The organism is Burkholderia semiarida, assembly GCF_029268935.1.
Lineage (GTDB): Bacteria > Pseudomonadota > Gammaproteobacteria > Burkholderiales > Burkholderiaceae > Burkholderia > Burkholderia semiarida.
The window spans coordinates 1-57,101 of the sequence record NZ_JAHLCL010000001.1; the positions used below are offsets into that span (position 1 = coordinate 1).

Annotated in this window: 49 protein-coding genes, 2 pseudogenes and 1 other annotated feature (1 of these 52 running past the window's edge); of the genes and pseudogenes, 20 read left to right on the forward strand and 31 right to left on the reverse strand. The window is 67.0% G+C overall.

The genetic code is table 11. From position 1 onward, the window contains the following. From KPB06_RS00005 to KPB06_RS00025, 5 genes and pseudogenes are all read left to right on the forward strand, one after another. On the forward strand, positions 1-238 hold a 238-nt coding region (locus KPB06_RS00005), incomplete at its 5' end, for a hypothetical protein (RefSeq protein ID WP_275920412.1). Between the two features lie 213 nt (positions 239-451). Continuing rightward, positions 452-604: pseudogene (locus KPB06_RS00010) on the forward strand (integrase core domain-containing protein); the annotation flags it as partial. Between the two features lie 118 nt (positions 605-722). Beyond that, positions 723-1,124, forward strand: a pseudogene (locus tag KPB06_RS00015) (T6SS immunity protein Tli4 family protein); the annotation flags it as partial. Further along, the gene (locus KPB06_RS00020; protein WP_275905251.1) at positions 1,121-1,408 is read left to right on the forward strand and encodes a PAAR domain-containing protein; all 288 of its coding nucleotides are present in this window, start codon (positions 1,121-1,123) and stop codon (positions 1,406-1,408) included. The pseudogene KPB06_RS00015 and the gene KPB06_RS00020, both read left to right, overlap by 4 nt. Positions 1,409-1,595: 187 nt before the next feature. After that, the gene (locus KPB06_RS00025) at positions 1,596-1,841 is read left to right on the forward strand and encodes a SymE family type I addiction module toxin (protein ID WP_077189471.1); all 246 of its coding nucleotides are present in this window, start codon (positions 1,596-1,598) and stop codon (positions 1,839-1,841) included. A 199-nt stretch (positions 1,842-2,040) separates the two neighbouring features. Beyond that, positions 2,041-2,726 (reverse strand) — a sequence feature (16S ribosomal RNA rRNA prediction is too short). 509 nt (positions 2,727-3,235) lie between these two features. Here the strand turns inward: KPB06_RS00025 and KPB06_RS00030 are convergent. The 7 genes from KPB06_RS00030 to phnS are packed head-to-tail and all read right to left on the reverse strand — an operon-like array spanning position 3,236 to position 10,530. Next, on the reverse strand, positions 3,236-3,790 hold the full coding sequence (locus KPB06_RS00030; RefSeq protein ID WP_059582157.1) for a phosphonate degradation HD-domain oxygenase: 555 nt from the start codon (positions 3,788-3,790) through the stop codon (positions 3,236-3,238). A 4-nt stretch (positions 3,791-3,794) separates the two neighbouring features. Next, positions 3,795-5,249: a phosphonoacetaldehyde dehydrogenase gene (gene phnY / locus KPB06_RS00035; protein ID WP_059582153.1), complete on the reverse strand. Its 1,455-nt coding sequence runs from the start codon at positions 5,247-5,249 to the stop codon at positions 3,795-3,797. Next, complete coding sequence (phnA, locus tag KPB06_RS00040) at positions 5,246-6,556, reverse strand: phosphonoacetate hydrolase (RefSeq protein WP_059582152.1); 1,311 nt, start codon at positions 6,554-6,556, stop codon at positions 5,246-5,248. The genes phnY and phnA overlap by 4 nt, the downstream gene beginning before the upstream one ends. Then, on the reverse strand, positions 6,553-7,413 hold the full coding sequence (phnV, locus tag KPB06_RS00045; RefSeq protein ID WP_059582149.1) for a 2-aminoethylphosphonate ABC transport system, membrane component PhnV: 861 nt from the start codon (positions 7,411-7,413) through the stop codon (positions 6,553-6,555). Before phnV ends, phnA begins: the two co-directional genes overlap by 4 nt. Then, on the reverse strand, positions 7,403-8,323 hold the full coding sequence (gene phnU, locus KPB06_RS00050; RefSeq protein ID WP_059582148.1) for a 2-aminoethylphosphonate ABC transporter permease subunit: 921 nt from the start codon (positions 8,321-8,323) through the stop codon (positions 7,403-7,405). Before phnU ends, phnV begins: the two co-directional genes overlap by 11 nt. After that, a complete protein-coding gene (gene phnT, locus KPB06_RS00055; protein WP_275905252.1) occupies positions 8,301-9,404 on the reverse strand; it encodes a 2-aminoethylphosphonate ABC transport system ATP-binding subunit PhnT in 1,104 nt (367 codons plus the stop codon). Before phnT ends, phnU begins: the two co-directional genes overlap by 23 nt. Positions 9,405-9,438: 34 nt before the next feature. After that, positions 9,439-10,530 carry a 2-aminoethylphosphonate ABC transporter substrate-binding protein gene (gene phnS / locus KPB06_RS00060; RefSeq protein ID WP_059582143.1) on the reverse strand — a complete coding sequence of 364 codons (1,092 nt, stop codon included), beginning with the start codon at positions 10,528-10,530 and terminating at the stop codon, positions 9,439-9,441. A gap of 261 nt (positions 10,531-10,791) precedes the next feature. On the opposite strand from phnS, the gene KPB06_RS00065 reads away from it, so the two are divergent. Continuing rightward, positions 10,792-11,901: a 2-aminoethylphosphonate--pyruvate transaminase gene (locus KPB06_RS00065; RefSeq protein WP_059582140.1), complete on the forward strand. Its 1,110-nt coding sequence runs from the start codon at positions 10,792-10,794 to the stop codon at positions 11,899-11,901. Positions 11,902-12,003: 102 nt separating this feature from the next. On the opposite strand, the gene KPB06_RS00070 is transcribed toward KPB06_RS00065, so the two are convergent. The 3 genes from KPB06_RS00070 to aroQ are packed head-to-tail and all read right to left on the reverse strand — an operon-like array spanning position 12,004 to position 14,705. Further along, positions 12,004-13,347 carry an MFS transporter gene (locus KPB06_RS00070; RefSeq protein WP_059582138.1) on the reverse strand — a complete coding sequence of 448 codons (1,344 nt, stop codon included), beginning with the start codon at positions 13,345-13,347 and terminating at the stop codon, positions 12,004-12,006. 36 nt (positions 13,348-13,383) lie between these two features. Continuing rightward, positions 13,384-14,253, reverse strand: coding sequence for a shikimate dehydrogenase (locus tag KPB06_RS00075; protein ID WP_059582134.1), 870 nt, complete (start codon positions 14,251-14,253; stop codon positions 13,384-13,386). Then, complete coding sequence (aroQ, locus tag KPB06_RS00080; RefSeq protein ID WP_059898124.1) at positions 14,250-14,705, reverse strand: type II 3-dehydroquinate dehydratase; 456 nt, start codon at positions 14,703-14,705, stop codon at positions 14,250-14,252. The genes KPB06_RS00075 and aroQ overlap by 4 nt, the downstream gene beginning before the upstream one ends. 257 nt (positions 14,706-14,962) lie before the next feature. Between aroQ and KPB06_RS00085 the strand changes: the two genes are divergently transcribed. Further along, on the forward strand, positions 14,963-16,855 hold the full coding sequence (locus KPB06_RS00085; RefSeq protein ID WP_059582128.1) for a bifunctional sugar phosphate isomerase/epimerase/4-hydroxyphenylpyruvate dioxygenase family protein: 1,893 nt from the start codon (positions 14,963-14,965) through the stop codon (positions 16,853-16,855). Positions 16,856-17,045: 190 nt separating this feature from the next. Here KPB06_RS00085 and KPB06_RS00090 read toward each other — a convergent pair whose 3' ends face one another. Together KPB06_RS00090 and KPB06_RS00095 are read right to left on the reverse strand one after the other, a co-directional pair. Next, the gene (locus KPB06_RS00090; RefSeq protein ID WP_081066415.1) at positions 17,046-17,462 is read right to left on the reverse strand and encodes a type II toxin-antitoxin system HicB family antitoxin; all 417 of its coding nucleotides are present in this window, start codon (positions 17,460-17,462) and stop codon (positions 17,046-17,048) included. A gap of 159 nt (positions 17,463-17,621) precedes the next feature. After that, positions 17,622-17,804: a type II toxin-antitoxin system HicA family toxin gene (locus KPB06_RS00095; RefSeq protein ID WP_081059224.1), complete on the reverse strand. Its 183-nt coding sequence runs from the start codon at positions 17,802-17,804 to the stop codon at positions 17,622-17,624. Between the two features lie 280 nt (positions 17,805-18,084). Between KPB06_RS00095 and KPB06_RS00100 the strand changes: the two genes are divergently transcribed. After that, the gene (locus KPB06_RS00100) at positions 18,085-18,348 is read left to right on the forward strand and encodes a hypothetical protein (protein WP_006489463.1); all 264 of its coding nucleotides are present in this window, start codon (positions 18,085-18,087) and stop codon (positions 18,346-18,348) included. 84 nt (positions 18,349-18,432) lie between these two features. On the opposite strand, the gene KPB06_RS00105 is transcribed toward KPB06_RS00100, so the two are convergent. Beyond that, positions 18,433-19,227, reverse strand: coding sequence for an AraC family transcriptional regulator (locus KPB06_RS00105; RefSeq protein WP_059582127.1), 795 nt, complete (start codon positions 19,225-19,227; stop codon positions 18,433-18,435). 576 nt (positions 19,228-19,803) lie between these two features. On the opposite strand from KPB06_RS00105, the gene KPB06_RS00110 reads away from it, so the two are divergent. Continuing rightward, positions 19,804-20,982, forward strand: coding sequence for a branched-chain amino acid ABC transporter substrate-binding protein (locus KPB06_RS00110; RefSeq protein ID WP_059582124.1), 1,179 nt, complete (start codon positions 19,804-19,806; stop codon positions 20,980-20,982). 317 nt (positions 20,983-21,299) lie between these two features. Continuing rightward, a complete protein-coding gene (locus KPB06_RS00115; RefSeq protein ID WP_059582122.1) occupies positions 21,300-22,610 on the forward strand; it encodes an MFS transporter in 1,311 nt (436 codons plus the stop codon). A 113-nt stretch (positions 22,611-22,723) separates the two neighbouring features. Here KPB06_RS00115 and KPB06_RS00120 read toward each other — a convergent pair whose 3' ends face one another. From KPB06_RS00120 to garD, 4 genes are all read right to left on the reverse strand, one after another. After that, on the reverse strand, positions 22,724-23,161 hold the full coding sequence (locus KPB06_RS00120; RefSeq protein ID WP_059582218.1) for a DoxX family protein: 438 nt from the start codon (positions 23,159-23,161) through the stop codon (positions 22,724-22,726). A gap of 188 nt (positions 23,162-23,349) precedes the next feature. Beyond that, on the reverse strand, positions 23,350-23,805 hold the full coding sequence (locus KPB06_RS00125) for an RbsD/FucU family protein (RefSeq protein WP_059582119.1): 456 nt from the start codon (positions 23,803-23,805) through the stop codon (positions 23,350-23,352). A 78-nt stretch (positions 23,806-23,883) separates the two neighbouring features. Beyond that, a complete protein-coding gene (locus KPB06_RS00130) occupies positions 23,884-24,276 on the reverse strand; it encodes a nuclear transport factor 2 family protein (protein ID WP_059582116.1) in 393 nt (130 codons plus the stop codon). Positions 24,277-24,452: 176 nt separating this feature from the next. Next, entirely contained in the window at positions 24,453-26,006 is a 1,554-nt protein-coding gene (garD, locus tag KPB06_RS00135; RefSeq protein WP_059582114.1) for a galactarate dehydratase, read from the reverse strand. A gap of 228 nt (positions 26,007-26,234) precedes the next feature. Here garD and kdgD point away from each other — a divergent pair, with 228 nt between their 5' ends. Continuing rightward, entirely contained in the window at positions 26,235-27,149 is a 915-nt protein-coding gene (gene kdgD / locus KPB06_RS00140) for a 5-dehydro-4-deoxyglucarate dehydratase (protein WP_059582111.1), read from the forward strand. A 115-nt stretch (positions 27,150-27,264) separates the two neighbouring features. On the opposite strand, the gene KPB06_RS00145 is transcribed toward kdgD, so the two are convergent. Continuing rightward, positions 27,265-27,819 (reverse strand): hypothetical protein, encoded by a 555-nt coding sequence (locus KPB06_RS00145; RefSeq protein ID WP_059582110.1) that lies wholly within the window; start codon positions 27,817-27,819, stop codon positions 27,265-27,267. A 191-nt stretch (positions 27,820-28,010) separates the two neighbouring features. Continuing rightward, positions 28,011-29,588: an aldehyde dehydrogenase (NADP(+)) gene (locus KPB06_RS00150; RefSeq protein ID WP_059582107.1), complete on the reverse strand. Its 1,578-nt coding sequence runs from the start codon at positions 29,586-29,588 to the stop codon at positions 28,011-28,013. A 248-nt stretch (positions 29,589-29,836) separates the two neighbouring features. Here KPB06_RS00150 and KPB06_RS00155 point away from each other — a divergent pair, with 248 nt between their 5' ends. Next, positions 29,837-31,228, forward strand: coding sequence for an MFS transporter (locus KPB06_RS00155; RefSeq protein WP_059582106.1), 1,392 nt, complete (start codon positions 29,837-29,839; stop codon positions 31,226-31,228). A 63-nt stretch (positions 31,229-31,291) separates the two neighbouring features. Here KPB06_RS00155 and KPB06_RS00160 read toward each other — a convergent pair whose 3' ends face one another. Together KPB06_RS00160 and KPB06_RS00165 are read right to left on the reverse strand one after the other, a co-directional pair. Then, positions 31,292-32,017 (reverse strand): site-2 protease family protein, encoded by a 726-nt coding sequence (locus tag KPB06_RS00160; RefSeq protein WP_059582102.1) that lies wholly within the window; start codon positions 32,015-32,017, stop codon positions 31,292-31,294. After that, positions 32,014-32,967: a DUF2167 domain-containing protein gene (locus tag KPB06_RS00165; protein ID WP_059582099.1), complete on the reverse strand. Its 954-nt coding sequence runs from the start codon at positions 32,965-32,967 to the stop codon at positions 32,014-32,016. Before KPB06_RS00165 ends, KPB06_RS00160 begins: the two co-directional genes overlap by 4 nt. Before the next feature lie 264 nt (positions 32,968-33,231). Between KPB06_RS00165 and KPB06_RS00170 the strand changes: the two genes are divergently transcribed. Next, complete coding sequence (locus KPB06_RS00170) at positions 33,232-34,080, forward strand: helix-turn-helix domain-containing protein (RefSeq protein WP_059582096.1); 849 nt, start codon at positions 33,232-33,234, stop codon at positions 34,078-34,080. Between the two features lie 531 nt (positions 34,081-34,611). Next, on the forward strand, positions 34,612-36,339 hold the full coding sequence (locus KPB06_RS00175; protein WP_060011283.1) for a YadA family autotransporter adhesin: 1,728 nt from the start codon (positions 34,612-34,614) through the stop codon (positions 36,337-36,339). Between the two features lie 87 nt (positions 36,340-36,426). On the opposite strand, the gene KPB06_RS00180 is transcribed toward KPB06_RS00175, so the two are convergent. The 6 genes from KPB06_RS00180 to KPB06_RS00205 are packed head-to-tail and all read right to left on the reverse strand — an operon-like array spanning position 36,427 to position 42,640. Next, positions 36,427-37,638 (reverse strand): acyl-CoA dehydrogenase family protein, encoded by a 1,212-nt coding sequence (locus KPB06_RS00180; RefSeq protein WP_059582091.1) that lies wholly within the window; start codon positions 37,636-37,638, stop codon positions 36,427-36,429. Next, positions 37,635-38,474: a hypothetical protein gene (locus KPB06_RS00185; RefSeq protein WP_059582089.1), complete on the reverse strand. Its 840-nt coding sequence runs from the start codon at positions 38,472-38,474 to the stop codon at positions 37,635-37,637. The genes KPB06_RS00180 and KPB06_RS00185 overlap by 4 nt, the downstream gene beginning before the upstream one ends. 51 nt (positions 38,475-38,525) lie before the next feature. Beyond that, positions 38,526-39,182 carry a methionine ABC transporter permease gene (locus KPB06_RS00190; protein ID WP_027781522.1) on the reverse strand — a complete coding sequence of 219 codons (657 nt, stop codon included), beginning with the start codon at positions 39,180-39,182 and terminating at the stop codon, positions 38,526-38,528. Next, positions 39,175-40,359, reverse strand: coding sequence for a methionine ABC transporter ATP-binding protein (locus tag KPB06_RS00195; protein ID WP_059582087.1), 1,185 nt, complete (start codon positions 40,357-40,359; stop codon positions 39,175-39,177). Before KPB06_RS00195 ends, KPB06_RS00190 begins: the two co-directional genes overlap by 8 nt. 18 nt (positions 40,360-40,377) lie before the next feature. Next, entirely contained in the window at positions 40,378-41,790 is a 1,413-nt protein-coding gene (locus KPB06_RS00200) for an LLM class flavin-dependent oxidoreductase (protein ID WP_060011282.1), read from the reverse strand. 10 nt (positions 41,791-41,800) lie between these two features. Beyond that, positions 41,801-42,640, reverse strand: coding sequence for a MetQ/NlpA family ABC transporter substrate-binding protein (locus tag KPB06_RS00205; RefSeq protein WP_059582083.1), 840 nt, complete (start codon positions 42,638-42,640; stop codon positions 41,801-41,803). A gap of 434 nt (positions 42,641-43,074) precedes the next feature. Between KPB06_RS00205 and KPB06_RS00210 the strand changes: the two genes are divergently transcribed. The 5 genes from KPB06_RS00210 to KPB06_RS00230 all read left to right on the forward strand — a co-directional run bounded on the left by KPB06_RS00210 (position 43,075) and on the right by KPB06_RS00230 (position 49,507). Next, positions 43,075-44,439, forward strand: coding sequence for a 2-hydroxycarboxylate transporter family protein (locus KPB06_RS00210; RefSeq protein ID WP_059582079.1), 1,365 nt, complete (start codon positions 43,075-43,077; stop codon positions 44,437-44,439). Positions 44,440-44,585: 146 nt separating this feature from the next. Further along, entirely contained in the window at positions 44,586-46,481 is a 1,896-nt protein-coding gene (locus KPB06_RS00215) for a sensor histidine kinase (RefSeq protein WP_059582076.1), read from the forward strand. Next, positions 46,471-47,832, forward strand: a complete 1,362-nt coding sequence (locus KPB06_RS00220; protein ID WP_059582072.1) for a sigma-54-dependent transcriptional regulator — start codon at positions 46,471-46,473, stop codon at positions 47,830-47,832. The genes KPB06_RS00215 and KPB06_RS00220 overlap by 11 nt, the downstream gene beginning before the upstream one ends. A 25-nt stretch (positions 47,833-47,857) precedes the next feature. Continuing rightward, positions 47,858-48,190: a DUF3579 domain-containing protein gene (locus tag KPB06_RS00225; protein WP_059582069.1), complete on the forward strand. Its 333-nt coding sequence runs from the start codon at positions 47,858-47,860 to the stop codon at positions 48,188-48,190. 465 nt (positions 48,191-48,655) lie between these two features. Then, positions 48,656-49,507, forward strand: coding sequence for an alpha/beta fold hydrolase (locus KPB06_RS00230; protein WP_275905254.1), 852 nt, complete (start codon positions 48,656-48,658; stop codon positions 49,505-49,507). 100 nt (positions 49,508-49,607) lie between these two features. Here KPB06_RS00230 and KPB06_RS00235 read toward each other — a convergent pair whose 3' ends face one another. Further along, the gene (locus KPB06_RS00235) at positions 49,608-50,048 is read right to left on the reverse strand and encodes a PACE efflux transporter (RefSeq protein ID WP_059582064.1); all 441 of its coding nucleotides are present in this window, start codon (positions 50,046-50,048) and stop codon (positions 49,608-49,610) included. A 101-nt stretch (positions 50,049-50,149) separates the two neighbouring features. Between KPB06_RS00235 and KPB06_RS00240 the strand changes: the two genes are divergently transcribed. Continuing rightward, a complete protein-coding gene (locus tag KPB06_RS00240) occupies positions 50,150-51,040 on the forward strand; it encodes a LysR family transcriptional regulator (protein ID WP_059582061.1) in 891 nt (296 codons plus the stop codon). A 225-nt stretch (positions 51,041-51,265) separates the two neighbouring features. Here KPB06_RS00240 and KPB06_RS00245 read toward each other — a convergent pair whose 3' ends face one another. The 3 genes from KPB06_RS00245 to ceoB all read right to left on the reverse strand — a co-directional run. Next, a complete protein-coding gene (locus KPB06_RS00245; protein WP_059582060.1) occupies positions 51,266-52,240 on the reverse strand; it encodes a LysR family transcriptional regulator in 975 nt (324 codons plus the stop codon). A 567-nt stretch (positions 52,241-52,807) separates the two neighbouring features. After that, positions 52,808-54,343 carry a multidrug efflux transporter outer membrane subunit OpcM gene (gene opcM, locus KPB06_RS00250; RefSeq protein ID WP_059582216.1) on the reverse strand — a complete coding sequence of 512 codons (1,536 nt, stop codon included), beginning with the start codon at positions 54,341-54,343 and terminating at the stop codon, positions 52,808-52,810. A 10-nt stretch (positions 54,344-54,353) separates the two neighbouring features. Then, a protein-coding gene (gene ceoB / locus KPB06_RS00255) for a multidrug efflux RND transporter permease subunit CeoB (RefSeq protein WP_059582054.1) crosses the window boundary here: on the reverse strand, positions 54,354-57,101 show its 3' portion. It continues 438 nt past the right edge of the window; the window shows 2,748 of its 3,186 coding nt (coding positions 439-3,186); the start codon falls outside the window, past its right edge; the stop codon is at positions 54,354-54,356.

Genomic DNA, 57,101 nt, shown 5'->3' on the forward strand with positions numbered 1-57,101 from the left:
GATGGCCGAAATACTCAGCCCTTGCCGATGCAATTCCAGAATCGTCATCACTTCCTCCAGCTCGACCACCGACACCCCCACGACGGATCTCAAGGGCAATATGGTCGGCGATCGACAGGACGGCGCCGCTACCGCGGCGCCGTCAGATAAAAAACTGGGGAAAATTACTTCGACGAAAATGGGGAGTATCTATCCGACGCTGACAGCAACAACTGCGGTACCGGTTCATCCAGGCTGATTACGTCGCCTCAACGATTCCTTGACGCGCTTTGCGGGAAAACCGCGGCAATCACATCGGAACGTTGTAGCGACTCTCTGACGGCATGTTGTGGCGTGAACACGACCACGAAGACGACAAGGAAACGGCTGGTCTGAACCCTTTCCAGGAGGATGATCTATTGACAGCAATTAGACGATAAACGTGTCGAGCGCGTGTATCGGGAGCTGGGGCTTTCGTTGCACGGAAGCGAAGGTCGTGATCGAGCAGTGGCGGCGTCACTACAATGCCGTCCGGCCGCATTCGAGCCTGGCCTACCTGACGCCCGACGAGTTCAAGCAGCGGTATTGTTCAACTGAAGCAACCGAGGCCGTTCTCCAAGATTGAAATGGCCCGAAGAAATCAGGCAGGTCAGCAATAAGCGGTAAGCGGTAAGCCGTTTCGCGGCTTCGATGCCACGCTATCTGTCGGGCTCTTACCCGGCACCCCGTCGACCTTCGTCGTCAAGCTTCGCGAGTCGGTCGATGTCGATCAAAAGGCATCCCTGCTCGACGGTCTCCCTGCGTTCGAGATCCAGCTGAAATCTCTACTGGGGCGCTACAAGATTCTGAGGAAAGGCAAACGCGAGTTCGCTGGCATGCAGGCGGAAGAACTGCTGATGGCCATCAGTGAGGACGGCGTGCAGAAGTACCACTTCTATCTGCTGGCCCCGGGCGTCGAACGCGACCTCTCGAAACCTCACGCGGCGATTCAGCTGCTTTTCGGTGCGGCGCCCGACTCGACCACATCAGCCGCCGAGGCAACCTCTCCTGTCAACGAAGCACAAGCGATTCAAGCATGGGACGCGGTGCTGAACAGCTTCCACTATCGCGGCCCCCGGCTGGGTGAATCGGAGACAACCAGGTGAGGCGCTATGACATCGTGAAGGGCGATACCACGACCGCTGACAGCTTGATCCAGGGAGGCGACGGCAACGACCTGATCGGCGCGGGCGAACAGGCTTACGAGGGCGATCCGGTCTCGTGCCCTGCGTGCAAGACGGTGGGCAAGATCGTATGTAATGGGCCTCGCATCCCCACCACCGGACCAGACGGACGGCAGGCGGCACTGAGTGACGACTTATGCGTATGCCAATGTTCACCGCCACCGCGTCTGATTGCTTCGCAGGTCTCGTCGTTCATCGATCTCTAGACCCATGCCGTACTTTCCTGCGGGGAAAACTCATGAAGCTATGCCGATTGGCCACTCCCCGAATTTTCCATATTTCGAGATGCCCAGTTAGGTAGACTCGAATGGCATCACCGCAAAAAGCGCGGGCCGCATGGGCTGCCACCCATACGACCCGCTGACCACCACCAACTCGCCAAAGGAGTCGGAAATGGCTAACGCCAATCATAAGTCACGCCCCGTCGTAACGGAACGCTTCGTCACTGTTCAAGAGTCAGCGCGCCATCATTCCTTGTCTCGTGTCCTCCGTGCCATCAGAGCGCACCGGAAACTAAACACGACGTACTTCCCGTGGATCAAATTGGCTGGAGTATGGCTTGAGGACGCGGGATTCGAGGCCGGAGAACGCGTTCGGATTACTGTCGAGGACAAGCGACTCATCATCACGCCGATGTGATCGACGCACTGCCGATGGTCAGCGTCGAAAGTCACTATCCGTCTGGAAGCTCGGTACCCAATGCTCCATACCGTTAGTAACTGTGACAAGCAACGATTGTTCTGAAACTGCAGCGGGCCGATCACTCAGGTCCGCTGCCGCATAGTCTTTCAGGATGTGCTGCAACCCATGCCGGGCACCGTGCACATTTCCGTCGCGCAAATGCAAAAACCCCCGCCTTTCGGGCGGGGGTTCTTGGCTTAGGGAGCCTGACGATTACCTACTTTCACACGGGAATCCGCACTATCATCGGCGTAGAGTCGTTTCACGGTCCTGTTCGGGATGGGTAATTCCGATTAACGCTTGCACCCTACGTATTACCGCGGCTGCTGGCACGTAGTTAGCCGGTGCTTATTCTTCCGGTACCGTCATCCCCCGACTGTATTAGAGCCAGGGATTTCTTTCCGGACAAAAGTGCTTTACAACCCGAAGGCCTTCTTCACACACGCGGCATTGCTGGATCAGGCTTTCGCCCATTGTCCAAAATTCCCCACTGCTGCCTCCCGTAGGAGTCTGGGCCGTGTCTCAGTCCCAGTGTGGCTGGTCGTCCTCTCAGACCAGCTACTGATCGTCGCCTTGGTAGGCCTTTACCCCACCAACTAGCTAATCAGCCATCGGCCAACCCTATAGCGCGAGGCCCGAAGGTCCCCCGCTTTCATCCGTAGATCGTATGCGGTATTAATCCGGCTTTCGCCGGGCTATCCCCCACTACAGGACATGTTCCGATGTATTACTCACCCGTTCGCCACTCGCCACCAGGTGCAAGCACCCGTGCTGCCGTTCGACTTGCATGTGTAAGGCATGCCGCCAGCGTTCAATCTGAGCCAGGATCAAACTCTTCAGTTCAAACCTGTTACTGTTTTCGGTTCCGTAGAACCGGTCGCTCACTCAAAGCTGACAGGAATATGAATCACTTCATAAACCTGACTTACTTTAGTGTGAGACTCTTGATACTTTCGCTATCTGATCCGAGGATCAGCTCGCTTTCATCAAGCGCCCACACTTATCGGCTGTTAATTTTTAAAGAGCACGCCTGCGAGAAACTTCGTGTTTCCCAGCAGCGCTGCGTTTTCAGCAGCAGAGAAGCGAGATTATGAACCGTGTTTCGCAGCTCGTCAACAACTTTCTGAACGACTTCGCTGCGACTGCGGGGCTCAACTTCCTGCGCCGCCGCGGCTCGTTACCACCGAACCCCAACAGCACCGCTTCCCTTCCTCTCGCGCCGCGTTTCCGTTAGCGCGAAAGAGGCGTGATTCTAAGCAGCTCGCGGCATTCGCGCAAGGGATTTCGCAAAAAATTTAAGGGGCCGCACGCTGCCGCGTGCGGCCCCTTAAATATGGAGGCAACCGGCCCCGTCAGAAGGCCGCGCGCATCTGGCGTGCGACGATCTCCATATAGTGATCGAGATCCGGCGTCATCTTGCCTTGCTTCTTCGCCGTATCGTCCCAGCGGCGCAGGCGCAGCGCGTCCTCCGCGTACGGGCGCTGCAGAAACGCCGCCGCCTCGTCGTCGCTGAAAATGCCGCCCTGCAACGCCAGGCTGCGCACCGAGTCCGGCGACAGGCTCTCGAAGTAGCCGGCGTCCGTGCGGCACAGGCAGCGCTTCGCGTCGACGTGCAGCCGGATCGGTTCCAGCACCGCGTCGGAAAACAGCGGCCGCAGGAACGGCAGCACGTAATACTGGTGCAGATCGTCTATCCCGCGCGCGCTCGGCGTCTCGCCCTGGCGATTCAGCAGATGGCCGAGATCGTGCAGGAACGCCGCCGCGACCAGCGCTTCGTCGGCCCCGGACTCCTCCGCGAGCAATCCGCTCTGCAATGCATGTTCGAGCTGCGTGACCGGTTCGCCGCTATAGGCCACATGGCCATGCTCGCGATACAGCGCGTGAATCTCGTCCATCGTCAGCGCCATTCGTTTACTCCCAAGGCAGCGAGAACGTCTTCAGGTTCGTGAAGCTCTTCATCGCCTCCTGGACGCCCTCCTTGTACCCGAGCCCCGAATCCTTGATCCCGCCAAACGGCGACAGTTCGATCCGGTATCCCGGCACTTCCCACACGTTCACCGTGCCGACTTTCAGCTCGTTCACTAACCGCACGACGGCCGCCGTGCTGTCCGTACAGACGCCCGACGACAGCCCGAACGCCGTGCCGTTGCTGATCCGGATCGCGTCGTCGATCGTGTCGAACGCGATGACGGGCGACACGGGCCCGAACGTCTCCTCGCGCACGATCGTCATCGACGGATCGACGTTGTCGAGCACGGTCGGCGCGTACAGCGCGCCGCGCCGCACGTTGCCCGTCAGCAGGCGCGCACCCTGCGCCACCGCCTCGTTGACGCGCGCCTCGAACAGCCGCGCCGCCGCTTCGTCGATCACGGTGCCCATTTCGTTCGCGGGATCGAACGGATCGCCGTGTTTCCATGCACGTGTCTTCTCGACGAGCAATTCGGTGAACGCTGGCGCGATCGAGCGCTGCACCAGTATCCGCTTGACGGCCGTACATCGCTGGCCCGAATTCCGGTACGACCCGCACACCGCAAGCGACGCCGCGCGGTCGAGATCGGCATCGGCGAGGACGATCAGCGGATCGTTGCCGCCCAGCTCCAGCACGATGCGCCGGTAGCCGGCCCGCGCGGCAATCGCCTTGCCGATCGCGACGCCGCCCGTGAACGTGATCAGCGACGCACGCGGATGCGTGACGAGCTCGTCCGCGATTTCGGCCGGGTTGCCGGTCAGCACCTGCAGCATCGGCTCCGGCAGCCCGGCTTCGTACAGCAGATCGGCCAGATAGAACGCCGACAGCGGCACCTTCTCCGACGGCTTCACGATCACGCGGTTGTTGGTCGCGATCGCCGGCGCGATCTTGTGCGCGACCTGGTTCATCGGATGATTGAACGGCGTGATCGCGACGATCACGCCGTCGAGCGGCTGGCGCTGCGAGAACACGCGCCGCGCCTTGCCGTGGGGCGTCAGGTCGCACGAAAAACTCTGCGCGTCGTCGCGCAGCGCCTCGACCGCGGCGAACTTCAGCACGTCGGCGACACGGCCGATCTCGTAGCGAGAATCCTGTTTCGACAATCCCGACTCGAGCGTGATCAGGTCGGACGCTTCGTCCGCACGTTCGCGCAGCAGCGCGGCCGCGCGCTCGAGGATCTGCGAACGTTCGTAACGCGTCAGCGCCGGCCGGTACGCCATCGCGTAATCGAACGCGGCGCGCACGTCGTCGACGCTCGCCAGCGGCGCCGTACCGACACGCGTGCCGGTGTACGGATCGGTGACGTCGAACACACGGGCGCGCGGCGCGCGCGTGCCGCACCACCGCAGCGCCTCGGCGCGGAACGCAGGGTGGTCTTGCCGGGGATGAGCCATCATGTCGCGATCCGGTTCAACACGAAATCGAACACGTCGAAGTTGCGCGGGCGGCGGGCAGGGTCGTCCCGCTCGATGCGGCGATTGAACAGCAGCGGCACCTCCTGCTCGGACACGCCGCCATGCGAACGCAACGGCACCGTGAGGCCCGACAGATCGTGTTCGCGCTCGCGCGTGCCGAGCGTCATGTCGCGACGGCCGATCACGACGAGATCGCCGATCCGGTCGGCCGGCAGTTCGAAACGTGCCGCGGCTTCCGCGTTGTCGAGCACGAGCTCGACGCCGTCGAGGCCGCCGACACGCCACATCGCCTCGGCCCGGTCGACGCCCGGCGCCAGGTAGATCGTCGCAAACGAACCGAGCGCGCCGTGATGGACGACGTACGGATCGGTAATCGGCAGGATCACGCGCGCAGCCTGCGTGCCGTACCAGCCGTCGAAAGCGTCCTGCAGATAGATCACGTTCGGCCGCCCCGTCGCCGGATCGTGCTTCGCGTTCATCCCGTGGTCGGCCGTGAGCCCGATCGCCCAGCCGAGCGCGTCGAGCTGCGCGAGATAGCCGTCCATCATCGCGTAGAACGCGTTCGCCCCGGCACTGCCCGGCTCGCATTTGTGCTGCACGTAGTCGGTGGTGGACAGGTACATCAGGTCGACCTGGCGCGTCTGCGCGAGCCGCACGCCGGCCGCGAACACGAATTCGGACAACGCCGCGCTGTATACATCCGGCGACGGCAGGCCGACCCAGTCGAGCACGTCGACGATCCCGTTTTCCGCGAGATTGGCCTGCGCGGCCTTCTCGGCCGAAAAGCAGACGCCGTTCAGTTGCCAGCCGAGCAGCCGGCGCAGCTTGTCCTTCGCGGTCACGACGGCCACCCGCGCGCCGGCGTCGGACGCCGCCGCGAGCAGCGTGCCGGCGCGCAGGTAGGCCGGGTCGTTCATCATGACTTCGGCGCCGCGCCCGCCGTCGGCGGCAGGATCCCAGAAATAGTTGCCGCAGATGCCGTGGACCGACGGCGGCACGCCGCAGACGATCGACAGGTTGTTCGGGTTGGTGAAGGTCGGCACGACGCAATCGGCGCGCCACGCGGTGCCTTCCGCGATCATCCGGGCGATGAACGGCGCGACGCCCGCTTCCACCGCGCGTTCGAGATAGTCGTATTCGCAGCCGTCGACACAGACGACGACGGTCGGCTCGACCGGCAGCCGGTAGCGTCGGCCGTTGACGTCGATCGAGCGTCCCGCGAGATTCGCCGATCCGTTGCCGGCGGCCCGTTGCTCGCCGGGGCGCCGCAACGCGAAAGCGGCGTTCACGATGCCGCCCGCTTGCCGCGCGGCACGCGCGCGGCGATCAGCAGCAGCGCCGCGAGCGACGCGCCGAGCATCAGCAGCGACAGCGCGGACGCAGGCAGGTAATAGCCGCGCTCCACCTGGCCGATCACGACGATCGGCACGGTCGCGAAGCCGGGCGGATACACGGTCAGCGTCGCGCCGAGCTCGCCGAGCGACAGCGCAAAGCCGAGCGCGAGGCTCGCGCGCAGCGCCGGCACGAGTTGCGGCAGCAGCACGCGGCGCAGCACCATCGCGGGCGGCGCACCGAGGCTCGCCGCGGCTTCGCGCAGCACGGTCAGCTCCGGACGCAGCGCGGCGGCCGCGCAGCGATAGCAGAACGGCAGAATCAGCGCGAGCTGCACCAGCACGACGATCGCCGCCGAACTCGACAGGTCGAGCGGCTTCTGGTGATACGCGATCAGCACCGCGAGCCCGAGCACGACGCTCGGCACGCCGTTCGGCACCATCACGAGTGCGTCGACGACCGCGCCGAGGCCGCGCCGGTCGCGCCCTTCGAGCGCGAGCGCCAGCCACAACCCGAGGACCGTGCCAAGCGCCGAGACGCCGAAGCCGATTTCGAGGCTCGTCAGCAGCGCGTCGTATTCCTGCGACCCGAGCCGCTCGAACCAGCGCAGGCTGTAGCCGGCCGGCAGGATCGTGCCCGACCACTGCGTCGACACGCTCGACAGCGCGACGACGATCACCGGCAGCACGAACAGCCAGAAGCACGCGAACGCGGCCAGCGCGAGCGCGGCGCGCGACGCATGCTCGAGCAGCGCGTCGGTCCAGCCGATCCGGTGACGCGGCACGGCCTGCCCGATACGAAATTCAGCGGACATCGTTCCCTCCCGTCGCACGCCGGTTCACCCGGCGATAAACCGCATACAGCGCCAGCGACAGCGACAACATCACGACCGCGCCGGCCGACGCGGTCGGCAGGTCGAGATCGACGGTCGCGCTGCTGTAGATCGCGACCGGCAGCGTGACGAGCCGCGCGCTGCCGAGCACGAGCAGGATGCCGAACTCGTTCAGCGTCAGCAGGAAGCACAGCACGGTGCCGGCGGCGATGCCCGGCCACGCGATCGGCAGCACGACGCGGCGCGCGAGCATCCAGCCGGGCGCGCCGAGGCTGCGCGCGGCTTCGATCAGCCGCAGGTCGAGCGTCGCGAACGACGCGAGCGTCGGCCGCACGACGAACGGCGTGTAGAACACGGTCTGCGCGAGGATCACGCCGCCTATGCCGAACAGGAAGTCCAGCGGCGGATTCTCGAGATGGAACAGGTGCTGCAGCGCGATGCCGATCGAGCCTTGCGAGCCGTACAGGAAGATCAGCGTGAACGCGACGAGAAACGACGGAAACGCGACGTACAGCTCAAGGAAGCGCGTGACGAGCGACGCGCCCGGGAACGGCCTGAAGAACAGCAGCGCGGCCAGCAGCACGCCAAGCACCGACGCGGTGCCGGCGCTTGCAAACAGCACGCCCAGCGTCGTCAGCAGCACGTTGCGCGTGTCGGGATTGCCGAAGAAGGTCCGGTACGCGGCAAGACTCAGCCCGTGGTCGCCCGACACGCTCAGCAGCACGAGCCGCACCAGCGGATAGACGACGAGCGGGCCCAGCACGACGATCGCCAGCACAGCCAGGTGCAGGTCGCCGATGCGCCTGCGGCGCCGCGCGGCGGCGGCGTGTGCGGCGGCCGACGCGAGCACGTGCGGCGGCAGGCCGGCTTCAGGGCTCGATAAGGACGACATCGTCTGCCTCGCAATGCAGGGAAACGCGCGCACCGCGCTCGGGGGCCGCACCGCGGCCGCGTTGCATCGTCACGCGCACGGGCTCGTCGGGCGCCGCGTCGATCACGACCGCGATCGACAGGTCCGCGCCCTGCCATTCGACCGACGACACCGTGCCATGCAGGCCACCGGCGGCGGGCGGTATCACGGTCAGGCGCTCGGGGCGCACGCACGCGACCTTGTCGCGCACCTCGTGGCGCGGATCGCCGAGCGGGAAGATCACGTGCGGCGGCAACAGGTTCGCCGGGCCGAGATAGCGCGCGACGTAGCCGTCGCGCGGTGCGTCGTACAACTGCTGCGGCGTGCCGAGCTGCGCGATGCGGCCGTCGCGCATCAGCAGCGCACGGTCGGACAGCACGAGCGCGTCGTCGCGGTCGTGCGTGACGCACACGACGGTCAGGTTCGGCAAGCGCTCGTGCAGCGCCTTCAGCTCGCTGCGCACCGACGCGCGCAGGTTGGCGTCGAGCGCCGACAGCGGCTCGTCGAGCAGCAGCACGTCGGGCTCGATCACGAGCGCGCGCGCCAGCGCGACGCGCTGCTGCATCCCGCCCGACAGTTGCGCGGGCAGGTGGTGGCCCGCATCGCAGAGCTGCACCAGCTTCAGCGCATCGGCGACGCGGCGCGTGACTTCCGACGACGCCATGCCGCGGGCGCGCAGCCCGAATGCGACGTTCTCGAACACCGACAGGTGCGGGAACAGCGCGTAATTCTGGAACAGCAGACCGAGATTGCGCTTGTGCGGCGGCGCATAGGTCAGGTCGCGTCCAGCCACGCTCAGCGTGCCGGTCAGGCCGTCGGCCTTCACGAACCCGGCGATGAAGCGCAGCAGCGTGGTCTTGCCGCAGCCGCTCTTGCCGAGCACGGTCAGAAATTCGCCGGCGCCGATCGACAGCGACAGATCGTCCAGCACCGTGCGTGCGCCGTAGCGCACGCTCAGATGCTCGATCCGCACGCCGCCCGGCGCGCCGGACCGCAGCGTCGCGTGCGGTTCGGCGGCGCCGAATGCGCCGGGATGGGTCAGGGTGGTGTCCACCGGGTTCATCCTCTTGCTCGCTGATACAGGCGGCGTGCGCCGGTCACTTCGGCTTGACGACGTCGAGCGGCTTGCCCGAGCTGCCGATCACGTCCTTCTTCCAGCGCTCGATCCATTCCTGCTTCTTCGCCATCACCTGGGTCCAGTCGACCGGAATCAGCTTCACGCCCGCGATCGCCTTCTTGACCGCTTCGCCGTTCTTGCCGGCCAGCGGCACGTCGGTGCGGCCCGGGATGCCGTACATGTCCGGCACCTTCGACTGCACTTCCGTCGACATCAGATAGTCGATCAGCTTCCTGCCGGCATCCTGGTTCGGGCCGCTCTTGATCAGGCCGATGCCGTACGGGAGCTGGAACGTGGTCGGCTGGTCGCCGGCCTTCGCGGCCAGGAAGATCGGCTTGACGGACAGCGCGCCGTGTTCGGCGTCGTCGAGGTCCATCTGCAGATCGCCGTTCGCGACGCTGATCTCGTTACGCGACAGCAGCACGTTCAGGTATCCGGTGCCCTTCGTGTGGAACTTCACGCTCTGCGACAGCTTAGCGAGGTAGTCGAATGCCTTGTCCTCGCCCATCAGCGACGTCGTCAGGATCAGCACGGCCATCCCGTCGCCGGCCGTGGCCGGGTTCGAGTACGCGACCTTGCCGGCGTAGGCCGGCGCGAGCAGGTCGGCGAACGTCTTCGGCTGGTTTTTCACGACGTCCGGATTGATCGCGAACGAGAAGTAGTTGTTCACGAACGTCGCCCACGTGCCGTCCTCGGCCTTCGCGATGGCCGGCACGTTCTTGTAGTTCACGCTCTGGTACGGCTGCAGCAGGCCCATCTGGCCGGCCTGCTGGATGAACGGCGGCAACGTGACGATCACGTCGGCCTTCGGGGCGTTCTTCTCGATGTTCGCGCGGTTCACCACCTCGCCGCTGCCCGCCGTCACGATGTTGACCTTCACGCCTTCCTTCTTCTCGAAAGCCGGCAGCACATCGCGATAGAGATTCTCGAGACCGTCCGCCGTGTACAGCACGACCGCGTTTGCCGCATGCGCCGGCAGCGCGGCGCCTTGCAGCAGACCGGCGGCGCAGGCGGCCAGCGCGAGCTTGCGGAACGCGCCGGCGGCGGCGCGCGAGGGTTTCTGCAGTGTCATCTCACTTCTCCGTAGGCGGAACACCAAACGGCCGGGGCACGATCCGGCTCTCCTGTTATCTCCGGGCAGGCCGCCTCGCGGCCCGCCGCGCTACCGCGCTCAGGCTGCGTGTCGCGCGGCAACCGAAGGATCACAGCGTTCAATGACAAAGCCGTGACGAATGCCACAATTTCCAAAAAATGACACATTTTGCCACTATCATGCAAGTCATTCAGAAACGCCGTCCGGTGTTTCGTTCCCCCTTTGCTGGAGGTAAAAACCATGCCCGACCCGATCTTGCTGACGCCCGGCCCGCTCACTACGTCCGCCACAACACGCCACGCAATGCAACATGACTGGGGGTCGTGGGACGCCGCCTTCAACCAGCTGACGGCCAGCGTCTGCGCCGATCTCGTCGCCATCGCCGGCGGTGGCGACGCATACGTGTGCGTGCCGATGCAGGGGAGCGGCACGTTCTCGGTCGAAGCCGCGCTCGGCACGCTCGTGCCGCGCGACGGTGTCGTGCTGGTGCCCGACAACGGCGCGTATTGCGCGCGCATTCTGAAGATTCTCGGCAGGCTGGGCATCGACGCGATCGCGTTGCCGTTCGGCGAAGACGCGGCCGTCGACGCGGCGGCCGTCGAGGCCGCGTTCGCGCGCGAGCCGCGCATCACGCACGTCGCGCTCGTGCACCTGGAAACGAGCGCCGGTATCCTGAATCCGCTCGATGCGATCGCGGCCGCGTGCCGGCGGCACGGCAAGCGGCTGATCGTCGATGCGATGAGTTCGTTCGGCGCGCTGCCGATCGCGCTGGCTGGCAGCGGCATCGACGCGCTGATCTCGGCCAGCGGCAAATGCCTCGAAGGCGTGCCGGGAATGGGATTCGCGATCGTGCGGCGCGACGCGCTCGACGCGAGCGAAGGCAACTCGCCGTCGCTCGCGCTCGATCTCCATGATCAGTACGCGTATCTGCGCAAGACGGGGCAATGGCGCTTCACGCCGCCGACGCACGTGGTTGCCGCGCTGCGTGCCGCGCTCGACCAGTACCACGCCGAAGGCGGCCGGCCGGCGCGCGGCGCACGCTATGCGGCGAACTGCCGGACGCTGATCGAATCGATGCGCGCGCTCGGCTTCGTGCCGTTCCTCGACGTGAGCGTGCAGGCGCCGGTAATCGTCACGTTTCACGCGCCCGACCATCCGGCCTACGATTTCCGCCGCTTCTACGACGCGGTGCGCGACGCGGGCTTCATCCTGTATCCGGGCAAGCTCACGCGGCTCGAGACGTTCCGCGTGGGCTGCATCGGCGCGATCGACGCGGACGATATCCGGCGCGCGGTCGCCGCCATCGCCGCTGCGGTCGAATCGCTCGGCATCGCGATGCAGCACGCATGAAGTGGGGTGCATGCCGCCCCGCGCGCCGGCGCGCGCACACAAAAAAGCCCGGCGGCCGAATGGCCGCCGGGCGAACGCACCGAGTGTGCGGAGAGTCTGTACTTACAACTCGATCCGCTTGATGTCGCCGACGACGAAGATGTACGACAGCGCACCGATCAGCGCGATCACGCCGATGAACACGAGCGCGCCGACGAACGAGCCGGTCGACGCGACGATGAAGCCGACGACGAGCGGCGTGATGATGCCGGCAAGGTTCGCCGCGAAGTTGAAGATGCCGCCCGTCACGCCGAGCAGGCCGTCCGGCGCGATGTCCGACACGAGCGTCCAGCCGAGCGCGGCCATCCCTTGCGCGAAGAACGCGACCGACATGATCGCGATCACGGCTTCGTTGCTCTGCACGTAGTTCGCGAGAATGATCGTCGATGCGAGCAGCAGCCCCGCGATGATCGGCAGCTTGCGTGCGAGGTTCGCGGACTTGCCGCGGCGCAGCAGCCAGTCGGAGAAGATGCCGCCGAACATCACGCCGACCGACGCGGCGATGAACGGCATCACCGCGAAGAAGCCGATCTTCAGCCAGCCCATGTGGCGCTCGGTGGCCAGATAGGTCGGAAACCAGGTCAGGAAGAACACGAGCGTCGAATTGCCGGCGAACTGGCCGAGGCAGATGCCGGCGAGCTGGCGCTTCTTCACCAGTTGGCCGACCATCGACCAGCTGAACTTGGCCTGCGCCGGCTTGTCACCCTTGTCGCCGTTCTTGCGCGCGCCGTGAACGAGACCGCCGCCCGCCTCGATATAGGCCAGTTCCGCCGCGTTCGCGCCCGGATGGTTGCGCGGCTCGTGGTAGAACTTCCACCAGACGAAGCCGAACGCAATGCCGACCGCACCCACGACCCAGAACAGCGAGCGCCAGCCGAACGCGCCCATCAGCGCGAACAGCACCGGGCTGAAGAACGCGAGGCCGATGTATTCGCCGACGGTATAGGTGCCGGTCGCCATCGCGCGTTCGTTCTGCGGGAACCACGTCGCGACGACGCGGCTGTTGGTCGGGAAGCACGGCGCTTCCGTCACGCCGAGACCGAGGCGGCACGCGAGCAACGTCGCGACGCCCGGCACGAAGCCTTGCAGGAACGTGCACAGCGACCACAGCGTCATCGACCAGTAATAGGTGATCTTGCTGCCGAAACGGTCGAGGAACAGGCCGCCGGGCACCTGCATCGCCACGTACGTCCACGAAAACGCGGAGAACATGATGCCCATCACGGCCGCATTGATGCCGAGCTCCTTGGTGAGCTGCGGCGCAGCCACGCCCAGCACGGTGCGGTCGAGATAGTTGATCATCGTGCCGATCGCGAGCAGCGCGAGGATCTTGTAGCGTGCCGACGTGCGCCGGACCGTGCCGGCCGCCTGCGCCGACGCGGCGCTCGTGTGGGTAGTGTGCTGCATGGTCGTCTCCTGGTCTCTTTGTGTGTCTGTGAGGGGTCAGCGCGCGACGAGCGACTGAAAGTGACCGAACATCCGCTCGGCGTCGGGCGTGCGCCCGGTGAATAACTCGAACGCGTCGACGGCCTGGTACACGGCCATCCCGCCACCCGGCAGCGTCGCGCAGCCGGCCGCGCGCGCGGCGTGGATCAGCTCGGTTTCGAGCGGGAAATACACGATGTCGGCCACCCACATGCCCGCGTGCAGCAGGTCGGCCGGCAGCGGCAGGCCCGGATGCTTGGCCATGCCGGTCGGCGTGCAGTGGATCAGGCCGGTCGCGGCGCGCATCGCGGCCGCGAGCGCGCCGCCAGAGGGCGCGCCGCCCGACACGACCTGCGCGGCGGGGAAGCGCTGCTGCAGCTCGGCCGCGAGCGCGGTGGCGCGCGTGCCGTCGACGTCGAAGATCGTGAGTTCGGCCGCGCCCATCTGCAGCGCCGCGTGCGCGACGGCCGCGCCCGCGCCGCCCGCGCCGAGCTGGACGACGCGTTCGAGCGACGCGCCGGGCAGCCCTCGGCCGAACGATTTCGCGAAGCCCGACCAGTCGGTGTTGTGGCCGATCCGCTTGCCGTCCTTGAACAGCACGGTGTTCACCGCGCCGAGCGCGCGCGCGTCGTCCGACAGCGCGTCGAGGTGCTCGATCACGCGCTGCTTGCACGGGTGCGTGATGTTCAGCCCGTTGTAGCCCATCCGCTGCGCGGCATCGAGCAGCTGCGGCAGCGCGTCGACGCTCACGCCGAGCACGTCGAGATCGAGGCGCCGATACACGTAGCCGAAACCCTGGCGGAAGCCTTCTTCCTCGTGCATCGCGGGCGACAGCGAACCGCCGATGCCCTGGCCGATCAGGCCGATCAGAAACGACGGGCGGCTCATCGTGCGGCTCCCTTCGCGAACAGGGTCGCCAGGCGTTGCAGCGCGAACACGTAGCCCTCGGTGCCGCAGCCGCAGATCACGGCTTCGGCGAGCGCCGACACGTACGAATGGTGGCGGAACGCCTCGCGGCGATGGACGTTCGAGATATGCACTTCGATCACCGGCTTCGCGATCGCGGAAAGCGCGTCGGCCAGCGCCACCGACGTATGCGTATAGGCGGCCGGGTTGATCACGATGCCGTGCGTGTCGTGACGCGCGGCATGCAGCCAGTCGATCAGCTGGTGCTCGGCATTCGACTGGCGAAAGTCGATGTCGAGCCCGAGCCCATCCGCCGCCGTGCGGCAGCGCTGCTCGAGATCCGCGAGCGTTTCCGCGCCGTAGATATGCGGCTCGCGCGTGCCCAGCAGATTCAGGTTCGGGCCGTTCAGCACCAGCACCTTGTGCTTGCTCATCGTGTTTCTGCTCCTGAAACAGGGGCGGACCACGATCGGCGCCGCCCCGAAGACATCGGAATTTGGCGCTAGTGTGCGCCCGGGCGAGCGGGCTGTCTTTTCGGGTTTTCGCTAATTTGTACCATCTAGTTAGTTTGTACAATACACATCACTAGCCTAGTAAATTCGGGATATGGCGCGCGCGCCGAACTCAACGACTGGTTCATTCAGGGTCGGTTCGAGCAGCGCCATACCCCGCTCATCAGCAGGAATCGCCCATGCAGCGCTCGATCGCCACCGTGTCACTGTCCGGCACGCTCGCCGAGAAACTCGCCGCCATCCAGGCCGCGGGCTTCGACGGCGTCGAAATCTTCGAAAACGACCTCGTCTACTTCGACGGATCGCCGGCCGACGTCCGGCGCATGGCCGCCGATCTGGGCCTCGACATCGTGCTGTTCCAGCCGTTTCGCGACTTCGAGGGCGTGAGCGCGGCCCAGCTCGCGCGCAATCTCGACCGCATCAAGCGCAAGTTCGACGTGATGCATGCGCTCGGCACCGACCGCATCCTCGTCTGCAGCAGCGTGGCGGCCGACACGATCGCCGACGACGCGTTGCTCGTCGACCAGCTCGGCGTGCTCGCCGAAGCCGCGCGGCAGGCCGGTGTGGTGGCCGCGTACGAAGCGCTCGCGTGGGGCCGCGTCGTGAAGCGGTACGGCCACGCGTGGAAGCTCGTGAATGCGGTGAACAGCCCGCATCTCGGCCTGGCGCTCGACAGCTTCCACACGCTGTCGCTCGACGATTCGCCGGACGCGATCGCCGACATCCCCGGCGACCGGATCGCCTTCGTGCAGATCGCCGACGCGCCGAAGCTCGTGATGGACGTGATCGAATGGAGCCGCCACTACCGCTCGTTCCCGGGCCAGGGCGACTTCGACCTGGCGCGCTTCACCGCGCGCGTGATCGAGTCGGGCTATACAGGGCCGCTGTCGCTGGAGATCTTCAACGACGGCTTCCGCGCGGCGCCGACCGCGCTCACGGCCGCCGACGGCCATCGCTCGCTGCTCTATCTGGAAGACCTGACGCGCGCGCGGCTCGCCCAGGAGGGCCGCGCGCCGGCCGCCAGCCAGCCGCTGTTCGCGCCGCCCGCGCCGCCCGCGCACGTCGGGTTCCAGTTCATCGAATTCGCGGTCGACGCGCAGGCGGCGGCGACCGTCGGCGAATGGCTCGGCCGGATGCGCTTCCGGCTCGCCGGCAGGCATCGCTCGAAGGACGTGACGCTGTTCCAGCACGGCGCCGCATCGATCGTGCTCAATGCCGAGCGCGACTCGTTCGCCGATGCGTTCTTCCAGCAGCACGGGCTGTCGCTGTGCGCGTCGGCGTTTCGCGTCGACGACGCGAAAGTGGCGTTCGAACGTGCGGCCGGCTTCGGCTATGCACCGTTCTCCGGCCGCGTCGGGCCGAACGAGCGCGTGCTGCCGAGCGTGAAGGCGCCGGACGGCAGCCTCGAATATTTCGTCGACGAAGCACCGGATGCGCCGACGCTGTATGAATCGGACTTCGTGCTGACCGACATCGACGGCCCGACCGAAGTCGGCCCGCTGACGGGCATCGATCACGTGTGCCTCGCGCTGCCGGCCGACGCGCTCGACACCTGGATCCTGTTCTTCAAGACCGCGTTCGGCTTCGAGGCCGAGCGCAGTTGGCTCGTGCCCGATCCGTACGGACTGATGCGCAGCCGCGCGGTGCGCAGCGCCGACGGCTCGGTGCGGATCGCGCTGAACGCATCGGTCGACCGTCATACGGCCGTCGCCGAATCGCTCGACCGCTACCACGGCACGGGGCTGAACCACGTCGCGTTCCGCACCGATGACATCGTGAAGACGGTCGCCGCGTTCGCGGCCGACGGCGTCCCGTTCCTGCGCATTCCGGCCAATTACTACGACGATCTCGCCGCGCGCTACGCGCTGCCGGACGAACTGATCGACACGCTGAGCGCGCACCACCTGCTCTACGACCGCGACGAGGACGGCGGCGAATTCCTGCACGCGTATACGGAACTGGTCGACAACCGCTTCTCGCTCGAGATCGTCGAGCGGCGCGGCGGGTACGACGGCTATGGCGCGGCGAATGCGGCCGTGCGGCTCGCCGCGCAGGCGCAGCGCAGGAAATAGGGCGAATCGGGTATCGTGGGCATCGACAGTGGAGGTGGTCCGCGGTTGAAGCAAGGAGGCACGTCCCGCGCGCACCATCGTGGCGAACGAGACGGGCGCGGATCAGCCCGCGCGGCTCACCGCGATCGGCCCGGGGACACTCATAAAAAAGCCCGCATCTCTGCGGGCTTGTAAGATTAACGGCGCATCTTCATGCAGGTTTTGCATGCTCTTCATGTAAGGCCTCCAACGCCGCACGCGCCAGGAAACCACTCCTGGTTTCGTGACGGGATGCCACATACGCGTCAATCTTATGAAGTACAAATCTTGGCAAACTTACGTTAATACGCTCAGGCTTCGAGTCAAGCTGAGATAAGTCAACGCTCACGAAACCCCACACAGCCCCTGCGTAGTCCGGGTTGCTTGCCAAATTTTCGATGGTCGAGCAATTAAAGGCGACGTCCTCGCCCAGCTCGATTAAGGTCTCGACATGAGAGACGATTGCTTCTTTTGTGTTCCTGATTGCATCATCGATGGTCTCGCCCCAGGAATGAACGCCCGGTATATCCGGAACAATCACTCCGTAGACGGTCCCATCGTCCTTATGGATTGCGATGGGAAATTCCATGTTTGCCATTCCTTTGTTGTCCTGCTTCCGTGGTAGCACTAGCTTCTCTTATGTACCGCTTATTGACATTCGTCTTATGTGAAGCGACCTTGGTTGCATCAATTTTAAAAGTACTGCTTCCTTCCCCTGCATCCTGTTGGGTCGGTAAAAAACCGCCGGTCACTTCAGACCAGCGGTTTTCAGGATGCTCTTTGTTGTCCCCATTGGCAGGTCCTTGTTCGGGTGTGGAACCGTCGCAAGCCCCGGCTTCGTGGGGTGTTTGAAGTGGTGGTGGCTGCCTTTCGTTCTTACCAAAAACCAGCCGTCCTCTTCCAGCATCCGGATAAGCTCTGTTGAACTCATGGCTCCTCCGCTGTGCTTGTGTGTAATTATACACACGGACAAGGAGGGCACAAGTATTTTTGTGTAGTTGTGTGTATAGCGACAGGCCGTCGCGTGGGCGGGGTGTTCAAGGCGCGGAAACGCCGGGAGGCGGCCTCTGAGGATGACCCTGAGTTACATCCCGTAACCCGTACCGCAGTGCAGCATCGCGCTGCCTGCCCCGATTTTAAGAATCGCTTAAGTCTTCGACGGCACCATCCGCAGCCAGTACCCGATGGTTATCTCGAAAAGGAGGAAAGCGATGAGCGCCGTAGAAGCACCCGCGGGCCGCCCGGCCGCGCCCCCTGCAAAGAAGACGATGCTGCGCCGCCTGCTCAGTCATCATGAAATCGCGACGCTGCTCGTGCTGCTGCACGCACCGATCGGCGCGAACGCCAAACCCGAATTGCCCGCGCTGCAGGAAGCCGGCCTCGTCGAAATGGTCAAGCTCGACCCCGATACGGCCCCGAGCTTCCGCTTGACCGAAGACGGCACGGCCGTCCTGAAAGGGCTCGGCTACCGCTGAGCCGCCGGCTTCAGCCTCTCCCGCTTCCCCGCCTTACCGCCTCACCCGATCCCCGCGACGCGCCGGCCACGCCGGCGACTGGCGTCACCCCGCCCGCTCCTGCAGCATCAACCGGTATTCCGTCGGCGTCACGCCGACCGTCGCCTTGAACTGGCGCGTGAACGCGCTGTGATCCGTGTAGCCGCATAGCGCGGCGACGTCGGTCACCTTGTCGTGCGTGACGAGCAGCGCGGTGGCCGCGTCGAGCCGCGTCTTCAGCAGCACCTGGCGCGGCGTCAGATGGAACACCTTGTGGAAGTAGCGTTCGAGCTGCGCGACCGACATCCCGGCCATCTGCGCGAGCTGCTTCAGGTTCAGCGGCTGCACGTAATGATCCTGGATGTGCTGGACCACGTCGGCGAGCCGGCTGTACGCCGGGTGCGATCCCTCGTGCGCCTTCAGGTCGCGCGAGATGCCCGCGAGGCCGACCACCCGGCCCGCGGCATCGCGCAGCGGCTCCTTGCAGGTCAGGCACCAGCCCGGCTGACGGCCCGGATACAGGTGCAGCTCGAGCTGATCCATCAACTGCTGGCCGGCGTTGATCGTCGCCATGTCCTGCTCGAAATAGCTGCGGCCGAAGCGGCGCGGAAACACCTCGTCGGCCGTCTTGCCGAGCAGGTCGCGCTTGTCCTTGTAGCCGCAGCGCATCGCCAGCGTGCGGTTGACGAGCGCGTAGCGGCCGCTCGCATCCTTCACGAAGAACGCGACGTCCGGCAGCGCATCGAACACCGGTTCGAGCAGACGGAAATGCGCGAGCATCGCGCCGAAATCGGCGTTGTCGGGCGGGTCGCGCAACGTGTCGGACAGGCTCATGGGCGGTACGGCAGGCAAGGTCGTCATCCCGGCAACCGCGAAGCGAGTGGCAGATGGCGTCGATTATAGGAGCGCCCCTTCGATCGCGTTGCATCGAACGCGGGGCGGGCAAGACGGTGGCCGGCGGCATCGCGCGCCCCGACAGGCTCCATCGGAGGGGCAATGCTGGTTGCGCACGCAACCAATGCGCCCGGCGTGCGGGCCGGCGACCGTTCCGCCTTCGCCGCAGCCGGCGCAGCGCATCGACACGCCGGCGCCACGCACCGGATCCGTCATCCTAAAAATGCCGGCGACCCGCGTCTTGGCGGGTTTGCGCATTCGCCATGACGATTTCGGCATATATCAGGGTAATCGACGATATGCCGATATCGTCGCCGGCCACGCATCGAACGCGCAAGACGCCCGTATTTTCGTTACCTAGACTTCGCTTCACGGTCACGAGACGACCTCCCGCCGCTGCCGCAATCGGCATGCACGCTCGCCGCATCCACGGTCGCGCACGCCGATTCCGGCACAGCCTGCGCAGCAGGCGGCACGCCTGCATGGCCTGCGCATCGGCTTGCGGACCGAACCGTCTCGCCCGGTTTACCGGCGCCGGCCCGCATGCCGGCGGCGGCCCAACCACGCCATCAAGGGGAAGTGAAAGTGAAGCTGAAGGTATCGCACGTCGCGCTGGCCGCTGCCTGCGCACTGTCGGGCGCGCACGCCGTCGCCGCCGACGTCGTCAAGATCGGTTTCGCCGCGCCGCTGACCGGCCCGCAGTCGAATTACGGCACGGACATGCAGAAGGGCGTGCAACTCGCGATCGCCGATTTCAACGCGACGCATCCGACGATCGGCGGCAAGCCCGTCACGTTCCAGCTCGACTCGCAGGATGATCAGGCCGACCCGCGCACCGGCACGACCGTCGCGCAGCGGCTGATCGACGGCAACGTCCGCGGGATCATCGGCCACTTCAACTCCGGCACGAGCATTCCCGCGTCCGACCTGTACGATCGCGCGGGGCTGCCGCAGATCTCGATGGCGACGTCGCCGCAATACACGGCGCGCGGCTACAAGACGACCTACCGGCTGCTGACGAGCGACGCGCAGGCCGGCCGCATCGTCGGCACGTACGCGGTGAAGACGCTGCGCTTCAAGCGCATCGCGATCATCGACGACCGCACGGCCTACGGCCAGGGCATCGCCGACGAATTCGCGAAGGCCGTGGAAGCGGCGGGCGGCACGATCGTCAAGCGCGACTTCACGAACGACAAGGCGCTCGATTTCTCGGCGATCCTGACCAACCTGAAGGGCGTGAATCCGGACGCGGTGTTCTACGGCGGCGGCGACGCGCAATCGTCGCCGATGATCCGCAAGATGCGCCAGCTCGGGATGAAGTCGGCGTTCGTGACAGGCGAGATGTCGCGTTCGCCGACGTTCCTGAAGGTCGGCGGCGACGCGGCCGAAGGCGCGATCGTCTACATGGGCGGGCTGCCGAAGGAAAAGATGCCGGGCTTCTCCGGCTACGCGGCACGCTACAAGGCGCGGTTCAACGAAGACGTGATCACGTACTCGCCGTACTCGTACGACGGCACGATCGCGCTGCTCACCGCGATGAGGGACGCGAATTCGACCGATCCGAAGGTGTACACGCCGTATCTCGGCAAGGTGTCGATCAAGGGCGTGTCGGCACCCAGCATCGCGTACGACGCGAAGGGCGACCTGAAGGATGCGCCGGTGACGATCTACAAGGTCGAGCGCGGCGCGTTCAAGCCGGTCGATACGATCGCCGGCAACTGACCAGCGAGGCCCTGCCCCGCGCGGCGCGCCAGCGGCTCACCGGCCGCCCGCGCCGCGCGCGCTTCGGCGGCATGGTCCGAAGCCGTTCCCGGCGCGCGCCCGCGCGCAGGCATTTCGCGCTCCTGTAGAATCCCCCCACCCGCTTTGACGCTTCGTCCGCGCCGCGCCCCATCCTGGTGCGGCGGCACGTGTTTCGCGCCTCACCCGGCACGCGGCACGCCTCGACGACGCAAGCCGCGCCTTGCCAGTCCATGCCGAAAAGCGGGCCCTGGAGACGCAGCACCGACAACTACATTCGAAAACCGATCGTCCTGACCATGCAAGCTTCCGAATTGAGCGGCGTGCCTCGCGCCGCCGAACGCGCGCTCACGCGCAGCGACTACAAGACCCTTGGCCTTGCCGCACTCGGCGGCGCCCTCGAGTTCTACGACTTCATCATCTTCGTGTTCTTCGCGCCGGCGATAGGACAACTCTTCTTCCCGCACGACATTCCCGACTGGCTGCGCCAGTTGCAGACGTTCGGCATCTTCGCGGCCGGCTATCTCGCGCGCCCGCTCGGCGGCGTGATCATGGCGCACTTCGGCGACCTGTTCGGCCGCAAGCGGATGTTTACGCTGAGCGTGCTGATGATGTCGGTGCCGACGCTGCTGATGGGCCTGCTGCCGACCTACGACACGATCGGCATCCTCGCGCCGGTGTTGCTGCTGCTGTTCCGCGTGCTGCAAGGCGCGGCGGTGGGCGGCGAAGTGCCGGGCGCGTGGGTGTTCGTGTCCGAGCACGTGCCGTCGCGCCATATCGGCTATGCATGCGGCACGCTGACCGCGGGCCTCACGGCCGGCATCCTGCTCGGCTCGCTCGTCGCGGCCGGCATCAACAGCCGCTACTCCGCGGCGGAAGTCGGCGCGTTCGCGTGGCGGATCCCGTTCCTGCTCGGCGGCGTGTTCGGGCTGTTCTCCGTGTACCTGCGCCGCTGGCTGCACGAAACGCCGGTGTTCGCCGAGATGAAGGCGAAGAAGGCGCTCGCGGCCGAGATTCCGCTGAAGGCGGTGCTGCGCGACCACGGCCGCGCGGTGATCGTGTCGATGCTGCTCACGTGGATGCTGTCGGCCGCGATCGTCGTCGTGATCCTGATGACGCCCGCGCTGCTGCAAAAGCAGTTCCACCTGTCGCCCGCGACGACGCTGTTCGCGAACAGCGTCGCGACGCTGTGCCTGACGGCCGGCTGCATCACCGCCGGCTCGCTCGCGGGCTGGATCGGCGCGAAGCGCGTGCTCGCGATCGGCGGCATCGGGCTGGCCGCGTGCTATTACCTGCTGTTCGCGCAGGTCGCGGCCGATGCGTCGACGCTGCCGCTCTACTACGGGATCGCGGGCTTCATGGTCGGCACGATCGGCGCGGTGCCGTTCGTGATGGTCAAGAGCTTCCCGGCCGTCGTGCGCTTCTCGGGCATCTCGTTCTCGTACAACGTCGCGTATGCGATCTTCGGCGGCCTCACGCCGGTGATCGTGTCGCTGATGATGAAGTCGAATCCGCTCGCACCGGTCGTGTACGTCGCGGCGATCTGCGTGCTCGGCGCGATCGCGGTGCAATTCTCGAAGGATGCGAAGGACGTGAAGGACGCACGCTGAACGTCGGCGCGCACGCGCCGGCCGGATGAACGAAGGGCCGAATCCCGCGGCGTGCGGGATTCGGCCCTTTTGATTTGCGTCGGCGCAGCGGCGACGGCGCAGGCCTGCTCAGTTCAACGCAGCACGCCGTACGACGAACTCGGCCGACGCAGCGCGTCGATGCTCGCGCCGCCAGCGCCGGTGACGAACAGCAGCAGGAAACCGCCCGCGATCGCGACGTTCTTCCAGAAGTGAATCACCATGTCGTGCTGGACGGCGGCGCTCGTCGCATCCCAGAAATTGTGCCCGACCATCGCGGTCGCGATCGTGTAGACCGCCATCAGCAACGCGAGCGGCCGTACCTTGTAGCCGACGATCAGCAGCAGGCCGCCCAGCCCCTCGATCGCGACGACGATCGGCGCGACGACCTGTTGATAAGGCACGTTCATCCCGTGCAGATACGCGACGAAGTCGCTGTAGCCAAGCAGCTTCATGATGCCGCCCCACAAGAACAACGCCGCCAGCGCCAGGCGCGCGAAAAAAATGACGCCGGAATCGACGGTACGCGTCATGCCTTTCTCCTCGTATGCAATTCGGCCGCCCGCCCCGGGCGCGCCCGTGCGGTTCGGCGCCGCGCGGCCCGGCAGGGCGCGCGGCAAATGGGCCAGCATAGAGGGTCTTTTCGCGGTGTCCAAGACCTTGTAGCAAATCTTTACAACGCGGCGACCGCGCCGGCAGCCCGGCGCGCTGAAAAACGCGTTTAGCCCGCGTCGCTCAACAACACGCCTTTCTTGAAGATGAAGCAGCCGTAGCCGCGCGTTTCGCCGGTGACGATCACCGCGTACGCCTGCTGCGCGCGCTCGTAGAACGCGAAACGTTCGACGCCGGCAAGCGGCACCGCGCGCCCTTCCGCGCGGTCGATCTCGGCCTGCACTTCGCGCTGCACGGGCGGCACCGCGGCCGCGTCGCCGACGACTTCCATCCGCCATGCGGGCGTGTCGACGAACGTATCGAGCGGCAGCACCGACAGCACGGCGCGCACGACGCGCGCCGAATCGGCGCCGTCGATGCGCAGCGCGCGGCCGACCACCGTGTGCTCCGCGACGGATTCCGCCGGAAAATTCGCATCGCAGATCGCGATTTCGTCACCGTGGCCCATCGCGCGCAGCGTGTGCAGGATGTCGGCGTGCAGCAGCGGGTCGAGATTCTTCAGCATGTCGGTTGTCTCCGGGATCAGGAACGAATCGCATAACGTTACCCGATCCCGGCGGCCGCTGCGCATGTGCCGTTCGCGTCACGCCGCCGCGGCCGGCATTTCGTCGATGAAACCCGTGACCGAAGCGAGGCGGCCCGATGCGTCGACGGTGCCGAAGTCCGAACCCTTCACGATCGCCGCGCCGTCGGGCGACACGAGCGCCCACGAGAACCGCAGGTGCTGGCCGAACGCGTCGACGTCGGTCGTGCGGCGGAAGCGGTACGCGGGGAAGCGTTGCTGCACGGCGGCGATCATCGTGTCGATGCCCGCGTGGCCGTCGCCCGCCATCAGCGGATCGCGATAGGCCGCGTCGCTCGCATACGTCGCGTCGATCAGCGCACGACGGCGTGCGCCGTCGGGTTCGTTCCACGCGGCGAAGTAGCGGTCGATCAGGTCGGCGTGCACGGACGATGCGGATTGAGCGGTGTTCATGGCGAGGCTCCTTGTGTCGGTGGACGATATCGCGAACGTTTCGTGTCCGCGTGCCGCCATCGTCGCCGGTCTCGCGCGGGCGGTCGATTACGCAAGAGGTAAGGAAATCGCGCGTGCGCCATCCCGAAAGAAAACGGGCGCCCGAAGGCGCCCGCATCGCGTACCTGCCGCGCGCGTCAGGTCACCGGCGCCGGATTGAACAGCGTCAGCGCATTCGCGAGTTTCCATTGCTCGGCCCACGTGCGGCGCTTGCCGCTCGCGACGTCGAGCATCAGCCGGAACAGTTCCCAGCCCATGTCCTCGATCGTCGCCGTGCCGGTCGCGATCCGCCCCGCATCGAGATCCATCAGGTCGTGCCAGCGGCGCGCGAGATCGCTGCGCGTTGCCACCTTGATCACCGGCACCTGCGCGAGGCCGTACGGCGTGCCGCGGCCGGTCGTGAAGATGTGCAGGTTCATCCCCGCCGCGAGCTGCAGCGTGCCGCAGATGAAGTCGCTCGCGGGCGTCGCCGCATACAGCAGCCCCTTCTGCCGTGCACGATCGCCGGGGCGCACGACGCCGGCGATCGGCGCGCTGCCCGACTTCACGATCGATCCCATCGCCTTCTCGACGATGTTCGACAGGCCGCCCTTCTTGTTGCCCGGCGTCGTGTTCGCGCTGCGGTCGACACGGCCGCGCGCCAGATAGCGGTCGTACCAGTCCATCTCGCGAATGATCTCGCGGGCGACCGTCTCGTTCGCCGCGCGCGACGTGAGCTGCGCGACACCGTCGCGCACTTCGGTCACTTCCGAGAACATGATCGTCGCACCCGCGCGCACGAGCAGGTCGGCCGCGAAGCCGACCGCCGGGTTCGCGGTGAGCCCCGAGAACGCGTCGCTGCCGCCGCACTGCACGCCGACGACGAGATCCGACGCGGGGCAGGTCTCGCGGCGGCGGCGGTTGAGCCGCTCGAGATGCGATTCGGCCATCTTCATGATCGAGTCGATCATCGAGTTGAAGCCGACGTGCGCGGCGTCCTGCAGGCAGACGACGCCGCCGTTGTCGCTCGCGCCGTCGGCGGCCACCGGAATCGCGCCCGGCGGCAGCAGGCGCTCGGGCTGCAGCTTCTCGCAGCCGAGGCTCACCGTCATCACCTCGCCGCCGAAGTTCGGGTTCAGGCTGATGTTGCGCAGCGTGCGGATCGGGATGTCGGCGTCGGGCGCATCGATCGCGACGCCGCAGCCGTACGTATGCTCGAGCCCGACCACGTCGTCGACGTTCGGGTAGCGCGGCAGCAGTTCGTCCTTGATCCGCTTCACCGCGTGCTCGACGACGCCCGACACGCACTGCACGGTCGTCGTGATCGCGAGGATGTTGCGCGTGCCGACCGAGCCGTCGGCATTGCGGAAACCCTCGAACGTATAGCCTTCGAGCGGCTCGAGCGGCGGCGCGGCGCGCGTGGCGAGCGGCAGGTCGTCGAGCCCCGGCGGCTCGGGCATGCGCATCGTGCGCTCGTTGACCCAGCTACCGCGCCGCAGGTCGGTCAGCGCATAGCCGATCACCACGTTGTAGCGAATGACCGGGTCGCCGGCCGCGAGGTCGACGAGCGCGACCTTGTGCCCCTGCGGCACGCCTTCGCGCAGCGTCAGCCCGTCGGCGAACGTCGCGCCTTCGGGCAAACCGCCGTCGTTGACGACGATCGCGACGTTGTCGTCCGCATGCACGCGGATGTAGAGAGGGGAAGCAGTCATCGGAATTCCTGGAAGCAGTCTGCGATATCGTTAGTCATCATATGACATTCAACCGCATTCCACGATGCTACGTAAACCCTTATCCGGAAAGACCCTACTCTTTGCCGGTCAGCAAACCGCTTGCGCCGCGCTTTCTTGCGTTGTACGATGACATACAACGACATCGCCACTTCGGCTCGTATGCCGTTCCCGACGAACCAGCACTCGCGCTAGACGGACGACCCAACCATGACTTCACCGCAAGAACTCAAACAGATCATCTCCCACGGCCTGCTGTCGTTTCCGCTGACGGATTTCGACGCCGACGGCAGCTTCCGTCCGTCCACCTATGCCGAGCGTCTCGAATGGCTGGCGCCGTATGGCGCGAGCGCGCTGTTCGCGGCCGGCGGCACCGGCGAATTCTTCTCGCTCACGCAGCGCGAGTACTCGGACGTGATCCGCGTCGCGACGGAAACCTGCAAGGGCAAGGTGCCGATCCTCGCCGGCGCGGGCGGCGCGACGCGCGTCGCGATCGAATATGCGCAGGAAGCCGAGCGCCTCGGCGCGAGCGGCGTGCTGTTGATGCCGCACTACCTGACCGAAGCCAGCCAGGAAGGGATCGCCGAGCACGTCGAGCAGGTCTGCCGCGCGCTGAAGATCGGCGTGGTGGTGTACAACCGCGCGAATTCGAAGCTGAATGCGGACATGCTCGAGCGCCTCGCCGACCGTTGCCCGAACCTGATCGGCTTCAAGGACGGCGTCGGCGAAATCGAGAGCATGGTCACCATCCGCCGCCGCCTCGGCGACCGCTTCGCGTACCTCGGCGGCCTGCCGACGGCCGAAGTCTATGCGGCCGCGTACAAGGCGCTCGGCGTGCCGGTGTACTCGTCGGCGGTGTTCAACTTCATCCCGAAGACGGCGATGGCTTTCTACGAAGCGATCGCGAAGGACGACCACGAAACGGTCGGCCGCCTGATCGACGAGTTCTTCCTGCCGTACCTGAAGATCCGCAATCGCCGCGCAGGCTACGCGGTCAGCATCGTGAAGGCCGGCGCGAAGCTCGTCGGCCACGACGCGGGCCCGGTGCGCGCACCGCTCGTCGACCTGACCGACGAAGAGGCGGCCGAGCTCGACGTGCTGATCAAGAAGATGGGCCCGCAGTAAGCGGGGTTCGCCGGCGGCGCGGGCCCTTCATCGGCACGGCGCGCCGGCTCCGCGCTGATCCGTATCCGTATCACGCGATGGCCGCGCGGCTCGACGAGCCAGCGCGGCCATTCCATTACATCTGCGCGATCGCGCCGATGATCCGCTGGCGCACGCCGGCAAGCGTGCGCTGCGTCTCGTCGATCCCCTTGCGCGCGGCAACCGGCCGGCCGCGCGCCGGCGACTCGGCGCCCACGATCTGTTCCAGCACGTCGCGGTCGACGACCGCATCGAAGAACCGCCCGACCGTGAACATCGCGTACTGCTTCGCGGTCGCGAGATGCGTGTTGGCCTGCGTGAGTGCGTCGGCGCGCTGCGCGCCGTTCGGCCCGTCGATGCTGCGGCGGTGCTTCAGCGCGAACACCACCGCCTCCATGTCGTACCTGAAACGCTCGACGGCCCTGCCGAAGATCAACGAATGCGGATCGGAACCCGCCACGGGCCGCCCCTGGTTGATCGTCACGTCGAATTCGCTGCCGCCCAGCTCGCGCTGCAGCGCGAACAGCGCGTCGGCCAGCACGCGCCCTTCGCTGTATTCGCCGATCTGGGTACGGACCGATTTCGCGACGTCGCCGATCGCTTTCCACAACCCGGCCGCGAACAGGTGGTCGCCACGCTTGCTGATATTCATCGGATGGTTCCTCGTTGGTCTTGTGATCTCTCAGGCTCGCCCGCGGGCCGGACGGCCCGGGGCTTCGCTACTGTAGGAGAATTGCCGGCGACAGGAAAGCCACCCCGAAAAAAAGCGGAGACGGCCACCGGCCGCCTCCGCTTTCGTCCATCCGGCAAGCAGCCCGGCGTTCCCGCCGGACCGCCGCCACGTCACTCGGCCTTGCCGTCCCGCAGCCGCGGAATCGCGAGCGGATTGCCTTCCTGCAGCGCTTCGGGCAGCAGGTCGTCCGGGAAATCCTGATAGCACACGGGCCGCAGGAAACGCTCGATCGCGGTCGCGCCGACCGACGTGACGGCCGGGTTCGACGTCGCGGGGAACGGCCCGCCGTGCACCATCGCGTCGCACACCTCGACGCCGGTCGGGTAGCCGTTGACCAGCAGGCGCCCGGCCTTGCGTTCGAGGATCGGCAGCAGCCGGCGCGCGAGCGGCTTGTCGTCGGCGTCGACTTGCAGCGTGGCCGTCAACTGGCCTTCGAGCGCGTCGAGCACGCGCGCGACTTCGTCGAGATCGCGGCAGCGCACGATCAGCGACGCCGGCCCGAACACTTCGTGGCCGAACGCCGGCTCGGCCAGGAACGCCTGCGCGCCGACTTCGTACAGCGCGCCGCCGGCCTGGCAGTGACTCTGCGCGGCCTCGCCCGCGCCGATTTCGCGCACGCCCGGCAGTTCGGCCAGCTTGCCGCGCCCGTTGCGGTACGCATCGGCGATGCCCGGCGTGAGCATCACGCCGGCCGGCTTCTTCGCGAGCGCCTGCGCGGCGGCCGTCTCGAAGCGGTCGAGATCGGGGCCGTCGATCGCGAGCACGAGGCCCGGATTGGTGCAGAACTGGCCGACGCCGAGCGTCAGCGAATCGACGAAGCCCGTCGCGATCGCGTCGCCGCGCGCGGCCAGCGCGGCCGGGAACAGCACGACGGGGTTGATGCTGCTCATTTCCGCATAGACCGGAATCGGCTGCGGACGCGCGTTCGCAAGCTGCACGAGCGCCATCCCGCCCTGCCGCGAACCGGTGAAACCGACGGCCTGGATCGCCGGATGGCTGACCAGCGCCGCGCCGGTCACGCGGCCGGGGCCGATCAGCAGCGAGAACACGCCGGCCGGCATGCCGGTTTTCTCGACGGCGGCGCGGATCGCGCGGCCGACCAGCTCGGACGTGCCGAGATGCGCTTCATGGGCTTTCACGATCACCGGGCAGCCGGCCGCGAGCGCCGACGCAGTATCGCCACCGGCCACCGAGAACGCGAGCGGGAAGTTGCTCGCGCCGAACACGGCGACGGGCCCCAGCGCGACCTTCTGCAGGCGCAGGTCGGAGCGCGGCAGCGGCGTGCGCGCGGGCTGCGCGGGGTCGATCGACGCGGCAAGGAAGCGCCCGTCGCGCACGACGCGTGCGAACAGCCGAAGCTGGCCGACGGTGCGGCCGCGCTCGCCCTGCAGCCGCGCGACGGGCAGCCCCGTTTCGGCGTGCGCGCGCTCGATCAGCGCGTCGCCGAGCGCGACGATTTCATCGGCGATCGCTTCGAGAAACGCCGCGCGGGCCGCGAGCGGCTGCGTGCGGTACGCACCGAACGCGTCGCGTGCGAGCTCGCACGCGCGGTCGACGTCGGCCTGCGTCGCGACGCCGAACGCCGGGGCCTCGATCGGCGCGCCCTTCGTCGGATCGAACGCGTGCAAGGTGCCGGCCGAGCCGGCCACCGCTTCGGCGCCGATCAGCATCTCTCCTGTCAGTTGCATGGGGTGTGCTCCGTGGTTCGGGAATGGATAGCGCATTGTAGCGCAACAGATACGATGTCTGCCGACATCATGCCATCATTCGCGCCGCCTGCGAAGGCGCCGACGATACACTCCGCCGGCCTTGTCCGGCCAGCGAATCACGACTTTCCCACATTGTGACGAGGCCTTCAGAGGGAAAACCCGAGGTTTCTGAATTCGGCCATCGTCAATAAACTTTCGGCCATGTCATACGACGACGTACATTTAAAGTGAACAATCAGACCTCCCCTCGCGATCTTCCGCTCGATCTCGCGCGCACCGCGCGCCGGACCGCCGTGCGCTACTGGATCCTGGCGATGCTGTTCGTCGTCACGACGCTCAACTATGCGGACCGCGCGACGCTGTCGATCACCGGCACGCCGATCCGCAAGGCGTTCGGCATCGACCCGGTGACGATGGGCTACATCTTTTCGGCGTTCAGTTGGGCGTACGTGCTCGCGCAACTGCCGAGCGGCTGGCTGCTCGACCGCTTCGGCGCGCGGCGCGTGTATGCGGCGAGCATCTTCCTGTGGTCGGCGTTCACGCTGCTGCAGAGCACGATCGGCCTCGGCGGCAGCGCCGCGTTCGCGGTCGCCGCGCTGTTCGCGATGCGCTTCGCGGTCGGCATCGCGGAGGCCCCCGCGTTTCCGGCGAACGCGAAGGTCGTCGCGAGCTGGTTCCCGACCGCCGAGCGCGGCACCGCGTCGGCGATCTTCAACGCCGCGCAGTACTTCGCGGCCGTGGTGTTCTCGCCGCTGATGGCCTGGCTCACGCATGCGTACGGCTGGCACCAGGTGTACCTGTGGCTCGGCGTAGCCGGCATCGCGCTCGCGTTCCTGTGGCTGCGCGTCGTGAAGGACCCGGCCGACCATCCGGCCGTGAACCGCGCGGAACTCGACCATATCGAGCAGGGCGGCGGGCTCGTGCGGTCGAGCGGCCAGCCCGCCGGCGCGCGCGGCGGCGGCGGCGCTTCCGAAGGCAGCCGCGTGGCGGGCTGGTACTACGTGCGCCAGTTGCTGTCGAACCGGATGCTGATCGGCGTGTACCTCGGCCAGTACTGCGTGAACGTGCTCACGTACTTCTTCCTCACGTGGTTCCCGATCTACCTCGTGCAGGCGCGCGGGATGTCGCTGCTGAAGGCCGGCTTCATGACGTCGCTGCCGGCGATCTGCGGGTTCCTCGGCGGCGTGCTCGGCGGGATGCTGTCGGATGCGCTGATCCGCCGCGGCGTCTCGCTGACGCTCGCGCGCAAGATCCCGATCGTCGGCGGGATGGCGCTGTCGATGGCGATCATCGGCTGCAACTACGTCGACAGCGAAGCGCTGGTGATCACGCTGATGGCCGTGTCGTTCTTCGGCAAGGGGATCGGCTCGCTCGGCTGGGCCGTCGTCGCGGATACCGCGCCGAAGGAAGCGATCGGCCTGTCGGGCAGCCTCTTCAACATGTTCGGCAACACGGCGGGCATCGTCGCGCCGATCGCGATCGGCTATCTCGTCGGCGCGAGCGGCTCGTTCAACGGCGCACTCGTGTTCGTCGGGCTGAACGCGCTCGTCACCGTGTTCAGCTATCTCGTGATCGTGAAGGACATCAAGCGCGTCGAACTGCGTCATCGCGACGCGTGAGGCTCGACCTCGGGAAAGAGGCGGCCGCGTAACAGCGGCCGCCGTTTTTGCATCGGATCGACGTCAGGTCGACGCGTGCACGGCGCGCAGCATGTCGTGCACGCCGGACGTCATCAGCGCGAGGAACGCGACCAGGCCGACGTAGCAGAGCGCGTAGGTCGTCTTCGTCTCGATCGACGTCGCGTAGTACACGCGGTTCTCCGGCGCGTCGGGATCGTAGCGCCACGCGCGCCTCAGCTGAGGCAGCGCGAGGATCGCCATCACGATCAGCAGCGGGCTCGGCCGATACGCGAACAGCGCGATCAGTACCGGTACGCCCGCGAACCAGATGCGCGGCGACAGCACCGCGGTGATCCGCCCGCCGTCGAACGGCGACAGCGGAATCATGTTGAACAGATTGAGGAAGAAACCCGTGTACGACAGCGCGAGCAGCAGGTTGCTGTCGGTGTGGCGCGCGGCCGCGTAGCACGCCAGCGCGCCGAGCGTGCCGACGAACGGCCCGGCAAGGCCGACGTACGCTTCCGTTTCCGCGTCGTGCGGCATCGCCTTCAACTCGATCCACGCGCCGACGAACGGGATGAAGGTCGGCAGCCCGACGTCGAGCCCGCGCCGCTGCGCGGCGACGTAGTGGCCGGCTTCGTGCACCAGCAGCAACGCGACGAAACCGGCCGCGAAGCGCCAGCCGTAGAACAGCGCATAGACCGCGACCGACGCGAGCATCGTGCCGGCCGATACGAGCACCTTGCCGAGCTTCAGGCCGCCGAAGATCAGCAGCAGCAGCTTCGTCATTCCTTGCGCTCCGTGGCGGCCGCGTCGGATGCGTCGGCGACGGCCGGCATCGCGGCCGCCTTCGGCTTGCGCCCGAAGAAACGCTTGAGCGCCGCGCCGCCGGCCAGCAGCGCGACCGCGCCGACCTTGAAGAACTTCACCGCGAACGCGCCGATCAGCGCGAGCAGCCCGAGCTTCTTCGCGCCGACGCCGACGATCAGCGCCGCGAGCCCGTACTCGGCGACGTGGTCGGTCGACTGGTTGAAGTCGGCGTAACGCTTGCCGTCGTTGAAGCGGATGTTCGACAGCAGCGCGTCGGCCGATGCCTTGTACTTCGGCAGGTCGGCGAGCGTCGACGCCATCGTCAGCGACAGGTAGCCGTCGCGGCCGAGCACGAGCGTCCGGTAGTTCACGCCGTCGGTCCCCGCATTCGGCGCCGCGCCCTTGTCGCGGATGATCGCGGACCACACGAGCCGGTGCGTGGCCGCGTCGTACGCGGGCGCCTTCGCCCAGCCGACCACCTCGGTTTCGGGCAGGCCGCGCGCCTTGCGCGCCGGGTTGTTTTCCTCGGTGCCGGCCTGCAGGCTTTTCAGCAGCTCGTCGGGCTTCCAGTCCTTCGCGTCGTCGTCGCGGATGTAGCCGCTCGGCTCGAACGACACGACCGAGATCCAGTCGGCGTCCGGATCGTCGGGCAGCACGAGGCCGACCAGCTTCGATTCGTCGATCGCGTTGCCCATCGAGCGCAGGTAGCGGCCGGCTTCGGCGGCCGGCACGAACGACTCGCCGGCCTTCAGCTTCAGCACGGCTTCGTGTTTCACGTCGATGTCGGTCGGCCCCTTCACGACCGCTTCGTTGGCGGCCGCGGCGGCGGCCCTCATTTCGACCTGCGCGGCTTCGGTCTGCGCGTGGCCGCTGGTCGCGGCGAGGGCGAGCGTCGCCACGCAGGCGAGCCGGACGGCAAGTTTTTTCATTGTTGGATTCCCCTGGAATGCCTTGTTGTCGATGTGCGCGGCGTCCGGCCCTGGCATCGTGGCCGCGGGTCCGGCGCCGCCTCTCAGGTGGCACGGGGGCTATGGTAACGCAGCGGCGCGGCGCGCCAGGGAGCGAAATGCGGGGCGGGAGGGAGGCCACGGTGACAGCCGGCGGAATCGACTCAAGCGGCGAAGCACGCCGGCCTGAAATGCTTACCTGCCGGGTAATGCCCGACGCGCGCAGGATTGCCTATCATCTCCACCATGAACTCGACCGCCGCCCTCCATTCGCTTCCCCCGTCCGCCGGCCGCGTATCCGGCATCGGCCCGCTGCTGCGCACGTGGCGTCAACGCAGGCGCTTGAGCCAGATGGCGCTCGCGCTGGAGGCGGACGTATCCGCTCGACACCTGAGCTTCGTCGAATCGGGCCGCGCGCAGCCGAGCCGCGAGATGGTGCTGCACCTCGCGGAGCGCCTCGACGTGCCGCTGCGCGAACGCAATGCGCTGCTCGTCGCGGCCGGCTATGCACCGCTGTTTCGCGAGCGGCCGTTCTCCGATCCGCAGCTCGATGCCGCGCGCCATGCGGTCGAAGCCGTGCTGCGCGGCCACGAGCCCTACCCCGCGCTTGCGGTGGATCGCCACTGGACGCTGCTCGCCGCGAACCGGATGCTCGGCGCGCTGGTCGCGCAGGCCGATCCGGCGCTGCTGCAGCCGCCCGTGAATGTGTTGCGGCTGAGCCTGCATCCCGACGGTCTCGCCTCGCGGATCGTCAACTGGCACGAATGGCGCGCGCATATCCTGCATCGGCTGCAGCGGCAGATCGACGCAAGCGGCGACCGCACGCTGCATGCGCTGCGCGACGAGCTCGCCGCGTATCCGGCGCCGGCCGGCCAGCCCGACGATTCGCACGCACGCACCGATTTCGCGGATATCGCCGTGCCGCTGCGGCTACGCACGGCGAACGGCGAGCTGACCTTCTTCAGCACGACGACGGTATTCGGCACGCCGGTCGACGTGACGCTGTCGGAACTCGCGATCGAGGCGTTCTTTCCGGCGAACCCGGAAACGGTGGACGCGATGCGGGCGCTGGCGGACGCGTTGCCGGCGCAGTGACGCGCCGACAACGCAGCGCGTCGCACGGATCCCGTCTTCATGTGGACCACCGGCAAGCGCAGGCCGGTGCCGCCGCCGGCGCGAGCACATGCATCAGGCAGCGTCGCCGCCTCCTGTTCCTCGCCAGCGCGCGCGTGATCGTCGGCAGCCCGGCTGCCCGGCGCCGGTGATCGCTCACTGCCTCATCACGCCCCCACTCGACGAATGTCTGCCGAAGCATAGCGTTCAGCCGCCGCGGCAAACATGCGCACGACTCGAATCCATCAAAATGCGTCGTCGCGATCCGGACTTCGGATTCGCGAAGTTTTGACACAGCCGTGACGGAAACAAGCAAGTCGCCGTAATCCGCGCCCGGCTCCCGTCGCGTCGAGACCGACGAAGGTTAAATTTCGTTAGTAGACCTTTCATTTTTACAGATCGAAAAATCGATATCCGTTACGAAAGAGACACGAACGAATCGATGCAACCGGGATGGCGGGCGGGGGCCATGCAAGCCACAACACGATTTTTACATCGAGCTCAGGAAAACGAATGAACACGCATCATCAAGGGTTGGGAAATTCCGTACAACGCGCACCGCGCACATCGAAGGTCGCGCTGGCCGTCACGGTCAGCGCAGCCGTGGCCGCATTCGCCGCTTCCGCGCCCGCGCGAGCCGACTATGTGCAGAACGGCACGTCGACCGAAACGTCCGCGGGCTGCGTCGGCAACATCGCCATTTCGGGCAGCAGCACGTATCCGGCCGCGGCAACCGGCTGCGACAACATCGCGATCGGCACGGCGGCCGTCGCGAATTCGGGCTCGTCGACCGGCGCCTATAGCGAGACCGTCGCGATCGGCCGCATGGCGGCCGCGACCGGTACGTTCGCGACGGCCGTCGGCGGAAACGCCGTGGCGACCGGCGACCAGGCGACGGCGATCGGAACGGCTTCGAGCGCAGTTGGCGGCCAGGCAACGGCGGTCGGTAACGGCGCGATCGCGAACGGCGGCACGGCATCCGCCTTCGGCCAGGGCGCATTCGCAGTCGATCAGTCGATAGCCGTCGGGCAAGACGCGAGTGCCACCGCGACGTTCTCGACGGCCGTGGGCAAGGGCAGCATTGCCGCAGGCGGTACGGCTCTCGGCTTCCAGGCCAATGCCGGCGCGGCCGATGCGGTCGCGCTCGGTGTCGACAGCTCGGCATCCGCGACCGGCAGCGTCGCCATTGCCCGTGCGACGGCCTCCGCCGTGAACGCGGTCGCCATCGGCGAAGGGGCGAACGCCGCCGACGCGAACTCCGTCGCGCTGGGCGCGAACGCGACCACGCGCGCCTATACGACCGTCAATAGCGTGGCGCTCAACGGCGTGACCTACAGCGGCTTCGCGGGCACGCCGGTCGGTGTGGTCAGCGTCGGCAGCGCGGGTGCCGAGCGTCAGATCGTCAACGTCGCGGCTGGCGCCATCAGCGCGACCAGCACCGATGCGGTGAACGGCTCGCAGCTCTTCTCGATCGCCAATCAGGTGTCGACGCTGACGGCGGACCTGGCCAATCTCACGACGACCGTCGGCAAGATCTCGTCGAGCGTCCCGGGCGGCACGGTGACGAACTCGACCGACACCGCGATCGGCACGAATACGTCAGTCACCGCGACGAACGGCACCGCGGTCGGCAACGGCTCGAACGTCTCGGGCGACAACGGTACGGCTGTCGGCGTCAACGCCACGGTCACCGCAACGAACGGAACGGCCATTGGCACGAATTCGAAAGTCACGGCAGCGAACGGAACGGCGATCGGCACGGGCTCGAACGTGTCCGGCACGGATTCGACCGCGATCGGCACGAACAGCCGGGCCACCGCGAACAACGCGGTGGCGCTGGGCGCGAATTCGGTTGCCGATCGGGACAACACGGTGTCGATCGGCTCGCCCGGGGCCGAGCGCCAGTTGACCAACGTGGCGGACGGCACCGCACCGACGGACGGCGTGAACGTGCGCCAGTTGAACGGTGCGATCAACTCCGTGCGCGAGGAAATGTCGAAGTACCGCAAGGACGCGAATGCGGGCACGGCGAGCGCGATCGCCATGGCGAACCTGCCGCAAGCCGTGCTGCCGGGCGAGAAGGTCGTCGCGCTCGGCGGCGGCACGTACGGCGGTCAAAGCGCGATGGCGGTCGGCTTGTCCGTCGCGACGGCGAAATGGCTCGTCAAGGGCTCGGTCACGACGGCGGTGTCGGGGCACGGCTCGTTCGGCGCGGGGGCGGGCGTCGGCTACCGCTGGTAATCGGCTTGCGACAACGACGCGTCAGGGCGCTGCTCCTGACGCCGGACGGCCCGCCATCGGCGCCACGGCGCAGAGGGCGGGCCGCCATCACGTATAGAGCGACGCCTGCGGCAATTCCGCGGTCAGCGCGAACCGGCCCACATCGCGCAGCCGGTAGTCGAGCGGATCGTGCAGCGTATGCGTGCGCGCGTTCCGCCAGAAGCGGTCGAGGCCCAGCGACGCGGCCGTCGCGCGCGCGCCGCACGCGTCGAACAGCGCCTCGCCGTTGTCGAGCGCCGCGCGCTGCGCGACGATCTTCGCTTCGGATACCGCGAGCGCGACTTCGGCGCGTTCGTCGGTTGTCAGCTCATCCTGCCGCGCCCACGCGTGCTGCAACGCGACGGCCGCGCGATCGGCCAGCGCCGCCGCGGCGATCGCACGCACACGCATGTCGCCGAAGCGTTGCAGCGTGTACGGATCGTCTTCGGCCCGCTCGACGTCCGAATGAACCCACGGGCGGCCATGCTGCCGCACGTAGTCGCGCGCCTCGGCCAGCGCGCCTTCCGCCAGGCCGACGAACAGGTTCGTCAGCACGAGCTGCGACACCAGCGTGCGCAGCGTCGCGCGCGGCGTCGGCGGCGCTTCCGAGCGATGCAGCACTTCGTCCGCCGCGAGCGTCACGCCGTCGAAGCGCACGCTGCCGCTGTCGGTCTGGCGCTGGCCGACCGGATCCCAGTCGTCGTTGACCGTGATTCCGGCCCGATCGGTCGGCACCACGCCGAACACGGTGCGGCCGATGGCCGGATCGTGCGCGGACACCGTCATCCGATGCGAGCCGCGCGTGCCGGAACAGAAGCCCTTCACGCCGTCGAGCCGGTAGCCGCCGTCGGGCGTCGCCGTGGCCACGAGCCGCGTGTCGAGCGGATTGACCGCGTTGCCCCACCACCAGCGCCCGTCCACCGTGCCGCGCAGGTAGCGCTCGCGCTGCGCGGCGTTGCCCCATACGTCGACGCTCACCACCTGCAGGCACTGAAAGCCGACGAGATGCGCGAGCGCGCTGTCGACCCGCGCGACCTGCCGGATCACGTCGTAGATCGCCGGCCACGCCGCTTCCTGTCCGCCGAACGCGCGCGGCACCGCGAGCGTCAGCAGGCCCGCGTCGGCGAGCCACTGCTTCTCCCGCGCGGCATGACCGCCCGCGCGGTCGCGCTCGGCGGCGCTCACGCGCAGCGCGTCGATCGCGCGGGCCAGCGCAGCGCGGTCGACGGCCGGTGTATCGGTATCCGGCGCCAGCGTCGCCGGGCCGCGTGGATCGTTCATGCGACAGCTTCCTGTTCAACGGTTTCGCCCGACAGCGGTACGAGCGCGCCGAGCCGGCGGCCGGTCAGCCGCGACAGGATCTCGCGCCGCCAGTCGTCGTAGATGGCACGATATTCGGCGATATCCGCGCCGAATACCAGTGCGGTATGCGCGTACTCGTCATGCAGATAGCCGTCGAGCCGCGCCTGGGTTTCCTCGTCGGCCGCGATCACGCGATCGATCAGCGCGTCGCGCTCGGCGGGCGCAAGCGCGTGCAGCGTGTCGAACCACCACTGGACGATCCGCACGCGATGCCATTCCTCGTCCGGCCGGATCCGGTTCTCGCCGTGCTCGCGCATCGCGCTGTCGCCGATACGCCCCGTCTTGCGCTGGATCCACAGCTTCGCGAGGATGTGCAGCTCGTAATGCCATTCGAACGCGAGAAAGCCCGCGACGTCGCGCACCGCGATGTCGCCGATGCGCGCCCAGTGCGCGGCGACGAGCCGGTCGACTTCCGGCAGCGGATCGCGCCCGGTGAGTTCGGTTACGCGCTCGCGGCCGATCACCGCGTGCGCGCCGTCGTCGCCGAGCTGGCGCGACAAAATCAGCTGGAAATGCGGATCGTCGCAGAACAGCGTGTCGATCGCCTTCGCGACGACCTGCACGATGAAGAGATCGTGCGACGCCATCTTCGTGTAGTACTCGGCGACGGCGGCCCGTTCGTCGTCGCGCGGCTCGCGCGGCGGCGTCGCGAGTTTGTCGGGGAAGTCCGGACGATGGCGTCGCGCCACCTCCAGAAACAGTGCTTCCTCGAATTGTCCGTTCCATTCGCGCGGCGCGCCGATGGGCAAGGTCATGTTTTTTCTCTCAGGATCAGGAATGAAACGAGCGGACGCTCGTGGCGTCGCTCAGGTACGCCGGGTCACGCGTCGGACCAGGCGGTCGCCCGTGATTTGCACGGCCGAGACGAGCGCGATCAGGATCACGATCACGGTCGCCATGACGGTGGTGTCGAAACGTTGATAGCCATAGCGGATCGCGAGATCGCCGAGGCCGCCCGCGCCGACGGCGCCCGCCATCGCGGTCGAGCCGATCAGCGCGACGACGGTGATCGTGAAGCCGCCGAGCATGCCGGGCAGCGCCTCCGGCAGCAGCACGTGCCAAACGATGTGGCGGCGCTTCGCACCCATCGCGAGCGCGGCCTCGATCAGCCCGCGATCGACTTCGCGCAGGCTCACTTCGGCGATTCGCGCGAAGAACGGGATCGCGGCGATCGACAGCGGCACGACGGCCGCCCACACGCCGATCGTCGTGCCGATCAGCACGCGCGTGAACGGCAGCAGCGCGACCAGCAGGATGATGAACGGCGTCGAGCGGAACACGTTGACGAGCGCGCCGAGCACCGCGTTCACGCCGCGCCGCGCGTAGATGCCGCCGGGCGCGGTGGTCACGAGGATCACCGCGAGCGGGATGCCGATCAGCGCAGCGATCGCGGCCGACGCGGCGACCATCGACAGCGTGTCGCGAATCGCGTCGAGCAGTTCGGGCCACCAGAGCTCAAACATAGCCGAGCACCTCCGCATGATTCGCATGACGGCGCGCGCGCTCGAGCAGCGCGGCGACCGCCGCGCCGTGCGCCGCCGACGCGCCGGCGTCATCCGCACGCGGCGTCGCGGCGATCACGAGCCGCCCCTGCGCGTGCCCCTGGATGCTTTCGATGCCGCCGTGCAGGAACCGCACGGAGCCGCCGAGCGCCGCCGCGAGCGCGCCGACGTCCGGCTCGCCGCCGCTCTCGCCCGTATAGCGGACGTCCAGCACGATCCGGGCGCCGTCGGGCAGCGCGGATTGTTCGGGCAGCGGCCGCACGCGCGCGGCCAGTTCGGCCGGCAGGTCATGCTGCAGCGTGCTCAGCAGCGCGCGCGTCGCGCCGTGGCGCGGATCGCCGAACACGCGCCACACTGGGCCCGTTTCGACGACTTCGCCCTGTTCGATCACCGCGACCGTGTCGCACACCGCGCGGATCACTTCCATCTCGTGCGTGATCAGCACGATCGTCAGACCGAGGCGGCGGTTGATGTCGGCGAGCAGCGCGAGGATCGATTGCGTGGTTTCCGGATCGAGCGCCGACGTCGCTTCGTCGCACAGCAGCACCTCGGGATCGTGCACGAGCGCCCGCGCGATGCCGACGCGCTGCTTCTGCCCGCCCGACAGGCTCGCCGGATACGCGTCGCGCTTCGCGGCGAGCCCGACGAGATCGAGCAGCGCGTCGACCTTGCGCACGCGCTCGGCCTTCGGCACGCCGGCGATCTTCAGCGGCAGCGCGACGTTCTCGAATACCGTCTTCGCGGACAGCAGGTTGAAATGCTGGAACACCATGCCGGTGCGGCGCCGCAACGCGACGAGGCCGTCCTCGTCGAGCGCGCCGACGTCGACGCCCTGCACGCGCACGCGGCCCGAGCTCGGCCGTTCGAGGCCGTTCAGGAGCCGCAGCAGCGTCGACTTGCCGGCGCCGCTGCGGCCGATGATCCCGAACACCTCGCCGCGCCGTACGTCGAGCGTCACGTCGCGCAGCGCGGCCGCCTGGCCGCGCGGCGTCGCGAATACCTTGCCGACCTGCTCCAGCGACACGGCCGCGCCGTCGGCCGGCGTCACGGCTTCGTCATGCGCTGCCGCACCGGCGCCCGCCCCGGCCCGCACGGCCGACGCCTCGATGAAACCCAGCGTATCGAACAATTGCGTCATCGCTTCGCTCCGTCACGTTCAGGCATGCGCGGGATGCGCGGGTTCGGCCACGGCCGCCGGCCGATGCCGCGCGCCGGTGTGCCAGGCGGGCAGGCGCGGGCCGGCGCCGAACAGCTTCTCGCGCAGCGTCGGCGCGGGATCGTAGTCTTCCTTGTAGACGCCGCGATTCTGCAGCTCGGGCACGACCCAGTCGACGAAATCCTCGAACGACTCGGGCATCACGGTGCGCGTCAGGTTGAAGCCGTCGATGCCGGTCTCGTCGATCCACGACTGCAGCTCGTCCGCGACCTGCGACGGCGAACCGACGATCGGCGCGTAGCGGCCGCCGAGCGACATCTGTTCGAGCATGCGGCGCACGGTCCACGTGCCGGTCGTGCTCTTGCGCGAGATCGCGTCGACGGCCGACTGGATCGAATCGGTCTTCACGTACGAGATCGGCTCGTCGAGGCCGTATTTCGCGAAGTCGATGCCGGTCGAGCTCGCGAAATGCGCGAGGCCGGCTTCCGGGCTCGCGTAGCGCCGGTATTCGTCGAACTTTTCGCGGGCAAGCAGTTCGGTCTCGGCCGTCACGACGCTCACGCCGGCAAAGATCCTGATCGACGCCGGGTCGCGCCCCTGCCGTGCCGCGGCCGCGCGAATGTCGAGCGCCGCCGCGCGCGCCGCGGCCTTGCTTTGCCCGTTCACGAACACGCATTCCGCGTGGCGGCCCGCGAACTCGACGCCGCGCGCGGACGAGCCGGCCTGGTACAGCACCGGCGTGCGCTGCAGCGACGGTTCGCTCAGATGAATCGCATCGATCGAATAGAACGGCCCGTCGTGCTTCACGCGCCGCACCTTGCCCGGCTGCGCGAACACGCGCGCCTGCGCGTCGCGGATCACCGCATCGTCGTCCCAGCTCTGTTCCCACAGCTTGTAGACGACGTCCATGTAGTCGTCGGCGCGCTCGTAGCGGTCGTCGTGGCCGATCTGCTGCGCGAGGCCCATCCCGCGCGCGGCGCTGTCGAGGTAGCCGGTGACGATGTTCCAGCCCACGCGCCCTTTCGTCAGATGATCGAGTGTCGACATGCGGCGCGCGAACAGGTACGGCGGCTCGTAGGTCAGGTTCGCGGTCACGCCGAAGCCGAGATGCCGCGTGACCTGCGCCATCGCCGGCACGAGCAGCAGCGGATCGTTGACGGGCACCTGCACCGACTCGCGCAGCGCGACGTCGGGCCCGCCGCCGAACACGTCGTACACGCCGACGATGTCCGCGAGAAAGATCCCGTCGAACTTGCCGCGCTCCAGCGTCCTCGCGAGATCGGCCCAGTAGTCGAGATCGGTGTAGTGCGCGGAGCGGTCGCGCGGATGCGTCCACAGCCCGTGATTGATGTGCCCGACGCAGTTCATGTTGAACGCGTTGAGCAGGATCTTCTTGCGGTTCGCCGTCGTCATGCCGCCTCCGTCACCATGCGATCGCGTACAGCGAGCCGAACGCGTTGTCGAGCGCACGGCGCACGGCCGGCGAATGCTGGTAGATCGAGATGAACTTGCGGATGCGCGCGTCGTTCGCGCTCTCGGGCCGCACGACCCACTGGATCGCGAAGTTCTTGTTCTCGGTGCCGTCGAACAGCAGCGCGCTGTTCGGGTCGGTCGTGCCGGCGAGCTTGATGAAGCTCGGGTAGCCCTGCGCGAGATCGACGTCATCGAGCGAACGCGCGAGCTGCGACGCTTCGAGCGCGATGATCTTCAGGTGCTTCGGGTTGGCGACGATGTCGTGCGTCGTCGCGCGGTAGTCGGCGCCCGGCTTCAGCGTGATGAGCCCCGCGCGCTGCAGCAGCAACAGCCCGCGCCCGCCGTTGACCGGATCGTTCGCGATCGCGACGCGCGCGCCGTCCTTCAGCTCGGCGAAGCTTTTCACCTTCTTCGAATAGAGGCCGATCTTCATGATCGTGCCGGGCGCGATCGAGATGAAGTTGTAGCCGCCCTGCTTCTTCGCGTTCTCGAGAAACGGGATGTGCTGGAAGTAGTTGACGTCGATGTCCTTGTTCGCGAGCGCCGCGTTCGGCGTATTCCAGTCGGTGAATTCGACGATCTTCACGTCGAGGCCCTGCTCCTTCGCCTCCTTCGCGGCGATCTTCAGCGCCTCGATCTGCGGACTGGTCGAGATGCCGACCTTCAGCGGCGCGGTATCGGCGCGCGCGCCGTTCAGCAGCACGACGCCGAGCAGCGCGGCCGTCAGCAGGCGGGCCACGCTGGCCACACGGCCGGCGGAAAAGCGGGCGGAAAACACGGGATGCAGCATGGGAACCACTCTCCTGTCCAAAGACGGTATCGACGGATGAGCGACGCCGCGGCGAACGCGCGGGCGTTCTCCGGACAGTCGTCGTCGCATCGGAAAAAGATCAGCCGATGATAGAGAGCGGCGGGTGGGCGGTCTACGAAGCGATTGTGCGAAGAAAATCGCGCGCGGCGATATGGCGGGCGGCGGCCCGGGCGGCTGGCATGGCCGGCCGCCCGGGCCGCCGCCAGGCCGAAATCTCGGCCTGAGCGCCGCGCCGATTCCGAAATCTCGGCCAGCCTGCCTGGAAAACCCTTTCCGCAGACGAAACAAATCCCTTATGAATCAATGCATTAAAAATATTCCGGCAAGCCGGAATACTGGCACGGGGGTTGCGTAATAGACGGCACACGATGCCGCGAAGCGATGCAGGCATTCCAAACATCAGGAGACACGTCTTGCAGACCTCTATCCACACCCCGTCCCATCCGGAACCGATTGCCGCCGCCGGTCCCACCACGCGTGAACGCTTCTGGCCGGAAGGCTGGTGGAAGCTGATGGAAATCCGCATCGGCATCATTCCGCTGCCGATCTACGTGATCCTGTTCGGGCTGATCGTCGGCTTCGCGGTGACGGGCAAGGTGCCCGGCGAGATCTCGATGGCGATCGCGGTGCTCGCGTTCTTCGGCTTCACCTGCGCCGAACTCGGCAAGCGCCTGCCGCTGCTGCGCAACATCGGCGCGGCCGCGATCTTCGCGACCTTCGTGCCGTCGGCGCTCACGTACTACCACGTGCTGCCGAAGCCGGTGCTGAACCTCACGGTCGAATTCACCAAGTCGACCAACTTCCTGTACCTGTTCATCGCGTCGATCATCGTCGGCAGCATCCTGAGCATGGATCGCCGCGTGCTGATCCAGGGCTTCGTGAAGATCTTCGTTCCGCTCGCCGTCGGGTCGGTCGCCGCGGCGATCGTCGGCACGGCCGTCGGCACCGCGCTCGGCCTCGGCGCGCGCCACACGCTGCTGTACATCGTCGTGCCGATCATGGCGGGCGGCGTCGGCGAAGGCGCGATTCCGCTGTCGATCGGCTATTCGGAACTGATGCACCTGCCGCAGGGCGAGATGTTCGCGATGGTGCTCCCGTCGGTGATGCTCGGCAGCCTGACCGCGATCATCCTGTCGGGCGCGCTCGACATGCTCGGCAAGCGCCTGCCGCATCTCACCGGCAACGGCCGCCTGCAGGTCGGCGAAAGCGGCGACATGACGCCGGAGAACGAGGAGATCCGCGGCCACGTCGACGTCACGCACATCGCGGGCGCCGGCATCACCGCGATCACGCTGTATCTCGTCGGCCTGATGGCGCACAAGCTGTTCGGTCTGCCCGCGCCGGTCGCGATGCTGTTCCTCGCGGTGCTGGTGAAGCTCGCGCGCGCGGTGTCGCCGCCGCTGCAGGAAGGCGCGTTCGTCGTCTACAAGTTCTTCTCGACCGCCGTCACGTATCCGCTGCTGTTCGCGATCGGCGTCGCGATGACGCCGTGGGACAAGCTGACCGCCGCGTTCACGATCGTCAACGTGGTCACGATCGTGTCGACCGTCGCGACGCTGATGGGCACCGGTTTCGTGGTCGGCCGCCTGCTGAAGATGTACCCTATCGACACCGCAATCGTGAACGCCTGCCACAGCGGGCAAGGCGGCACCGGCGACGTCGCGATCCTGACCGCCGCGAACCGGATGCAGCTGATGCCGTTCGCGCAGATCGCCACCCGCATCGGCGGCGCGATCGTCGTCACGGTCACGCTGATCCTGGTCGCGCACTTCGGATAACGCGCGGCCGCGCGCACCGTCGCGCCGGCTGCTTCGCACGCGCCGCCGCCGGCCCTGCCGGCGCGCGGCGCGTGTCGTTCGGGGAGGGCCGGTTGCGGACGGCCGGTTGCGGACGGCCGGTGGCGGACGGCCGGTAACGGGCTTCGATGAGGACGAACGTGCAGAAGAGCTTCAAGGGAATCCCGTGGTGGGGCTGGGCTTCGGCCGCGGTGCTGTACGTCGGCGTGGCCGGCGCGGCCGTCGATTTCGCGTGGGAACGCGCGATCGACGCGCTCGAGGAGGCCGGCGCGCACCGGCTCGACCTGTATGCGTCGAGCCTGAAAAGCGAGCTCGGCCGCTTCGAGATCCTGCCCGGCCTGGTCGCGCGGCAGGATGGCGTGCGGGCGATGCTGAAAGCCGCGCCGAACGATGCGCCCGAACTCGTGCATGCGGTGAACACCTACCTCGAAGCCGTGAACCGCGACGCGGGCAGCGGCGCGGTCGACGTGATCGATCTGCAAGGCGACGTGATCGCCGCGAGCAACTGGAACGAGACGATCAGCTTCGTCGGCACCAACGTGTCGTACCGGCCGTATTTCAAGGACGCGCTCGCGCGCGGCAGCGGCCGCTTCTTCGGCATCGGCACCAACACCGGCGTGCCGGGCGTCTACTTCGCGAGCGCGGTGCGCAGCGACGGTGCGCCGATCGGCGTCGCCGCCGTGAAGATCAGCGTCGACCCGCTCGAATCGGCGTGGGGTGCGCCGGGCGTCGCCGCGCTGGTCGTCGACAGCAACGGCGTGGTCGTGATCTCGACCGAGCCCGCGTGGAAATTCACCGCGCTGCGCCCGATCACCGCGCAGCAGCAGCGCGACATCCAGGCGTCGCGCCAGTATGCAGGCCGCACCGTCGACGCACTGCCCTATCGCCGCATCGGCGAGCGCGGCTCGGCCGCGTGGTTCGGCACCTTCCCCGATCCGCGCCACGCCGGCCGCACCACGCGCTATCTCGTGATGTCGCGCCCCGCGCCGCAGGCCGGCGATTCGCTGATGGTGCTGCTCGACATCGCGGGCGCGCGGCGCCAGCAGCAAACGGCGTTCGTGTTCGTCACCGGCGCGTTCCTGATCGTCGCGCTGCTGGTCGGCTATGCGATCCAGCGGCGCCGGGCGATCCTCGCGCGGCTGAGCGCGCAGGACGCGCTGCGCCGCGCGAACGACCGGCTCGAGCTGACCGTCGCGCAGCGCACGGCCGCGCTGACGGCCGCGAACGAGCGGATGCAGCGCGAGATCGACGAGCGCGAGCGCACCGAACAGCGGTTGCGTGCGTCGCAGCAGGAAGTCGTGCACGCGGGCAAGCTCGCGGTGCTCGGGCAGATGGCCGCCGGCCTCACGCACGAGCTGAACCAGCCGCTCGTCGCGATCCGCACGCTGTGCGACAACGCGCGCACGTTCTTCGAACGCGGCCAGCCGGCGCCGGCGCTCGCGAATCTCGAACGGGTCGGCAAGCTGGTCGACGGCATGGCCGTGCTTACCGGCGAGCTGAAGACCTTCGCGCGCAAGCCCGACGTCGAGCGCGTCGCGGTGTCGCTGAACGAGGCCGTCGCGCATGCGCGGCTCATCTACGACGCGCGCATTCGCGACGAAGGCGTGCGGCTCGACGTCAACATCGCGCCCGGCACGACCGTCTCGGCCGAATCGAGCCAGTTGCAGCAGGTGATCGTGAACCTGCTTGGCAACGCGCTCGACGCGGTGCACGACGCACCGGTGCGCCGCATCGTCATCGAGGCGGCCGAAGTGGACGATGCGGATGGCGCCGGCCGCGTGCGTTTCACGGTGGCCGACAGCGGCGCCGGCATCGCGCCCGACGTGCTGCCGCACCTGTTCGAGCCGTTCGTCACGACCAAGCCGCGCGGCCAGGGCCTCGGGCTCGGCCTCGCGATCACGTCGCGCATCGTCGAGGCGTTCGGCGCGCGGATCGCCGCGACGAACCGCGACGAAGGCGGCGCGCAGTTCACCATCGAATTCGCGGCGGCGACGCCGCAACAAAGGACAGAGCATGGAAGATGAGATTCGGGTGCTGGTCGTCGAGGACGATGAAAACGTCCGGATCGGCGTCGAGCAGGCTGTCGCGCTCGCCGGGTTCCCGGTCGATGCGTTCGCGTCGGCCGCCGACGCGCTCGCGCACGTCGCGCCCGGTGCGCCGGTGGTGATCGTGTCGGACGTGCGGATGCCGGGCATCGACGGGCTGCAGTTGCTCGACCGCGTGATGGCCATCGATGCGCAGATTCCGGTCGTGCTGATCAGCGGCCACGCGGACATCTCGACGGCCGTCGGCGCGATGCAGGTCGGCGCGTACGACTTCATCGAGAAGCCGTTTTCGTCGGACGTGATCGCCGGGCGCGTCGCGCGCGCGGTCGAGAAGCGCCGCCTGACGCTCGAGGTGCAGGGGCTGCGCGCGGCACTGAACAACTGGCAGGGCATCGAGGCGTTCGTGCTCGGCAAGTCGCCCGCGATGGCCGACGTGCGCAAGAAGATCCTGCGCCTCGCCGATACGTCGGTGTCGGTGCTGATCACCGGCGAGACGGGCACCGGCAAGGAGTTGATCGCGCGCAGCCTGCACGACTTCGGCAGCCGGCGCGACGCCCATTTCGTCGCGCTGAACTGCGGCGGCCTGCCCGAGCAGGTGTTCGAGAGCGAGTTGTTCGGGCATGAGGCCGGCGCGTTCACCGGCGCGATCAAGAAGCGCATCGGCAAGATCGAATGGGCGGATGGCGGCACGTTGTTCCTCGACGAGATCGAGACGATGCCGATCGCACTGCAGATCAAGATGCTGCGCGTGCTGCAGGAGCGCGTGGTCGAGCGGCTCGGCGCGAACGACCTGATTCCGGTCGACTGCCGCGTGGTGGCCGCGTCGAAGGCCGATCTCGCCGAACTCGCGGCCGACGGGCGTTTTCGCGCGGACTTGCTGTATCGCCTCAACGTCGCGCAGATCGAGCTGCCACCGCTGCGCGAGCGGCGCGAGGACGTGCCGCTGCTGTTCGAGCACTTCGTGCTCGCGGCCGCGCGGCGCTTTGGGCAGCCGGCGCCGGTGCTTACCGCCGCGCAGGTGTCCGAACTGATGACGCACGCGTGGCCCGGCAACGTGCGCGAGCTGCAGAACGTGGCCGACCGCTTCGTGCTCGGGCTCACCGGCGACAGCCTGCTGTCGTCCGGCGAGGCGCCGGCCGTGGGCAGCACGCTCGCGGAACAGCTCGCGTATTTCGAGCGGATGCTGATCGAGGACATGCTGCGGCGTCACCACGGCAACGTCGCGGACGCGAGCGAGGCGCTCGGCATGCCGAAGAAGACGCTCTATCACAAGCTGCGCCACCTGCGAATTCCCGCGCGCGGCGACGCGGCGGCCGACGGCGGCGAATGACGCGAACGAGGACACGTACTCCGGCATGGATCGCATCGACATCACCGAACACGGCCGCGTCAATGGCCACTTGATCCGCGGCGTCACGCGCGCGCGGAAAACCTTCCGCCCGAGCGACTGGCCCGAGCGCCTGGCGGGTGTCATCACGCTGTTCGTCGGCGAACGGCGGCCAGGCTATCCGTGCGCGCTGTCGCGGCTCGCGATGCCCGTCGTCGACGGCGACGGCGTCAAATGCCTGTTCGTGTCGGACGAATTGCGCGCCGTGTGCGCCGATGCGTTCGAGTTCGCGATGCAGTTCGCGGCCGACAATGATTTGCCGGTCGAGCTTCAAACCGCGCCGGCGCTGGCGGTGCGGTGACGCGCGGGTCGCGTTTGGTGGCCTACTCCTCTGCGTCGAAAAGTGCTTCGAACGCGTTTTGGCACAACTGATGCATGCTTGAGCGCAATTCTTTCGTCATAAATTTGCAGCGTCCGAACCGCCAAGTCACGGATGCGCGGGTTCGATACATCCTAACGTGGCCATGTGAAATCACTCGGCCACGTTAGGGCTCCCTTACGCATGCCCCATGCGCCCCAAATCCCATGCCGCTTCAAGGCGCCGTGACGTCATGCGGTTCGCCGTCGATAGACGCCCACTCGAACCGTATGCATATAGGGACTGATTAAAGGTCGGCCGCAGCCGTGATCGCAGGACCTGCCCGACAAGGGTTTCCCGCCGAGCCATCAATAAAATTGATCGTCACGATGAAAATTATGCGTTTTCCTTGCAGGTCGCCGTGATGCATAGTTGCGTCGTGTTGACGCACCTTTGAGTCTTTCAGCCATGAACATGCGAATCGAGCCGTCCGTGCTCGCGAACCCCGACCTGCAATTTGCGACGCTTTCGTCAGGCATCAGCCTGCCGTATGTCGAGCGGGGCAGCGGTGCGCCGATGGTGTTCGTGCATGGCTCGCTGTGCGACTACCGCTACTGGGATCCGCAACTCGCGGCGCTATCGGCCCACTACCGCTGCATCGCGCCGAGCCTGAGCCACTACTGGCCGGCCGTCGAAGCGGGCATCCAGGACGAGTTCAGCTGGCAGAACCACGTCGACGAGCTCGCCGAATTCATCGACGCGCTCGATCTCGGCCCCGTGCATCTGGTCGGCCATTCGCGCGGCGGCAGCGTCGCGTTCAACGTCGCGCGCCAGCATCCGCACCTCGTCGAATCACTGACGCTCGCCGATCCGGGCGGCCCGCTCCAGCAGCCGGGCGTGCGCGAAGCCGCGCTGCCGGCCGCCGCGATCGCGCTGCGCACGAAGGCCGTGAACCTGATCGAGCAGGGCGAAGTCGAAGCCGGCCTCGAGATGTTCGTCGATTCGGTAAGCCTGCCCGGCGCATGGAAGAAGAGCACGTCGCGCTTTCGCACGATGGCGATCGACAACGCAAGCACGCTGCCGAAGCAGTTGCGCGACCCGCTGCCCGCGTATTCGCAGCACACGGCCGGCGACATCGCATGCCGCACGCTGCTGATCGACGGCCAGCGCAGCCCGAAGATGTTCCGCCACAACGTCGACACGCTGTCGCAGTGGATCGGCCATGCGCAACGGCAGACCGTCGCCGGCGCATCGCACGGGATGAACGCCGCGAGCCCTGCGGTGTTCAACCGTTACGTGCACGAGTTCGTCGCCGCGTAATGGCGCGGGCGGCATGCGCGCCGCCCGTCTTCCTCTCTCTTGCAGCAGCGAAACGGCGCGGGTGTCCGCATCGTTTCGCATCCCTCTGCATCCGTCTACATTACGCCGCCGGCGCCGCCTTGCGCGTCACCGCGTCCGGCAAACCGAACACGCTGTCAAACGCCCAGTTGTACGCGAACGTGAAGATCGGGAAGAACACGATCAGCACCGCGTCATACAGGAACGCCTGCCATAACGACACGTCGAGCCACCACGCGATCAGCGGAATCAGGAACGTCACGAGCGCGACCTGGAACCCGATCGCATGCACGACACGCCGCCCGACGGTGCGCGTCGTTTCCGCACGCCGCCGCTCCCATGCCTCGAAGCCGAGGTTGTACAGAAAATTGACGGTGACGCCCGTCGTCGAGATCATCACGCCGAGCACGCCGCTCGTCGCCGCGCTCGCGCCGCTCAGCATACCGAGCACCGACGACGCGACGAGGATGCCGAGCACCTCGAACATCACGACGTAGACTATGCGTCTCTTCCATCCTTGCATGACCGACCACCTTCGTTTCGAACCAGGTGGCGAGACTACAGCGGGCACTTCGTCCGCAAAAGTCAGGTCGTTTCAATTTTTCTGACAGGAGCGGGCAGACCATGCTGACCAGCGATCACATCGACATGCTGCTGACCGTCATCGACAAAGGCTCGTTCTCGGCGGCCGCGCGTGCGCTCGGCCGCACGCCGTCGGCGGTCAGCATGGCGATCGCGAACCTCGAGGCCGAGCTCGATCTCGTGCTGTTCGACCGCGGCTCGCGCGAGCCGACGCCGACCGCCGCGATGGCCGCGCTGCTGCCCGACGCGCGCGCGATCGCCGAACGGCTGCATGCGCTGCGTGCGCATGCGCAGCACTTGTCGGAAGGCGTCGAGGATTCGCTGCGGCTCGGGCTCGCCGCCGAAATCGACGGCGCGCCGATTGCGCGCGCGCTGACGGCCGTCGCGGTGAAATATCCGGCGCTCGCGGTCAGCGTCGTCACGGCGCCGCAGGACGCGATCGTCGACGCGCTGCATCGTGGCGCCGTCGATCTTTGCGTCGCGTACGGCGGACTCGATCTGCATCCGCAGGAACAGATTCACGCGCTGTGGACCGAGACGCTGATCGCGGTCGCCGCGCCCGGCCATCCGGCGATTGCCGAAGCCGCGCATCCGGAGGCGATCGAGCGATTGTCCGGGTTCCGGCAGATCGTGATCGCCGATCCGGAGCGGCCGCTCACCGACGTGCGGCCGCTGATCGGCAACCGCACGTGGAAGGTGACCGACATGGCGACCGCGATCGCGCTCGTGAAGGCCGGCCATGGCTGGGCGAATTTGCCGGAGTCGGTCATCGGCCGGTATGTGGCCGACGGCGAACTCGCGTCGCTCGTGTTCGCGAACATTCGCAACGGGCTGCCGTTGCCTGTGTATTTGCGGCGACCGAAACATATGGGGCTCGGCAAGGCGGCAAGCGCGCTGGTGCGGGCACTGCGGGCCGAACGCGCGGAGATGTGAGCGCCGCCGCACCCGTCGGAAGGTGCCGAGTGAGATTGACCGTTAGTTGCGGCACGCGGTGCGGTAAAAAGGTTCTTCGGAAATTTCCGTGGACGTCGCCTTCCGACCCGCTGCAGCCATCGGATGCCCCGGCAACTCGACGGCAAGGTTCAATGCCAGGCTGACCTTCGAATGTCCAACTGCATGCACCGGCGAAGGTCCTCAGACAGTAGCACTGACGGGCCGTTACTCCGCGCTTGGGTAACGGACTGCGCAAGCGGGCGCCCGGGGCTGCCCTTTACTCTCTTGACGCGGCGTCAGGAGCCGTTCAAGCAGATCGGGGCTGTCTAGTTGCGCAATCCACCAGTTCAAAGCGTTCCCTACCTTGTCCTCGCGCCAAGCGAGGTAGCCATTCGTGAACTCGCGCACACCCACAATGCGACGCGCGACCAGCCTGCCTTCGTGTATCGGTTCTTTCGCCACGAAATCGGGCAGCATCCCGACAGCGATACCTTCGCACAGTGCTTGCAGTTTGGCTGCGAGCGTCGGCACGATGATCAGCGGCTGTCCGTCACGGGTGGCCACGGATTGCGGTTGCAGTTCGCGAGAAGTGTCACTGATGACAACACCTCGATATCTTGCGATCGTTTCGCTCTCCAACGGCTCGGGCATGCGGGCGAGTGGATGGTCCGGTGCCACGACAAAAACGTGCCGGAGGGTTCCGATTGGCCGGGCCGCGATGTTGGCCGCATGCGGCGGCTCGCCGAACGCCCCTATCGCGAGATCGGCACGCCGCGTAACCAGGGCATCCCACACGCCCCCAAGCACCTCGGTGGAAAGACTTAGCTGGGTATTCATCTCCAGGCCGTAGAAGGCATGGACATACGGCCATAAGGACTGGATTGGCAAGATTGCATCGACGCATAGTCGAAGCTCCGATTCCCAACTGTCTCGAATGCCTTTTGCTTTGGCCTCCAGGTGTCGAGCGGCGTCCAAAAGACGACGCCCATCTTCCACAACAGCACGACCCGCTTCCGTGAGTCTCGCCCGTCTGCCGCCGCGATCGAACAGCTCGACCTCCAGGTCACTTTCCAGCTTTTGCACAAGGTAAGTGAGCGTCGACGGAACTCTATGCAACAACTCGGCCGCCTCGGCGAATGTACCGGTCCGGTCAATTGCATCCAACACTTCGAGAATTTCGAATGACAGCTTGGTCGTCATACAGCAGATACTTCTATTGTTCACAGGATTCACCGCGACGGCCGAGCGGCTTTGCCGCAGCAACGCATCCATGCGGTTGCCCAACCTTTCGGGCCTCGCTCGGATGCTGATCAGATGGACAAAGGCGATGTCGTCCCTGAACCGGATACATCTCCCGCATGCTCTCGTTGACGAAGCCTCCGGCCACGCAATGGTCATTGCGGCAAGAGTCTAAGGGACACGCTGCTGTTTGTCTGCTCGTGGCGTGACGCACAGTTAGCGCATGATTTTGCTCGCGTCAATTTAGTTTCGCGCGAACGAAAGGAGACGCATCGTGCCCCCATCTTCGAGCGTCAGCCGGCGCGAAGGTCAACAGACGTGGCATACGCGTTTGCTGGATGCGGCGTTCGGCATGGCGACGACAACGGCCATTCAGCTTGCCGCGGCGAGTGTCCCTTCCTGGCCGATCGCCGACGTTCCTCCGCGGAAATTTGGATGACCCATAAAAAACCCGGTCCGCGTTGCCACGGACCGGGGTTCGTCGATCAGCCACTTGCTTGAGCAGCCCGCCCGTCAAGGGCCGCAGCGTCAGCGCCCAGCCACTTCCGCCTTGCCGGCCCCCGCATCGCCGATCGCCGTCGGTGCCGCGCCCCACCCGCCGCCGAGCGCACGAATGAGATTGACGGTCGACACCGCCTGCGCCCCCGTCAACTGGTTCGCCTGCAACTGAGACTGCAACACCGACCGCTCGCTGTCGATCACGTCGAGATACGCGACCTCCCCTTCCTGATACTGCGTCCGCGACAGCGTCGCCGCACGGCGCGAAGCATTGACGGCCGCATTCTGCGCGCGAATCTGGTCGTCGAGCAGGCGCAGATCGGCGAGATTGTCCTCGACCTCGCGGAACGCGACGAGCACCTGCTGCCGGTAGTTCGCGACCTGTTCGTCGTACTGCGCGCGCGCCTGCTGCACGCCGGCCGCACGGCGCCCGCCGTCGAACAGCGGCAGCGTCAGCGCGGTGCCGGCGAACGGCCCGAGCAGGAACGTGCGGCTCGACCACAGGAACAGGTTGCCGAGCGTCGATGCTTCATACCCGAACGACCCGGTGATGTCGAGCTTCGGGAAGTACGCCGACTTCGCCAGCCCGATCCGCGCATTCGCGGCCGCCATCGCGCGCTCGGCCGCCGCCACGTCCGGGCGGCGTTCGAGCAGCGCGGACGGCAGGCCCGGCGGAATCTTCACCGCGACCGGCACGATCGGCGTTTCCTTGAACGCGAAATCCGCCGGCGCCTTGCCGAGCAGAATGGCCAACGCATGCTCGGACGCCGCGCGCCGGCGCGCGACGCCGACCGCATCGGCCTGCGCGCTGGCCAGCTCGTTCTTCGCGCGCGACACGTCGAGTTCGCTGATGTCGCCTTCGTTGAAGCGGCGCTGCACCAGCTTCAGCGCCTGCTCGCGCAGCTCGACCGTGCGGCGGTACAGGTCCTGATCCGAATCGAGCTGGCGCAGTTCGAAGTAGTTCTGCGCGACGTCGGCCTGCAGCGCGAGCTGCACCGAGCGGAACAGCGCCTCGCTCTGCGCCTGGTCGGCACGCGACGCCTCGACGTTGCGGCCGACGCGGCCGAACAGATCGGCTTCGTACGACACCGTGCCCTGCGCGCGCCACAGCGTCGCGTTGGTCGGGCCCGTACCTTGCGGCTGGAACTGCGACGCCGACGACAGCCCCTCACGCGTCGGCCCGAACCCGGCGCCGACCTGCGGGAACCATTGCGAGCGCGCCGAACGCGTCGCCGCACGCGCTTCCTCGACTCGCGCCGCCGCGGCCTTCAGGTTCTGGTTCGCGGCGAGCGCCTGCGCCTCGAGCGAATCGAGCACCGGGTCGCCGAACACCTTCCACCATTCGCCGCGATGTTCGCCATCCGACGGTTCGGCCGTCTTCCACGTGCCGGCCTGCTCGCCGGCGGCGAGGGTCGGCGCTTCCTTGAACGCGGCGGGCGCCGCCGCGTCCGGACGCTTGTAGTCGGGGCCCACCGCGCACGCGGCGAGCAGCGTCGCGAGCAGGGTGCTCGCGGCCGCCACCTTCGCGAAGCGCATCAGGCCGTTCGTGTTGTGCAAGTTATTCATTTTCTGGTCCTCAAGCATCGGGCGCCGGCACGCCGTACCCCGCCGAATCCTTGCCGGCGACGTGGATCTTGCCGCCCGCGAGCGTACGCAGCACGACGTAGAACACCGGCGTCAGCATCAGCCCGAACAGCGTCACGCCGAGCATCCCGAAGAACACCGCGACACCCATCGCATGGCGCATTTCCGAACCGGCGCCGGTCGACGTGACGAGCGGCACCACACCCATGATGAAGGCGATCGACGTCATCAGGATCGGGCGCAGCCGCAGCCGGCTCGCCTCGATCGCGGCCTCGAGCGGCGTCCTGCCGTCGTGTTCGAGCTCGCGCGCGAATTCGACGATCAGGATCGCGTTCTTCGCCGACAGCCCCACCAGCACCATCAGGCCGATCTGCGTGAAGATGTTGTTGTCGCCCTGCGTGAGCCACACGCCCGTCAGCGCCGACAGAATGCTCATCGGCACGATCAGGATCACCGCGAGCGGCAGCGTCAGGCTTTCATACAGCGCGGCGAGCACGAGGAACACGAGCAGCACGCTGATCGGGAACACATACATCGCCGAATCGCCCGCAAGGATCTGCTGATACGTGAGGTCGGTCCACTCGAAGCGCACGCCGCGCGGCAGCGTCTCGTGCGCGATGCGCTCGACCGCGGCCTGCGCCTGGCCCGACGAGAAGCCCGGCGCCGGGCCGCCGTTGATGTCGGCCGCCGTGTAGCCGTTGTAACGCACGACCATTTCCGGGCCGAAGGTCGGCGTCACCGTCACGAGCGACGACAGCGGCACCATTTCGCCCTTGTCGTTGCGCGTCTTCAACTGCAGGATGTCGTCCGCGCGCTGGCGGAACGGCGCATCGGCCTGCACGCGCACCTGGTACACGCGCCCGAAGCGGTTGAAGTCGTTCACGTACAGCGAACCGAGATACACCTGCATCGTGTTGAACACGTCGGTCACCGGCACGCCGAGCTGCTTCGCCTTCACGCGGTCGAGATCGACGTTGAGCTGCGGCACGTTGATCTGGTAGCTCGTGAACAGCGGGCCGAGTTCAGGCGCCTGCTGCGCGCGCTTGATGAAGTCGTTGGTCGCATCCGACAGCTTCGCGTAGCCCACCGCGCCGCGATCCTCGATCTGCATCTTGAACCCGCCGAGCGTGCCGAGGCCGAGCACCGGCGGCGGCGGGAACACCGCGACGAACGAGTCCTTCATCGCGCTGTACTGCTGGTTCAGCGCACCCGCGATCGCGCCGGCCGACAACGCCTTGCCGTGCCGCTCCGAGAACGGCTTGAGCGTGACGAACACGATGCCCGCACTCGAGCTGTTCGTGAAGCCGTTCACCGACAGCCCCGGGAACGCGACCGCGCTCTCGACGCCCGGCTGCTTCAGCGCGATCGAACCCATGTCGCGGATCACCTTCTCGGTGCGGTCGAGCGATGCACCGTTCGGCAACTGCGCGAACGCGATCAGGTATTCCTTGTCCTGCGCGGGCACGAAGCCGCCCGGCACGACCTTCGACACGAGCACGGTCGCGCCCACCAGCACGAGGTACACGCCGAGCATCAGCGTCTTGCGCGACAGCACGCCGCGCACGCCGCGGCCGTAGTTCTCCGCGCCGCGATGGAACACCTTGTTGAAGCGGCGGAAGAAGCCGCCGAGCACGCGGTTCATCACGCGCGTGAGCCAGTCTTCCTTGTCGCCGTGCCCCTTCAGCAGGATCGCGGACAGCGCCGGCGACAGCGTCAGCGAGTTGAACGCCGAGATCACCGTCGAGATCGCGATGGTCATCGCGAACTGCTTGTAGAACTGGCCGGTCAGGCCCGACATGAACGCGAGCGGCACGAACACGGCGACGAGCGTCAGCGCGATCGCGATGATCGGCCCGCTCACTTCCTGCATCGCCTTGTAGGTCGCCTGCCGCGCGTTCATCCCGCCCTCGATGTTGCGCTCGACGTTCTCGACGACGACGATCGCATCGTCGACCACGATCCCGATCGCGAGCACCATCCCGAACAGCGACAACGCGTTGATCGAATACCCGAACGCCAGCAGCAGCGAGAACGTGCCGATGATCGACACCGGCACCGCGATCAGCGGAATCAGCGACGCGCGCCAGGTCTGCAGGAACACGATCACGACGATCACGACCAGCGCGATCGCTTCGAGCAGCGTGTGCACGACGGCCTTGATCGACGAACGCACGAACTGCGTCGGGTCATAGACGATCTTGTAGTCGACGCCGGCCGGCATGTCCTGCTTCAGCTCGGCCATCGTCTTGCGCACCTCGTCCGAGATCTGCAGCGAGTTCGCGCCCGGCGACTGGTTGATCGCCATCGCGACGGCCGGCTTGTTGTCGAGCAGCGAGCGCAGCCCGTATTCGGACGCGTCGAGCTGGATTCGCGCGATGTCGCGCAGGTGCGTGACGCCGCCGTCCGGCGTCGTCTTCACGACGATGTCGCCGAACTCGTCTTCCGTCTGCAGACGGCCGCGCGCGTTCACCGACAGTTGCAACGGCGTGCCGGGCAGCGACGGCGACGCGCCGATCACGCCGGCCGCGACCTGCACGTTCTGCTCGCGGATCGCCTGCACGACGTCCTCGGCCGACAGCCCGCGCTGCGCGACCTTCTGCGGATCGAGCCACACGCGCATCGCGTAGTCGCCCGAACCCCACAGCTGCACCTGACCGACGCCCTGGATCCGCGACAGGCGATCCTTCACGTTGATCAGCGCGTAGTTGCGCAGGTAGGTCATGTCGTAGCGGTTGTCCGG

Coding starts and splice junctions, on each gene's coding strand:
- KPB06_RS00205 (WP_059582083.1), bottom strand. CDS start 42,640: ATGCTGCATCCCGTGTTTTCCGCCCGCTTTTCCGCCGGCCGTGTGGCC.
- KPB06_RS00105 (WP_059582127.1), bottom strand. CDS start 19,227: ATGACGACCTTGCCTGCCGTACCGCCCATGAGCCTGTCCGACACGTTG.
- phnY (WP_059582153.1), bottom strand. CDS start 5,249: ATGATGGCTCATCCCCGGCAAGACCACCCTGCGTTCCGCGCCGAGGCG.
- KPB06_RS00235 (WP_059582064.1), bottom strand. CDS start 50,048: ATGCAAGGATGGAAGAGACGCATAGTCTACGTCGTGATGTTCGAGGTG.
- KPB06_RS00150 (WP_059582107.1), bottom strand. CDS start 29,588: ATGCAACTGACAGGAGAGATGCTGATCGGCGCCGAAGCGGTGGCCGGC.
- KPB06_RS00115 (WP_059582122.1), top strand. CDS start 21,300: ATGCAAGCTTCCGAATTGAGCGGCGTGCCTCGCGCCGCCGAACGCGCG.
- kdgD (WP_059582111.1), top strand. CDS start 26,235: ATGACTTCACCGCAAGAACTCAAACAGATCATCTCCCACGGCCTGCTG.
- KPB06_RS00070 (WP_059582138.1), bottom strand. CDS start 13,347: ATGCAGCACACTACCCACACGAGCGCCGCGTCGGCGCAGGCGGCCGGC.
- garD (WP_059582114.1), bottom strand. CDS start 26,006: ATGACTGCTTCCCCTCTCTACATCCGCGTGCATGCGGACGACAACGTC.
- KPB06_RS00085 (WP_059582128.1), top strand. CDS start 14,963: ATGCAGCGCTCGATCGCCACCGTGTCACTGTCCGGCACGCTCGCCGAG.
- KPB06_RS00215 (WP_059582076.1), top strand. CDS start 44,586: ATGAGGACGAACGTGCAGAAGAGCTTCAAGGGAATCCCGTGGTGGGGC.
- KPB06_RS00185 (WP_059582089.1), bottom strand. CDS start 38,474: ATGACCTTGCCCATCGGCGCGCCGCGCGAATGGAACGGACAATTCGAG.
- KPB06_RS00110 (WP_059582124.1), top strand. CDS start 19,804: ATGCCGGCGGCGGCCCAACCACGCCATCAAGGGGAAGTGAAAGTGAAG.
- KPB06_RS00180 (WP_059582091.1), bottom strand. CDS start 37,638: ATGAACGATCCACGCGGCCCGGCGACGCTGGCGCCGGATACCGATACA.
- KPB06_RS00145 (WP_059582110.1), bottom strand. CDS start 27,819: ATGAATATCAGCAAGCGTGGCGACCACCTGTTCGCGGCCGGGTTGTGG.
- phnS (WP_059582143.1), bottom strand. CDS start 10,530: ATGACACTGCAGAAACCCTCGCGCGCCGCCGCCGGCGCGTTCCGCAAG.
- KPB06_RS00100 (WP_006489463.1), top strand. CDS start 18,085: ATGAGCGCCGTAGAAGCACCCGCGGGCCGCCCGGCCGCGCCCCCTGCA.
- KPB06_RS00175 (WP_060011283.1), top strand. CDS start 34,612: ATGAACACGCATCATCAAGGGTTGGGAAATTCCGTACAACGCGCACCG.
- KPB06_RS00165 (WP_059582099.1), bottom strand. CDS start 32,967: ATGAAAAAACTTGCCGTCCGGCTCGCCTGCGTGGCGACGCTCGCCCTC.
- KPB06_RS00170 (WP_059582096.1), top strand. CDS start 33,232: ATGAACTCGACCGCCGCCCTCCATTCGCTTCCCCCGTCCGCCGGCCGC.
- aroQ (WP_059898124.1), bottom strand. CDS start 14,705: ATGAGCAAGCACAAGGTGCTGGTGCTGAACGGCCCGAACCTGAATCTG.
- phnV (WP_059582149.1), bottom strand. CDS start 7,413: ATGTCCGCTGAATTTCGTATCGGGCAGGCCGTGCCGCGTCACCGGATC.
- KPB06_RS00075 (WP_059582134.1), bottom strand. CDS start 14,253: ATGAGCCGCCCGTCGTTTCTGATCGGCCTGATCGGCCAGGGCATCGGC.
- phnT (WP_275905252.1), bottom strand. CDS start 9,404: ATGAACCCGGTGGACACCACCCTGACCCATCCCGGCGCATTCGGCGCC.
- phnU (WP_059582148.1), bottom strand. CDS start 8,323: ATGTCGTCCTTATCGAGCCCTGAAGCCGGCCTGCCGCCGCACGTGCTC.
- KPB06_RS00120 (WP_059582218.1), bottom strand. CDS start 23,161: ATGACGCGTACCGTCGATTCCGGCGTCATTTTTTTCGCGCGCCTGGCG.
- KPB06_RS00230 (WP_275905254.1), top strand. CDS start 48,656: ATGAACATGCGAATCGAGCCGTCCGTGCTCGCGAACCCCGACCTGCAA.
- KPB06_RS00200 (WP_060011282.1), bottom strand. CDS start 41,790: ATGACGACGGCGAACCGCAAGAAGATCCTGCTCAACGCGTTCAACATG.
- KPB06_RS00220 (WP_059582072.1), top strand. CDS start 46,471: ATGGAAGATGAGATTCGGGTGCTGGTCGTCGAGGACGATGAAAACGTC.
- KPB06_RS00030 (WP_059582157.1), bottom strand. CDS start 3,790: ATGGCGCTGACGATGGACGAGATTCACGCGCTGTATCGCGAGCATGGC.
- KPB06_RS00025 (WP_077189471.1), top strand. CDS start 1,596: ATGGCTAACGCCAATCATAAGTCACGCCCCGTCGTAACGGAACGCTTC.
- KPB06_RS00245 (WP_059582060.1), bottom strand. CDS start 52,240: ATGACGACCAAGCTGTCATTCGAAATTCTCGAAGTGTTGGATGCAATT.
- KPB06_RS00195 (WP_059582087.1), bottom strand. CDS start 40,359: ATGACGCAATTGTTCGATACGCTGGGTTTCATCGAGGCGTCGGCCGTG.
- KPB06_RS00160 (WP_059582102.1), bottom strand. CDS start 32,017: ATGACGAAGCTGCTGCTGCTGATCTTCGGCGGCCTGAAGCTCGGCAAG.
- KPB06_RS00095 (WP_081059224.1), bottom strand. CDS start 17,804: ATGAGTTCAACAGAGCTTATCCGGATGCTGGAAGAGGACGGCTGGTTT.
- KPB06_RS00125 (WP_059582119.1), bottom strand. CDS start 23,805: ATGCTGAAGAATCTCGACCCGCTGCTGCACGCCGACATCCTGCACACG.
- KPB06_RS00090 (WP_081066415.1), bottom strand. CDS start 17,462: ATGGAATTTCCCATCGCAATCCATAAGGACGATGGGACCGTCTACGGA.
- KPB06_RS00065 (WP_059582140.1), top strand. CDS start 10,792: ATGCCCGACCCGATCTTGCTGACGCCCGGCCCGCTCACTACGTCCGCC.
- opcM (WP_059582216.1), bottom strand. CDS start 54,343: ATGAATAACTTGCACAACACGAACGGCCTGATGCGCTTCGCGAAGGTG.
- KPB06_RS00225 (WP_059582069.1), top strand. CDS start 47,858: ATGGATCGCATCGACATCACCGAACACGGCCGCGTCAATGGCCACTTG.
- KPB06_RS00190 (WP_027781522.1), bottom strand. CDS start 39,182: ATGTTTGAGCTCTGGTGGCCCGAACTGCTCGACGCGATTCGCGACACG.
- KPB06_RS00240 (WP_059582061.1), top strand. CDS start 50,150: ATGCTGACCAGCGATCACATCGACATGCTGCTGACCGTCATCGACAAA.
- KPB06_RS00130 (WP_059582116.1), bottom strand. CDS start 24,276: ATGAACACCGCTCAATCCGCATCGTCCGTGCACGCCGACCTGATCGAC.